At 33.2% G+C, this 57,671-nt stretch carries 59 protein-coding genes (2 of these 59 cut by a window edge); 27 read left to right on the forward strand and 32 right to left on the reverse strand.

Annotated features, from left to right (window positions below; genetic code table 11):
* From V1T75_RS10545 to V1T75_RS10645, 21 genes are all read right to left on the reverse strand, one after another.
* On the reverse strand, nt 1–2,389 hold the 5' portion of the coding sequence (locus tag V1T75_RS10545) for a baseplate J/gp47 family protein (protein ID WP_330488506.1). Its footprint begins 788 nt before the window's first position; 2,389 of the gene's 3,177 nt are visible here — the first part of the coding sequence; it begins with the start codon at nt 2,387–2,389; its stop codon lies beyond the left edge, outside the window.
* An 8-nt stretch (nt 2,390–2,397) separates the two neighbouring features.
* Nucleotides 2,398–2,811, reverse strand: coding sequence for a GPW/gp25 family protein (locus V1T75_RS10550; protein WP_330488507.1), 414 nt, complete (start codon nt 2,809–2,811; stop codon nt 2,398–2,400).
* Nucleotides 2,812–2,813: 2 nt separating this feature from the next.
* On the reverse strand, nt 2,814–3,104 hold the full coding sequence (locus V1T75_RS10555) for a PAAR domain-containing protein (RefSeq protein WP_330488508.1): 291 nt from the start codon (nt 3,102–3,104) through the stop codon (nt 2,814–2,816).
* 73 nt (nt 3,105–3,177) lie between these two features.
* Nucleotides 3,178–4,923, reverse strand: a complete 1,746-nt coding sequence (gene vgrG / locus V1T75_RS10560; protein ID WP_330488509.1) for a type VI secretion system tip protein VgrG — start codon at nt 4,921–4,923, stop codon at nt 3,178–3,180.
* Nucleotides 4,924–5,610 (reverse strand): CIS tube protein, encoded by a 687-nt coding sequence (locus tag V1T75_RS10565; RefSeq protein WP_330488510.1) that lies wholly within the window; start codon nt 5,608–5,610, stop codon nt 4,924–4,926.
* Nucleotides 5,610–5,771 carry a DUF5908 family protein gene (locus V1T75_RS10570; protein WP_330488511.1) on the reverse strand — a complete coding sequence of 54 codons (162 nt, stop codon included), beginning with the start codon at nt 5,769–5,771 and terminating at the stop codon, nt 5,610–5,612. Before V1T75_RS10570 ends, V1T75_RS10565 begins: the two co-directional genes overlap by 1 nt.
* A gap of 1 nt (nt 5,772) precedes the next feature.
* Complete coding sequence (locus tag V1T75_RS10575) at nt 5,773–6,210, reverse strand: phage tail protein (RefSeq protein ID WP_330488512.1); 438 nt, start codon at nt 6,208–6,210, stop codon at nt 5,773–5,775.
* Entirely contained in the window at nt 6,210–6,656 is a 447-nt protein-coding gene (locus V1T75_RS10580) for a phage tail protein (RefSeq protein WP_330488513.1), read from the reverse strand. Before V1T75_RS10580 ends, V1T75_RS10575 begins: the two co-directional genes overlap by 1 nt.
* Nucleotides 6,657–6,697: 41 nt before the next feature.
* Entirely contained in the window at nt 6,698–8,593 is a 1,896-nt protein-coding gene (locus V1T75_RS10585) for a phage tail sheath family protein (protein ID WP_330488514.1), read from the reverse strand.
* 29 nt (nt 8,594–8,622) lie between these two features.
* Nucleotides 8,623–9,699, reverse strand: a complete 1,077-nt coding sequence (locus V1T75_RS10590; RefSeq protein ID WP_330488515.1) for a hypothetical protein — start codon at nt 9,697–9,699, stop codon at nt 8,623–8,625.
* 6 nt (nt 9,700–9,705) lie between these two features.
* On the reverse strand, nt 9,706–10,281 hold the full coding sequence (locus tag V1T75_RS10595; protein WP_330488516.1) for a DUF4255 domain-containing protein: 576 nt from the start codon (nt 10,279–10,281) through the stop codon (nt 9,706–9,708).
* Nucleotides 10,282–10,561: 280 nt separating this feature from the next.
* Nucleotides 10,562–11,455, reverse strand: coding sequence for a gliding motility-associated ABC transporter ATP-binding subunit GldA (gene gldA, locus V1T75_RS10600; protein ID WP_330488517.1), 894 nt, complete (start codon nt 11,453–11,455; stop codon nt 10,562–10,564).
* A 7-nt stretch (nt 11,456–11,462) separates the two neighbouring features.
* Nucleotides 11,463–11,924 (reverse strand): GNAT family N-acetyltransferase, encoded by a 462-nt coding sequence (locus V1T75_RS10605; RefSeq protein ID WP_073182577.1) that lies wholly within the window; start codon nt 11,922–11,924, stop codon nt 11,463–11,465.
* Complete coding sequence (locus V1T75_RS10610; protein WP_073182576.1) at nt 11,924–12,409, reverse strand: dihydrofolate reductase; 486 nt, start codon at nt 12,407–12,409, stop codon at nt 11,924–11,926. Before V1T75_RS10610 ends, V1T75_RS10605 begins: the two co-directional genes overlap by 1 nt.
* Before the next feature lie 18 nt (nt 12,410–12,427).
* Complete coding sequence (locus V1T75_RS10615; protein WP_073182575.1) at nt 12,428–12,613, reverse strand: hypothetical protein; 186 nt, start codon at nt 12,611–12,613, stop codon at nt 12,428–12,430.
* Between the two features lie 64 nt (nt 12,614–12,677).
* The gene (locus tag V1T75_RS10620) at nt 12,678–13,502 is read right to left on the reverse strand and encodes a thymidylate synthase (RefSeq protein ID WP_330488518.1); all 825 of its coding nucleotides are present in this window, start codon (nt 13,500–13,502) and stop codon (nt 12,678–12,680) included.
* 114 nt (nt 13,503–13,616) lie between these two features.
* Nucleotides 13,617–13,799 (reverse strand): hypothetical protein, encoded by a 183-nt coding sequence (locus tag V1T75_RS10625; RefSeq protein WP_330488519.1) that lies wholly within the window; start codon nt 13,797–13,799, stop codon nt 13,617–13,619.
* A gap of 104 nt (nt 13,800–13,903) precedes the next feature.
* Nucleotides 13,904–15,649, reverse strand: a complete 1,746-nt coding sequence (locus tag V1T75_RS10630; protein ID WP_330488520.1) for a NupC/NupG family nucleoside CNT transporter — start codon at nt 15,647–15,649, stop codon at nt 13,904–13,906.
* 15 nt (nt 15,650–15,664) lie between these two features.
* Nucleotides 15,665–16,279 carry a bifunctional nuclease family protein gene (locus V1T75_RS10635; RefSeq protein WP_330488521.1) on the reverse strand — a complete coding sequence of 205 codons (615 nt, stop codon included), beginning with the start codon at nt 16,277–16,279 and terminating at the stop codon, nt 15,665–15,667.
* 148 nt (nt 16,280–16,427) lie between these two features.
* Nucleotides 16,428–17,381 carry an electron transfer flavoprotein subunit alpha/FixB family protein gene (locus V1T75_RS10640; protein WP_330488522.1) on the reverse strand — a complete coding sequence of 318 codons (954 nt, stop codon included), beginning with the start codon at nt 17,379–17,381 and terminating at the stop codon, nt 16,428–16,430.
* A gap of 104 nt (nt 17,382–17,485) precedes the next feature.
* The gene (locus tag V1T75_RS10645) at nt 17,486–18,226 is read right to left on the reverse strand and encodes an electron transfer flavoprotein subunit beta/FixA family protein (protein WP_330488523.1); all 741 of its coding nucleotides are present in this window, start codon (nt 18,224–18,226) and stop codon (nt 17,486–17,488) included.
* A gap of 213 nt (nt 18,227–18,439) precedes the next feature.
* On the opposite strand from V1T75_RS10645, the gene V1T75_RS10650 reads away from it, so the two are divergent.
* From V1T75_RS10650 to V1T75_RS10745, 20 genes are all read left to right on the forward strand, one after another.
* Nucleotides 18,440–19,420 carry a pyruvate dehydrogenase complex E1 component subunit beta gene (locus V1T75_RS10650; protein ID WP_330488524.1) on the forward strand — a complete coding sequence of 327 codons (981 nt, stop codon included), beginning with the start codon at nt 18,440–18,442 and terminating at the stop codon, nt 19,418–19,420.
* Nucleotides 19,421–19,496: 76 nt separating this feature from the next.
* Complete coding sequence (locus V1T75_RS10655) at nt 19,497–22,025, forward strand: DUF5686 family protein (RefSeq protein ID WP_330488525.1); 2,529 nt, start codon at nt 19,497–19,499, stop codon at nt 22,023–22,025.
* Between the two features lie 103 nt (nt 22,026–22,128).
* Entirely contained in the window at nt 22,129–22,656 is a 528-nt protein-coding gene (locus tag V1T75_RS10660; RefSeq protein ID WP_330488526.1) for an inorganic diphosphatase, read from the forward strand.
* 120 nt (nt 22,657–22,776) lie between these two features.
* On the forward strand, nt 22,777–25,215 hold the full coding sequence (locus tag V1T75_RS10665; RefSeq protein ID WP_330488527.1) for a sodium-translocating pyrophosphatase: 2,439 nt from the start codon (nt 22,777–22,779) through the stop codon (nt 25,213–25,215).
* A 442-nt stretch (nt 25,216–25,657) separates the two neighbouring features.
* Nucleotides 25,658–25,855, forward strand: a complete 198-nt coding sequence (locus V1T75_RS10670) for a hypothetical protein (RefSeq protein ID WP_330488528.1) — start codon at nt 25,658–25,660, stop codon at nt 25,853–25,855.
* Between the two features lie 23 nt (nt 25,856–25,878).
* On the forward strand, nt 25,879–26,076 hold the full coding sequence (locus V1T75_RS10675; protein ID WP_330488529.1) for a hypothetical protein: 198 nt from the start codon (nt 25,879–25,881) through the stop codon (nt 26,074–26,076).
* A 246-nt stretch (nt 26,077–26,322) separates the two neighbouring features.
* Nucleotides 26,323–26,961: a hypothetical protein gene (locus V1T75_RS10680; protein ID WP_330488530.1), complete on the forward strand. Its 639-nt coding sequence runs from the start codon at nt 26,323–26,325 to the stop codon at nt 26,959–26,961.
* Nucleotides 26,962–27,029: 68 nt separating this feature from the next.
* Complete coding sequence (locus V1T75_RS10685; RefSeq protein WP_330488531.1) at nt 27,030–27,542, forward strand: TlpA family protein disulfide reductase; 513 nt, start codon at nt 27,030–27,032, stop codon at nt 27,540–27,542.
* A gap of 367 nt (nt 27,543–27,909) precedes the next feature.
* Nucleotides 27,910–30,069 (forward strand): peptidase domain-containing ABC transporter, encoded by a 2,160-nt coding sequence (locus V1T75_RS10690; RefSeq protein WP_330488532.1) that lies wholly within the window; start codon nt 27,910–27,912, stop codon nt 30,067–30,069.
* A 91-nt stretch (nt 30,070–30,160) separates the two neighbouring features.
* Entirely contained in the window at nt 30,161–31,477 is a 1,317-nt protein-coding gene (gene pabB, locus V1T75_RS10695; protein ID WP_330488533.1) for an aminodeoxychorismate synthase component I, read from the forward strand.
* A 67-nt stretch (nt 31,478–31,544) separates the two neighbouring features.
* The gene (locus tag V1T75_RS10700; protein ID WP_330488534.1) at nt 31,545–32,057 is read left to right on the forward strand and encodes a hypothetical protein; all 513 of its coding nucleotides are present in this window, start codon (nt 31,545–31,547) and stop codon (nt 32,055–32,057) included.
* Nucleotides 32,057–32,881: an alpha/beta hydrolase gene (locus tag V1T75_RS10705; protein ID WP_330488535.1), complete on the forward strand. Its 825-nt coding sequence runs from the start codon at nt 32,057–32,059 to the stop codon at nt 32,879–32,881. Before V1T75_RS10700 ends, V1T75_RS10705 begins: the two co-directional genes overlap by 1 nt.
* Nucleotides 32,882–32,892: 11 nt before the next feature.
* Complete coding sequence (gene tilS, locus V1T75_RS10710; RefSeq protein WP_330488536.1) at nt 32,893–34,206, forward strand: tRNA lysidine(34) synthetase TilS; 1,314 nt, start codon at nt 32,893–32,895, stop codon at nt 34,204–34,206.
* A gap of 25 nt (nt 34,207–34,231) precedes the next feature.
* Nucleotides 34,232–36,193: a protein-disulfide reductase DsbD family protein gene (locus tag V1T75_RS10715; RefSeq protein WP_330488537.1), complete on the forward strand. Its 1,962-nt coding sequence runs from the start codon at nt 34,232–34,234 to the stop codon at nt 36,191–36,193.
* Nucleotides 36,194–36,269: 76 nt separating this feature from the next.
* Entirely contained in the window at nt 36,270–36,842 is a 573-nt protein-coding gene (locus V1T75_RS10720) for a DUF4126 domain-containing protein (protein WP_330488538.1), read from the forward strand.
* Between the two features lie 31 nt (nt 36,843–36,873).
* Nucleotides 36,874–37,236, forward strand: a complete 363-nt coding sequence (locus V1T75_RS10725; RefSeq protein ID WP_330488539.1) for a hypothetical protein — start codon at nt 36,874–36,876, stop codon at nt 37,234–37,236.
* 40 nt (nt 37,237–37,276) lie between these two features.
* Nucleotides 37,277–38,812, forward strand: a complete 1,536-nt coding sequence (locus V1T75_RS10730) for a YifB family Mg chelatase-like AAA ATPase (RefSeq protein WP_330488540.1) — start codon at nt 37,277–37,279, stop codon at nt 38,810–38,812.
* Nucleotides 38,813–38,949: 137 nt separating this feature from the next.
* Nucleotides 38,950–39,957: a TlpA family protein disulfide reductase gene (locus tag V1T75_RS10735; RefSeq protein ID WP_330488541.1), complete on the forward strand. Its 1,008-nt coding sequence runs from the start codon at nt 38,950–38,952 to the stop codon at nt 39,955–39,957.
* Nucleotides 39,958–40,059: 102 nt separating this feature from the next.
* Nucleotides 40,060–40,353 (forward strand): hypothetical protein, encoded by a 294-nt coding sequence (locus V1T75_RS10740; protein WP_330488542.1) that lies wholly within the window; start codon nt 40,060–40,062, stop codon nt 40,351–40,353.
* An 82-nt stretch (nt 40,354–40,435) separates the two neighbouring features.
* Nucleotides 40,436–40,942, forward strand: coding sequence for a ferritin (locus V1T75_RS10745; protein WP_330488543.1), 507 nt, complete (start codon nt 40,436–40,438; stop codon nt 40,940–40,942).
* 58 nt (nt 40,943–41,000) lie between these two features.
* On the opposite strand, the gene V1T75_RS10750 is transcribed toward V1T75_RS10745, so the two are convergent.
* The 3 genes from V1T75_RS10750 to ahcY form a co-directional block, all read right to left on the reverse strand.
* Nucleotides 41,001–42,074: a hypothetical protein gene (locus V1T75_RS10750; protein ID WP_330488544.1), complete on the reverse strand. Its 1,074-nt coding sequence runs from the start codon at nt 42,072–42,074 to the stop codon at nt 41,001–41,003.
* A 62-nt stretch (nt 42,075–42,136) separates the two neighbouring features.
* Nucleotides 42,137–43,519, reverse strand: a complete 1,383-nt coding sequence (locus tag V1T75_RS10755) for a DUF4200 domain-containing protein (RefSeq protein ID WP_330488545.1) — start codon at nt 43,517–43,519, stop codon at nt 42,137–42,139.
* A gap of 138 nt (nt 43,520–43,657) precedes the next feature.
* Nucleotides 43,658–44,974 (reverse strand): adenosylhomocysteinase, encoded by a 1,317-nt coding sequence (ahcY, locus tag V1T75_RS10760; RefSeq protein WP_330488546.1) that lies wholly within the window; start codon nt 44,972–44,974, stop codon nt 43,658–43,660.
* Between the two features lie 62 nt (nt 44,975–45,036).
* Between ahcY and V1T75_RS10765 the strand changes: the two genes are divergently transcribed.
* The 5 genes from V1T75_RS10765 (at nt 45,037) to arfB (ending at nt 48,559) form a co-directional block, all read left to right on the forward strand.
* Nucleotides 45,037–45,663, forward strand: a complete 627-nt coding sequence (locus V1T75_RS10765) for a 4'-phosphopantetheinyl transferase family protein (RefSeq protein WP_330488547.1) — start codon at nt 45,037–45,039, stop codon at nt 45,661–45,663.
* Nucleotides 45,664–45,824: 161 nt separating this feature from the next.
* Nucleotides 45,825–46,085, forward strand: coding sequence for a hypothetical protein (locus tag V1T75_RS10770; RefSeq protein ID WP_125345427.1), 261 nt, complete (start codon nt 45,825–45,827; stop codon nt 46,083–46,085).
* Nucleotides 46,069–46,701, forward strand: a complete 633-nt coding sequence (gene pnuC, locus V1T75_RS10775) for a nicotinamide riboside transporter PnuC (protein WP_330488548.1) — start codon at nt 46,069–46,071, stop codon at nt 46,699–46,701. The genes V1T75_RS10770 and pnuC overlap by 17 nt, the downstream gene beginning before the upstream one ends.
* Entirely contained in the window at nt 46,662–47,315 is a 654-nt protein-coding gene (locus tag V1T75_RS10780) for an ATP-binding protein (RefSeq protein WP_330488549.1), read from the forward strand. The genes pnuC and V1T75_RS10780 overlap by 40 nt, the downstream gene beginning before the upstream one ends.
* An 842-nt stretch (nt 47,316–48,157) precedes the next feature.
* Nucleotides 48,158–48,559, forward strand: coding sequence for an alternative ribosome rescue aminoacyl-tRNA hydrolase ArfB (gene arfB / locus V1T75_RS10785; RefSeq protein WP_330488550.1), 402 nt, complete (start codon nt 48,158–48,160; stop codon nt 48,557–48,559).
* 27 nt (nt 48,560–48,586) lie between these two features.
* On the opposite strand, the gene V1T75_RS10790 is transcribed toward arfB, so the two are convergent.
* The 3 genes from V1T75_RS10790 to V1T75_RS10800 form a co-directional block, all read right to left on the reverse strand.
* A complete protein-coding gene (locus V1T75_RS10790; RefSeq protein ID WP_330488551.1) occupies nt 48,587–48,874 on the reverse strand; it encodes a type II toxin-antitoxin system RelE/ParE family toxin in 288 nt (95 codons plus the stop codon).
* Nucleotides 48,867–49,106: a ribbon-helix-helix domain-containing protein gene (locus tag V1T75_RS10795; RefSeq protein WP_330488552.1), complete on the reverse strand. Its 240-nt coding sequence runs from the start codon at nt 49,104–49,106 to the stop codon at nt 48,867–48,869. The genes V1T75_RS10790 and V1T75_RS10795 overlap by 8 nt, the downstream gene beginning before the upstream one ends.
* A gap of 304 nt (nt 49,107–49,410) precedes the next feature.
* Entirely contained in the window at nt 49,411–52,179 is a 2,769-nt protein-coding gene (locus tag V1T75_RS10800) for a TrlF family AAA-like ATPase (protein WP_330488553.1), read from the reverse strand.
* Between the two features lie 1,039 nt (nt 52,180–53,218).
* On the opposite strand from V1T75_RS10800, the gene V1T75_RS10805 reads away from it, so the two are divergent.
* Entirely contained in the window at nt 53,219–53,455 is a 237-nt protein-coding gene (locus V1T75_RS10805) for a hypothetical protein (RefSeq protein WP_330488554.1), read from the forward strand.
* Between the two features lie 12 nt (nt 53,456–53,467).
* Entirely contained in the window at nt 53,468–53,602 is a 135-nt protein-coding gene (locus V1T75_RS10810) for a hypothetical protein (protein ID WP_330488555.1), read from the forward strand.
* A 103-nt stretch (nt 53,603–53,705) separates the two neighbouring features.
* On the opposite strand, the gene V1T75_RS10815 is transcribed toward V1T75_RS10810, so the two are convergent.
* From V1T75_RS10815 to V1T75_RS10835, 5 genes are all read right to left on the reverse strand, one after another.
* Nucleotides 53,706–54,632, reverse strand: a complete 927-nt coding sequence (locus tag V1T75_RS10815) for a hypothetical protein (protein WP_330488556.1) — start codon at nt 54,630–54,632, stop codon at nt 53,706–53,708.
* A gap of 211 nt (nt 54,633–54,843) precedes the next feature.
* A complete protein-coding gene (locus V1T75_RS10820; protein ID WP_262510972.1) occupies nt 54,844–54,969 on the reverse strand; it encodes a hypothetical protein in 126 nt (41 codons plus the stop codon).
* Between the two features lie 864 nt (nt 54,970–55,833).
* The gene (locus V1T75_RS10825) at nt 55,834–56,022 is read right to left on the reverse strand and encodes a hypothetical protein (protein ID WP_330488557.1); all 189 of its coding nucleotides are present in this window, start codon (nt 56,020–56,022) and stop codon (nt 55,834–55,836) included.
* Between the two features lie 22 nt (nt 56,023–56,044).
* Nucleotides 56,045–56,596 (reverse strand): DUF6934 family protein, encoded by a 552-nt coding sequence (locus tag V1T75_RS10830; protein ID WP_330488558.1) that lies wholly within the window; start codon nt 56,594–56,596, stop codon nt 56,045–56,047.
* Nucleotides 56,597–56,610: 14 nt separating this feature from the next.
* Nucleotides 56,611–57,671 carry the 3' portion of an acyl-CoA carboxylase subunit beta gene (locus tag V1T75_RS10835; RefSeq protein ID WP_330488559.1) on the reverse strand. 481 nt of this gene lie beyond the right edge of the window, so 1,061 of the gene's 1,542 nt are visible here — the last part of the coding sequence; its start codon lies beyond the right edge, outside the window; its stop codon occupies nt 56,611–56,613.

Here is a 57,671-nt window from a genome sequence, read left to right on the forward strand (position 1 = left end):
TTACCTCATTATTGTTATCTTCAAACCTAGCCAATACTGCTTGTGCATGAATACCAATGACCTTGCATACGGCTTCAAACGACTTATTCATTTGTGCTTTTATCCAAGTATAGCCCGCTGGTAATAATGTGTTATCGGAATTGGCTTCTTTAGGAATGGAAAACTTAACAATTCCTGATTTTAAGAAATTATCTGTACTGTTCGATATGATGTTATTTTCAAGTGTTTTCCACTTATTATTACATAATATCGACCAGTTTATTTTTTCATTTGCTCCAAAACTTTCTACTTCTGGATTTTCACTTCCTTCTAATACTTGGATTAACAGTGAAAGGTTTTGCTGAGGTGCTACATTTTCTATTCCTAAAAATAAGTGACCCCCTAAACAGTATTTTGGTACTAAAGTGGTTTGAATACTGTCTTTATCAAAAATATCTACAATTCCTTTTTCTTCTTGTAAATACTTTTTTTCTGCATAGTTTTCTTCGTGTTGCCCAAAAGGGTGTTCATGAAATAATTGAATGCGGTTTTCATTTAAATTCATCCCTTCCATTACCATGGTTTCTTCTGCTGAATAGTTTACAGAAATAGATGCTACTAATGGGGTATAGGGTTCATTAGGAAGGTTAATATTTTTATCTTCTGCACTTACTGCCAGTGCGTATAACTTAGGATACAACTCATGTAAAAATGATTGTTCTAGTGTTAACTGTAAAGGACCTGCTTTGTCTATTCCGTAACTATTTCCTGTATTTTCTACCTTAAACTCTGAGGTATAAAATACCGCTTCACTTTCTTCATCAACCTGTTTTTTAAAGAGATTTTCAATCTTCCCTACGGTTTCTTTGGTTTCTCCAGCAGCATGCAATAATCGTTTTTCTATTTGGAAAAAAGTGTAGTCTTCAATTATTAAATTCCTTAAACCTATAGCTTCTCCCAATTCATCTCCATAGGTTTTAATAGAAGAATAACTTGTTGATTTCACATATGCTTGATACCATTCTTTAAAATCTTCGGGGATATTTTTCCAGTGAAGATTTACTGTAAAATCTTTCCACTTTTTCGAAAAAGCTTCGGTATAATCCACACTAAAATTCGATCCTTCAATAGGGCGTGTTGTAAAAGGATGAAATGGTTTTTTAGTTCTTAGCACTCCATTATCATTTTCAACTGTTGCTGATTTTACTCCTTTAACATCTGTTTTTATAGTTACTTTTTCAAGTGTGTTCCCTGCTAAAAACCTGTAAAAATCGTATCCATTCGTGTTGGAAACATCAAAAACAAAACGAACTAATGGATGTGCTGTATTGTATTTTTTAAGTAAAAACTCTTCATTATATGCTACCAATGCTTCTGTATCAAGCCCTAATGTAAATGTAAAACTTACCTGATTGACAATTTCAAGGGTTCCATCATTTGCATGATTAATTGCCGTTAATGTTGGGCTTACCCATTTTTCCTTCCCGCTGGCAAAAATTTGGACGGTTTGTAGCAATTCGCTTACATCAAAAGAATTTTCTTCAAAGTTATTTTTAAAGTTAATAGCAATCGTTACTGTTCTATCCCCTTCTTGTAAAAGTAGCATTGGTGAAGCTATTGAAAAACCTACTATTGCATCTGGCAACTCAATAGCATTTTTTTCACTTTCAGGATATCCAAATGGATACCAATACGGTGCTTCTTCAGATAGTGGCTCTTCAAAACCATCTTTTGTATTCGCTACAGCACTTGCTTTTATCTTTTTTAAACTTTCTGAATTGTTATTGTAAATCGTTTTTATGGCTCCTACAGAAGCTTTATTTACAATCAGTTCTTCATTTGTTTCGTATACTAATGGATTTCCTAAACTGTCTTTTTTTGCATCTAACAACGTTCCTTTTTCTATTCGTTCATCTGCTATTTTTTTTGCCAGTTCAAAAATTACATGTACTTGATCTGGAATTGGCGTTCTTTTTTGAACTTGAAGTATTTCTTTGTAGTAAAAATCTAAGTGGCGTTTCGTTAAATTGTTGAATCGCTCTTTTGAAAGTTCTAACAAGTGCAAAAAACAAACAAATAAAGTTAAATGCGGGCTTAATTTTCCTTCTTGGGTGTATTTCTCAAGAGCTTTCTGAATATTTTCTTTTATTTTTTTATACTCTCTTGTTCCTCTAAAAGGGATATTCTCTGTCGTTAAATTTTTAAAAAAAGGTTGCCAATCTCCAGACGCTACTTCATGGTTTTCTGTGGGAAAATAATTGAGCTTTTCAGCAAAATTATAGGCAAATAAAATCCAATCTTCAATAGTAAAATCGTGAAGTTCGAAATTTTCAGGGTTCAGTGCTTCAATATAACGTCGCTCTTGTCCTGTTCCGTTTCGTTGTAATATGCTAGAAATGATTTTACTCATGGTGTGTTTTAATTTATATCGGTTCCTTCTCCTTTATAAAAAGGGAAAACCACATTGGTTCTACTGTTTGTAGCTCTAATTCTATAGTCAATTTTTATAATCAACATTCCTTCTAAAGGATCTGTTTCCGAAACATCAATATGAATAACATCGATTCTTGGTTCGTGATATAAGATTGCTGTTTCTATCAAATCTTTGGCATAGGTTATCAGCGTTCTATCAAGTTTCTCAAAAAGAAGTTCTTGTAAGTTACACCCATAATTAGGTAGCATTACGCGTTCTCCTAATCGAGTCGTTAACAATATTTCTAAGCTACTTTTAATGTCTTCCTCTTCAGAAATCATGACTACTTCACTTAAGTCTTTTGAAAATTCGGGTGGAAAATCCCATCCTATCCCTAAAAATGCTTTTTTATTTTCCATTATTATCCTATTAAAACTGTGGGTTCTCCCAGTACAATAGTACCACCATGTGAAGTACTATCACCCATTCTTGCTGCTGGCATTCCTCCTATCAATACGGTTCCTGAGCCAGCGACTATACTATCTGGAGGACCTGTGCAAGTAGCCATATCTCCTACTCTAGCTGCTGGTAAACCTCCAATTAATACCGTAGGCTCTCCTGCTGGTAAAATTGGTCCTCCTACGTGAGGGATTGTTCCCGTTACCATTGGACACACATGCATGTCTGTTATTCTTGCTGCTGGATTTCCCATATCAGTTATCAATATTAATTTTTCTCTCTCCTCTCTCCTCTCTTTTCTCTTCTCTCTTCTCTCTTTTCTAAAATCAATTTATTTGAACTAACGAGCCTTTTAAAACAGCTATAGCACTTGTTGAAACTTCTGCGCCAGCACTACCTTCTGCTTTAAATTCTGCATTGGCTGCTATGCTCACATTTGTTCCTTCAATATTTACGTCTCCTGAGGCTTTTAATGAAATGTCTCCTGCACTTTCCATTGATATCCCATCGCTGTTTATGATTATTATATTGGAGTTATCATCTTCAATAGTTATGGCTCCTTCATCTTCATCTAATGCAATGGTTTTTCCCGCAGGTGTTTCTATGGTGATTATTTTTTTATCATCATCAAACAATACTTTCATTTCGCTTCTGGTAATGATTCCTTTTTCGTGATTATCATCGGTTGCAGTAATAGGTGATGGTTTTGCACTACTATGCAACATCCCTAAAACAATAGCATCGTTAGGATCTTCATTGATAAACCCTACAATTACCTCGTCACCTATTTCAGGACGAAAAAAAATACCTCTATTTTCTCCTGCATCGGGTGAAGCTACTCTGCACCAAATACCTTCTTCTTTATTATTTACTATAGGAATTTGCACTAGAATTCTATCTTCTCCATCAGGGTCTTCTTCCAATTGAGAAACAATTCCTATTTGTAGGCCTTGAATTGCTGGTAATAATCCTGATGCTGATTTGGCTGAGATTTCAAAAGTTTCAGAAAACCATTCTGTTGACAATCCAAACTGTGCGTTGACAACCCAATTTCCTTCTGAAATTAGATGCTGTACTCCTGTTACATATACATTCCCGTTGAACCGATCTCCTACTCCTTCTAGCTTTAAAATCGTATTTGGTTTTACCGAAGGAATTCCTTGAAATTTTACACGTCCTCTTACTTTTGCTAATTGTTGAAATAACCATTTAGCATCTGCCCAGTCTTGTAGTTCAGTATCGGTAACAACACCTCCGTGTCGTAACTCCATACTTTCTAAACCTATCGTTTTATTTAAGTCTGAAACCGATAAATTTCCGTTTAAACTTATATTAGGATCTTTTCCTTCAATTTCAACTAGCTCCTGATCAGCGTGGTTCCAACTATAGGCTGCTACTTTTTTTACTTGATGACGTGCGTCTATTTCTGCATCAAAATCTAACAAAGAACCTCCAAAGGTTACGGTTTCAATTTCAGACTGACTCACATTGGGTTTGGCTATGGTTATGGTTCCATCGTCAACAAAACACAGTTTTCCGTTTGTTTGTGCTCTCGAAACCATAAAATCCCAATCTGAGGCATTGTATTGTACCAATTCTGCATGATTGTAATTTGTAGATTCTACCTCTTTAGCTAAACCATAATTTCCAATGATTTCTTCAAAAATGTCGCTATCGGTGCTTTCGTAAAAATACTTGCTTTTTCTACCTACCGTCATTTTCACAGCTTCGTCTTTACATTCAACAATCAGCTGTGCTGAATTGGCTCTAATTCTTAGGTTATGTTTAATAACTATTCCTTTAAAAATGGTTTCTTCATCGGAATGATATCCTGCCGTAATTTCAATTTCTTTTCCCGGAATTAACAAATCTTCATTACTCAACTTAAAATCTCTTTGAGAAGCATCTCCATCTAATAAAACAATTTGGGCTGTAGGTATTTTATTTACTTCTTTAGCCACAGTAATCGTTTTTACCTCGTATTGTTTTGAGAGTTCCTCTCCAGCAATTAAGATTTTAAACGTGACTAAATCGGCACTTTTTGAAGTTTGTATGGTTCCTGTGTTATTCATTTATGCGAATTTTTGCAAGGGTGGAAAAAAAATTTCTTGTCCTGGTTGTAGCTTTCTGAACTGCATTATTTTATTAACACGCGCTACTTCTAAATAATACTTAGAATCTCCATAAATACGATGGCACATTAGAGGCAAGGTATCTCCTGATTTCACTTTACGATAGTGTGTTAAATCTGGAGATTGATTGTTTTCTCTTGCTACTCGTAAATCCTCATCAACGGTTCCTTTTATTTTTAATTTTGCATTGGCACGTAAGGGAGTTCCATCTGGAGCAAACAATCTGTATTCAATAGAAAGATCTACTAAAGATCCTTTGAAAAGCAATGCCCCCCATTTAATCATTAAGTAGTAAGGTTTGTGCTCTTCTCCACTGTAATCGAATACAATTTTTTTAAATGCATCTATTTTATCTATGATCCCATCTTTCAAATTTGGGCTACCATCTATAACTCCACTACTATCAAACAATAAATCTAAGTCTAGTTCTTGTGGAGCAATTCTAGTAAAACTTGGTTGTGTAGCGCTTGTCCCTTGTCCCTGTTCTTCATCATATTCAGGTTTATAGGCAATCATGTACTTTTCTGGGTTTACTAATGTTGTAAACTCACCGTCACCAACGGGTTCAGAAAAAGCAATATCTTTATACGCTTTTATAACTAGTTTTTTTAACTCTCCTTGACTCATTATCGTTCTTTTTGTCTTTCAAGAATATCCATTACCTCTTCAACACATGCTGCTACAATAGCTGCTGTATTACCATTTTTTGCTCCACTTGTTTTTCCTTGGGGCTCTGCTTTTTCATCTACATTAATCTTGATATGTAATTCTTTAATTGTAATTGGCATGTTATGATACTTTGAAATAGTTATAGGTTAATTCTAATGTTTCAATAACCAGTTTACTCTCTTCCGCATTAAAATCTCCCACATTCCATTTTACTGGATAAGCACGTACAATATTCCAAGTCTGTATGGTTTGTCCATCTTCTCCCAACAACATCACATTAATATCAGAGGGTTGTATTTCGAAATTTGTCACTGCTTTTTTACACCAATTAATCACTTCAGAATCCATTAACATTCCTCTTTTTAAAACCACATTAGCATACTTAGAACGTACGGGTATTGTATGTTTAAACCTGTTTTCTCCTCCTTCGGTTATTTCTTCAGTTTCAAGGTCTACTGAAAGACCTGAAACTGATTGAAATGAATTATCTCCTTGTGAAGTTGAAACATCTACAAACTCTACTTGAAAACTAAAGCCTACTGGCGGATAATAGCTCATTACGATGGCATTTTAAGTTTTTCAATAGCCCACTCGGCAGTTTCAATGGCAATTTCATTACCATCAGCTTTTAAATCGGTTGGTTGCACTTTAGTGATGTATGCATTTTGGGCTTCCCATACAACAGCTGGGTCTCCATTTTCGTCTAATAACTTTATGGTTAGATCACCTCTAAATTGCTCACCACCTTCTTGAAAATAGACCGTTTTAGCCCACTGTTGATAAAACTCTTTACTCTTATTTACAAAAGTTCCTCGTTTCATAGAAATATTACCATATTCAAACAGTCCTGGTTGCTTTGATTTGTGGTATTCTTTATCAGCTCCCCCACGGTATTCTATTACTTTATTATCGAAACTCAAACCAGAAACTTCTGTGCAATTAAATTTTGTGTCTCCAAAAGTTACTTCGAAGGAAAACTTTGGAATTGGATATAATTCTGCCATGATTTTTTATTTTTTGTTTATTTTTTTATTAATTCATTTAATTATGCTTCTTGCATTTTGTGAGAAAACTTAAGAATGATAAATTCAGCTGGACGTACTACTGCCATTCCAATTTCTATAATCATATTTCCTTCTAAAACATCTTGAGCGGTCATCGTTTCTCCTAAACCAACACTTACATAAAATGCTTTTTCTGGTGTAGGACCTGCTAGTGCTCCTGCTCTCCATTGTTGTGTTAAGAAGTTATCAATCATTGCTTTTACACGCACCCACGTATTTTTGTCGTTAGGCTCGAAAACGAATTGTTCTGTTGCTTTTTTAATCGATTCTTCTGCCATGTTGAAGAAGCGTCTAACAGATACATATCTCCATTCGTTATCGTTTCCTGCAAGGGTTCTTGCTCCCCATACTAGATTTCCTTTCCCTTTAAATGCACGAATTACATTTATAGATTTACCAGCTACTTCGTCTACATTCAATCCTTGTTGTTCATCATGAGATACCTGAATTGTTGGCTCTATAACATAATTTAAGCTAACATTAGCCGGTGCTTTCCATACCCCTCTATTCTCATCTACAGCAGCATAGATTCCTGCAATACTACTACTAGGGGGTAAGGTTAATGGAATACGACCTATTTCGGCTTTTACTTGATTGTATAAACGATTGTTTGTCGTTTTTAAACTCTTTAAAACAGTTGTTGTTGTTGGTAATACTGTTGCGTTTGTATTTAAAGCAGTAATAACTGCATCCAGTTCTCCTGATGCAATACAAGTATCTACACTCGTTTTTAAAGCATCTATTGCTGCGGTATCAATATCTATTTCATTTTTTATTTTAATAGCCGTATCATCAGAGTTTAAGTTATCTTTTGATTTATTAAAATCAAGAATCGCTCCCTCTAACACATTTGTAATCCAAGCGTCTAAAGCATTTGATTCTGTTGCAACCGCTGTGTTTTTTTGAGAAATAACTAATGCGGTTTCTACATCTACTTTTAACGTATTTATATAATTGATTATATTATCAATTGCAGCTTTAACTATAGGAACAAATGCTGTGGCTGATGTTGCATCTGTTACGTTTGCATCTGCATCGGCTTTTAAAGCATCTATTGAGTTTCTTAAATCTGTAAACTTAGCTGTGTCTATACTGTCTGAAATCTCTTGTACCGCTGCCTCTAAATCTTCTTGAGTGGTAGACTTTTCTATCACTGAAATTTTAGATTCATCATACATATAATCTAAGATTGTATTCACATACGGGTAATATGCTCCTCCATATTTTACTTCATCCTTTATGTTTGAAATTTTATTTCTCAAATCTTCTACTGGAGTTGGTGATTGCGTATCATCATCATGTTCCGTATCAATAATTACAAAACGATCCTTTAATTTTAAGCATTGCTTTAAAGCATCATTATACAATCCATAAAAACTATCTACATCTCCCAAATTAGAAGCGTCTGGAAAAACGATTAAAGTAACTTCATCTACCTTTTCTATGGTATCTAATCCTGTTTTTAAGTTTGCTTGTTCTACGATAGTTTCTTGAGAATCTGCATCATCAATATCAGTTCCGTATCTTCCTACAGAAACAATGTAACACGGCCCGCCTCCATTGGCAAAAAACATTTGCATTGCATAGTACATGAAGAATGGAGATCTCTCATTTTTACTAGGGCCTTCTGCATAGATTTCTCCATTTACTACAGATACCTTAATTCCTGTTTCATTCTTCGGTTTTCCATAGTAATTCTCATATTCTAACATTGAAGAGATTCTAGTTGGCACTCCCTTAAGGTCTCCTATTGCTTTTTTAGTTGCTTTCTCGGTATAACCAATAAAAGCTGGAATTGCTGTTTCTACTTGAGCTACCGAAGGGGGAAACTTTACAATTTCCTCTACGTAGACTCCTGGTGTTTTGTACGCTGACATAATTACTTGTTTTTAATTTTAATTTTTGTTTATATAAATACTTCCGAATAATAATTTTGATTATCTGGATCTAGGGTAATACTCTCAGGAGTAGGATTTGGGAAATAATAATCGTTTTGTGGTTGTGGCGAAACGTCTTGTTTATTTATCTCAACACGTCCATTGAATGTTAAAGGCCTTTCTTCTGAAGTAGTCATCACAAGACTTTCACTTGTTTTGGTATAGCGCCAAAAAGTGGCTCTATTTTCAATACAAACAGCAAACTGAGGAGGCGTTTCTAACAAGCATTTTTCTAACACATCAAACAGCTGAGTTTCCTTATTCTTAACAAACACTTCTTCTGTTAGATTTGTATTGTCATTTCCTAATATCTGGACTTGTACAAGGCCTATTACTCCTTTATTTTTAATGCTTTTCACAAAGGAATTAATCGTGTTTACAACCTCTTGTTCTTCTTCATTTAAAGGAGTAGCATTCATTAATTTAGCTTCTATAGTCTCTAACTGAAAAGCAGCTATATTTGCTATGCTTACCAAATTTGGGGTGGTTGTTTGAAACTCTTTTTCACTTTCCAATTGATGTAGCAACTTTCTTGTTTCACTTTCTGAAATCAAAAATGAACTCCATTTTTTCACCTCAGAAATGGCTTCAAATAAATTGATTGCTGAAGAAGTTTTGTTTGATAAGTAGTATAATTGCTGCTCTTTCTTTTCAATTATGTTTGAAAAATTTTCAAAATAAGAATGGTGTACTTTTACATAAAAAGTTAGTGTTAGTGAATCGGGTAATGTAATTATAGGACTATACCTATCTACTTCCTTATTTCCTTCTTCAGCAATTACTTTTGTAGTTTCCGATAGTACTCGAACGCCTTTTTTATGGTTTCTAAGCAATAGTCTATGATTTTTTAACCTCTTTTTGGTTTCTTGAGTAGGTTGAATTGATAGAAACTTGCTAATATCATATTGTTCTTCTAAACGTTTTTTTTCTTCCTCTGTAAGAGGTGTTACTCCATTATTACCTCCATTGAACTCAAAAAAAGTTCGTTCTCCTTCATTTAAAAAATAAGAGTGATATATGTTGATATTGAACAGTGTTTTGTACATAATCTTTTAGTTTTTAATTATTGATTGTTGTTCAATACCAGAGATTACAGTACCTTCTTTTGTTATAAGATTTCTTTCTATTTCCAGTAATGTTATTTTATAGAGTACTGACGGGTATTGTTTACCCCCTAAGGTTCCCCATATATAATTTAGCTCTTCAAAAGATGGTGTGTATAATTGTGTAATGAATTTAAAAGTCTTCAAATCACCTAGCCCGTCTATTCCTTCAAAATTGGTGTTTTGATGGGTGAATACTTTTTTACCTTGAAAGAAAGCCAATATTTTAGTTAAACTTTTTAAAGATTCTGCATAACTAGATTTGTCTACACTAAACAGCACATAAAGGTTTAGATATACTTTTGGATTTCTATAACTTACTGAAGTTCCTTCAACACGATTATTAGAAGTATTTTTTAAAGCAAACTCTTCTTGCGTATTGATTAATGTTAATGAAACATCAGGATTATTTGCTGGAGCATTGCCATCTCCTTCTGCCATGGCTATATTTGATAAGTCGACAGCTTTTTCATCGAAATAGCCGTTTAATTCTTCGGTAATGATTTGTAATATTTCAAAAATCATTTGATCGTAAGTTTGGTTAGTTTTACTTGCAGATTGAAGGGTTAGCAATCAGGCATTGTAAAATTAATTGCTCTTATGAAGAATAACCGCAATGAAAAACTCTTTTAAAAAAGTAGTTTCTCCTAAAAATTTTCAAATAGAATTACTGGTGCTAAAAAGGGGAAAATCACCCTTACTTTTTTAAATAGTAAGGCTTAAATTTTGAAAATCTCAAGTCAAACAAAAAACTCCTTACATACTGTATATGCAAGGAGTTCTTTCTTTTTAGGTTGTTATTTTTCTATTGAGTCAACTCTCTAAATAAACTTTCTAAGTTTTTGTTTTCGGTATTTAGCCCTAGAATTTTTAATCCGTTTTCTTGTGCAAAATCAAAAATTACAGGACGCATATCGTCAACTGAATTAAAAACGAGTATCCAATTATTTTCTAGAGTGTTTTTGTATGATATTATATTGGGTAAACGTTTTATAAACTGCTCTTCCAATTTATAATCAAACGTTACTTTAATTACTTGTTCATTATCTGTTTTAAGTTCTGAAATAGGTTTATTAATTACTATTTCTCCTTTATTAATAATTATAACTCTGTCACACATAGCCTCTACTTCTTGCATAATGTGTGTAGATAACAATACTGTTTTATCTTTTCCTAGCTCTTTTATTAATTCACGGATATCAACCAATTGATTTGGGTCTAATCCTGTAGTAGGTTCATCTAAAATTAACACTTCTGGGTTGTGTAAAATAGCAGCAGCTAAACCTACACGCTGACGGTATCCTTTAGATAATTGATTTATTTTCTTATGTGCTTCAATCGTTAACCCTACTTTTTCAATAGTTTCATTAATTTTAGACTTTTCTACGTTGTGTAAAGATGCTTGAAACTGTAAATATTCACGCACATACATATCTAAATATAACGGATTATGTTCAGGCAAATAACCTATTTTTTTTTGCGCATCTATAGGATTCGAAATTACATCAATTCCACTAACCAATACAGTTCCTTCCGAAGGCTGAATAAATCCTGTTAAGATTTTCATTGTTGTAGATTTGCCCGCTCCATTGGGGCCTAAAAACCCTACTATTTCTCCTTTTTTTGCTGAAAAAGAAATATTATTAACCGCCTTTTGTGTTCCGTATCTTTTTATTATTGAGGTAAGTTCTATCGACATTTAGTTCTTATGATTTCAGCTGAATTTTCACAGCATTTAATATTGATGAATCGAGCTTTTCTTTTTCAAAAACGGTGAATCCTAGTTTCTTATAAAAGCCTATTGGTGATTTATATGGTTGCTCATTTTCTTTTACATAACTTTCCTCTATGACTACCCAACCATTTAATTTATTATGCCTCTTTTTTAACTTTTCAATTAATCTTTTTCCTATTCCTTTTCCTTGAATTTCTGTATCTAAAATCATCGCAAACCAACATTCTCCTTCACGAATAAAATCACAACACCAACCCAGTACTCGATTCTTTTCAAGGACTAAAAGGTGGTTTTTATTCTTTAACGATCCTAAATATTCATTGAAGTCTTTATTACTTTTCTGTGCAATTACATAGGGGTATTCACGATTCCAAAGTAACCTAACCTGTTCTTTAAAAAGTGGAGATAATTTATTTACTTCTTTAAATTCCATTACCTTCTTTCATAAGAAACGAAGCTATAATCGTATTTATTTTTATCGTCAGCTTTAAAGTCTTCCCTTGCTACTTCTTTCCATATTCCCATATCTATTTCAGGGAAAAAAGCATCTGCTTCGAATTCGTGATGTAAAACAGTTATATCTAACCTATCAACTAAGTTTTGTTCTAGAGCATCCTTATAAATTTGTGCTCCTCCTATAATAAATGCATCCTTTCCACCTGTTAACTCTATGGCTTGCTCAATACTGTTGGCAATTAAACAGCCATCAATAAAGTAGTTGTTATTTCTAGTGATGATTATGGATGTACGGTTAGGTAAAGGTTTTCCAATACTTTCAAAAGTATTGCGCCCCATTAAAATAGGATGTCCTGTCGTAACTTTTTTAAAACGTTTTAAATCGGCAGGTAGGTGCCAAATTAAATCATTATCTTTTCCTAACGCATTATTTTTTGCAATTGCAGCGATGAGTGTAATCATAAATTTAATATGTGTTGCTTACATGTTTTTCACCCATTCTTTAATATATCCTGTAAGATCTCGTTTCTCTGTTGTAGCTTCTTCAAAAGTTTCATTTCTCATGTTATCAACCAATGTATGAATTGCTTTTAATACATTTTCATCGTTAATTTCAGCTATTTTGTCGTAGAGATCTTCTTTTAAAACATCAACGTCTATATTCATTTTTATAACTTTTTTGGTGGTTTCTTACAAAGCTACTAAACAATATATATAAAATAAAGTTAAATTATACTGCTACAACTCCTTTTATATGTGGATGCGGGTCATAACCAAGTAACTCAAAATCTTCAAAAGTAAATTCTTCAATATTATTTATGGCTGGATTTATTTTCATTTTCGGAAGAGGTCTCAATTCGCGTGATAATTGCAGCTCTAATTGCTCCATATGATTATTATATATATGAGCATCGCCAAATGTATGAATAAATTCTCCTGCTTCATAACCACAAACTTGAGCAACCATCATTGTAAATAAAGCATACGATGCTATATTAAAGGGAACTCCTAAAAATATATCTGCACTACGTTGGTACAATTGGCATGAAAGCTTTCCTTCTGCTACATAAAATTGGAAAAATGCGTGACATGGTGGAAGTGCTGCTTTACCGTTTGCTACGTTTTCTGCAAACGATATAGTAGTATCTGGTAAAACAGAGGGGTTCCATGCAGACACAAGCATTCTACGACTATTAGGATTCTTTTTTAAGGCTTCAATTACTTCTTTTAATTGATCTATATCATCGCTATTCCAATTACGCCATTGATGTCCGTATACTGGTCCTAAATCTCCATTCGCATCTGCCCATTCATTCCAAATACGCACGCCATTTTCTTGCAAGTACTTAATATTAGTATCTCCCTTTATAAACCATAATAATTCATAAATAATCGATTTTAAGTGTAACTTCTTAGTTGTTACCATTGGAAATCCTTCACTTAAATCAAATCGCATTTGATATCCAAAAACACTTTTAGTTCCTGTTCCTGTTCTATCTCCTTTCTCGTTTCCGTTTTCTAAAACGTGTTTTACTAAATCGTGATACTGCTTCATCCTTCTACGTTTAATCGTTAAAATTGTTGAATTGTTTAACAACGTAAAAATAAAAAAGCATCTACAAAAAATGTAAATGCTTTTAAAATTATATTAATAAGTTATCAACTATAACTATGCCCAAACGCAAGTTCCATTACTTTGGCAGTAACCATAGTCGCAAAACTCTTGACCATTTGCAAATCTAGTACAACATAAACGAGGTCCTTTACAGTAGGTATAGCCTCCTCCGTTAATTTGGTTTTGTTCGCTTTTTGATAACGTTTTAATTCCTTTTAAACTTTTTAGTTTTTTCATGATAGATTTAATTTTGGGGGTTAATATTGGTATAAATATATCAAAAAAAGTGAACAAATAAAATTATCTCCTTAAAAAACAACAAATTACAAAACACCAATATTTTATCCTATAATCATTCCTGCTATGGTTGCCGACATTAACGAAGCTATAGTACCTCCTATTAGAGCTTTCATTCCGAACTCAGATAAGTTTTTACGTTGACCTGGAGCTAAAGAACCAATACCTCCAATTTGAATTCCAATAGAGGCAAAATTTGCAAAACCACACAACATATAGGTAGCCATAATTACTGATTTATTATATGTTAAATGTGTAGCACTCGCTACATTTTTTAAATCGGCCAACTGGATGTATCCTACAAACTCACTTGCAGCCAATTTAATACCCAATAACTGTCCCATTAATGCCATGTCTTCTTTAGCAACTCCAATTAACCACATTAAAGGTGCAAAAGCATATCCTAAAATAAACTCTAATGACAGGGCTTCATATGGGGTAGCTCCTTCAATTAGTTCGTTTAAAGAAGTAAATTTCCAATTAAAATACTCAATTCCATCAAACCCTCCTAGACTTCCTAAAATACCATTTATCATGGCTATAAAAGCAATAAACACTAACAACATTGCTGCTACGTTCATTGCTAATTGCAATCCTTCAGTTGTTCCGTTAGCAATAGCGTCTAAGATATTTGAACCTATTTTTTCTGATGAAACTTGTACATCTGTGTTGACTTCTTCAGTTTGCGGATATAGTATTTTAGAAATAATAATAGCTCCCGGCGCTGCCATTACAGATGCTGCTAATAAGTGTTTTGCATATAATAAACGTAACGCTTCATCATCTCCTCCCAAAAAGCCTATATACGCTGCTAACACGGCTCCTGCAACCGTGGCCATTCCTCCTATCATTACTAACAAGATTTCAGAACGGTTCATTTTTTCTAAATATGCCTTGATTAATAAAGGAGCTTCTGTTTGTCCTAAGAAAATATTTCCTGCTACCGATAAGCTTTCTGCTCCAGAAATCTTTAAAAATTTAGACAACAACCAAGCTAACCCTTTTACTATTTTTTGAATTAACCCTAAATAGAACAATACTGATGTTAGTGCCGAGAAAAATATAATTGTTGGCAATACTTGAAAAGCAAAAATAAATCCAAAAGAATCCATATCAGCAACCAAACCACTAAATAAAAACTCACTTCCTGCTCTGGTAAAATCTAATACACTTACAAACAAGCCTCCTACCAGCTCAAACGTTTTTTGTACAAAAGGAACTTTTAAAACTCCAATTGCTATTAGTAACTGAAAAGCCAATCCTAACCCTACCGTTTTCCAGTCAATCCCTCTTCGGTTTGCACTAAATAAAAAAGCTATAATTAATAATGTTACCATTCCTAAAGCTCCTCTCCATAAACTTTGCATTGAGAAACCTTGACTTGGAATTATTTCACTTGTACTTGCGATTTCTTTTTCAGCATCTTGAGCAGAAACTACTTTTGGCGCTGTTGTAAAGTTATAAAGTATGTTTTTTTCTGAAAGTATCAATACTTCATCTGTTAACTCAACTACATTGTAATAACGAACTGTATCGTTAGGTTGTTTGTAGTTAAAAATTAATAAGTTATTTTGATGAATATAGTTTCCTGAAGCTTGTAAACTATCTTTTGCTACTAATGAGTATGTAAAATTGCCTTCTAATAAGGTAAAAACATCTGTAGGATCTATAGAAACAATTGAATCTCCCTCTGTTGTTGTAATTGATGAGAAATTCCACTTTTTTTCAATGCTTTGGCTAAAAGTTATCATCGTAACGCAAAGCATTATGAAAGTAAATAGTTTCTTCATTTTAAATATTTTAAATTAAGAACGTTTGCTGATTTCATCACGAATTTTAGCCGCCAATTCGTAGTTTTCATTGGCTACAGCATCGTTAAGTTGTTCGTGTAATTCTTTAAGTGATAAGTGTGAGTAGTTCCCCTGATCTTCTTCTTCCTCTTCTATTGAAAACTCAATTTCATCTTCATCAGTCTCTAGGTCTTCTTCAATCGTTAATTCCTCATCCATTTTTAAATAAATCCCTGCTTTATCTAAAATGTTTTCATAGGTAAAAATTGGCGCTTCAAATCGAACTGCCAACGCAATAGCATCGGATGTTCTTGTATCAATTACTTCCTCTACTCCTTCACGTTCACAAATTAAACTTGAATAAAATACACCATCAACTAATTTGTGTATAATTACTTGTTTAACAATAATGGAAAAACGATCTGAAAATGTTTTAAATAAATCGTGAGTTAGGGGTCTAGGCGGACGGATTTCCTTTTCTAAAGCTATAGCTATTGATTGTGCTTCAAACGCTCCTATGATTATAGGAAGTGTTCTGGTTCCTTCCATTTCACTCAGCACTAAAGCATATGCCCCACTTTGTGTTTGGCTATACGAAATCCCTTTTATAGTTAGTTTAATTAAACTCATGTACGATCAATCATCATAAAATACAAAAAAACTGTCTAAATTTAGGCCTTTTGCTTAAAATTTTAGACAGCCTTCTAAAGTGGGCACAATTTACTAAAAATTATGAGTTGTACTCTAATTTCTAGAAAAAGAAAAAATTACCACTATTTTATGCTTGTTTAAAAGCTTTTAATTTCTCTACTAACTGAGGTACAACTTCAAAAGCGTCACCAACAATACCATAATCAGCAGCCTTAAAGAAAGGAGCTTCAGGATCTGTATTGATAACTACTTTTACTTTAGATGCGTTAATTCCTGCTAAATGTTGAATTGCACCAGAAATACCGATAGCAATGTATAAATTTGAAGCCACAGGCTTACCTGTTTGACCAACGTGTTCGCTATGTGGGCGCCATCCTAAATCAGACACTGGCTTAGAACATGCCGTTGCAGCACCTAAAACATCTGCTAACTCTTCTACCATTCCCCAGTTTTCAGGTCCTTTTAAACCTCTACCTGCAGAAACAACGATATCAGCATCAGCAATGGTAACTTTACCCGTTGCTCTATTCATACTTTCTGACTTTATTCCTAACTCTGGTAATGCAGCATCAAAACTTTCAACAGAGCCACTTACTGTATTTTCATGCGCTCCGTAAGAATTTTTAGCTACGCCAATTACTTTTTTCTCTGTTGAGATTTCAGTATTGTTGAATCCTTTGTTTGAAAATGCTTTTCTCTTAACGACAAAAGGACTTGTGCTACTTGGTAATGCTACCGCATTTGAAGCGTACCCTGCCTCTAAACCTACAGCAACTAACGGTGCTACAGTTAATCCATCAACACTAGAGTCAATAATTACTGTGTTTGCTCCTTTTGCTTCAGCAACTTGTTTAATAATTGAAGCATATCCTTTAGCATTAAATGAAGCTAAGTCATTCTTTACTTCTACTACCTTCTCTGCTCCATAAGTATACAATTCAGAAGCATCCCCTCCATTAATAGTTAATACTATTAAATCGCTTCCTAATTGTTCTGCTACTTTTTTTCCGTATGAAACAACTTCAAAAGCTGTTTTTTTGAATTTTCTTTCCGATGAATCGGCAAAAACTAATACAGACATATTTATTTTATTTTTTTAGTCGTTAGTGGTTGTTTTTCAACTATTAAACACTAACAAATATTTGTATTCTTTACTTTTAAACTCTATTAAAACAATATAGCAAATTAAATTACTTTTGCTTCGTTATGTAATAAATCGATTAAATCATCTACATTATCCACTAACTTAACCGCTCCTTTTGGTGCTGGTTTTTCAAAGTTTTGAGTTGCTGTTGCCGCTGGCGCTCCAATTGGCTCAACCACGTTTAAAGGTTTTTTACGTGCCATCATAATACCTCTCATATTAGGGATACGTAAATCTTTTTCTTCCACAATTCCTTTTTGACCTGCAATTACCATAGGTAATGTTGAAGATACTTTTTCTTCACCTCCGTCAATCTCTCTATTTAAAGTAGCACTTGTTCCGTCAACCTCTACACCAACGCATCCATTAACAAAGTTAAAATCTAACAAAGAAGCTAGCATTCCTGGAACCATTTGCCCGTTGTAATCGGCAGATTCTTTTCCTGCTAACACTAAATCATATCCTCCATTTTTAACAACTTCAGCTAATTCTTTAGCAACCATAAATCCATCTGTTGGTTCAGCGTTTACACGAATTGCATCATCTGCACCAATCGCCAAAGCTTTACGCAAAGTAGGCTCAGTAGAAGCTCCTCCAACATTCACTACAGTTACGCTTGCTCCTTGCTTTTCTTTAAACCACATAGCACGAGTTAAACTAAACTCATCGTATGGATTTATCACATATTGAACTCCGTTAGTATCAAACTTTGTATCGTTATCTGTAAAGTTGATTTTTGAAGTAGTATCAGGTACATGACTGATACAAACTAATATTTTCATATATCGTTGTTTTAAAGAAACTTAATTTTGTGCGACGAAGTTAAGGATTTTTTTTAATTTACTATGCGTGCATAATAAATTTTTTATTCAACATTCGTCAGCCTCAAAATTAAGGTATTATTATTACATAATCATTTGTTGGTTTTAAAGCTACAATATTACTCCTATTTTTATTATTTTTGCACTCTTGATAAACAACTACTTATAAAACGTATGAAAACAGTACAATTTAGAGAAGCCGTTTGCGAAGCAATGAGCGAGGAAATGCGTAGAGACGAAAGCATTTACTTGATAGGAGAAGAAGTTGCTGAGTATAATGGTGCATATAAAGCCAGTAAAGGAATGTTAGACGAGTTTGGTGCCAAACGCGTTATTGATGCTCCTATTGCTGAATTAGGTTTTGGTGGTATTGCTGTAGGGTCAGCAATGAACGGTAACCGCCCTATTGTTGAGTATATGACTTTCAATTTCTCTTTGGTAGGAATTGACCAAATCATCAACAATGCTGCGAAAATCCGTCAAATGAGTGGTGGACAATTTAACTGCCCTATAGTTTTTCGTGGACCGACAGCTTCAGCAGGTCAATTAGCTGCAACACACTCACAGGCTTTTGAAAGTTGGTATGCTAACTGTCCTGGATTAAAAGTTATTGTTCCTTCCAACCCATACGATGCTAAAGGTTTATTAAAGGCAGCTATTCGTGATGACGATCCTGTAATTTTTATGGAGTCTGAGCAAATGTATGGTGATAAAATGGAAATTCCTGAAGGAGAATATATCATTCCTATTGGAGTTGCTGATATTAAAAGAGAAGGTTCTGATGTAACTGTGGTATCTTTTGGTAAAATTATTAAAGAAGCATACAAAGCTGCTGACGAATTAGCTAACGAAGGAATTTCTGTCGAAATTATTGATTTACGTACAGTTCGTCCAATGGATCATAAAACTATTTTAGAGTCTGTAAAAAAGACTAATAGATTAGTAATCTTAGAAGAAGCATGGCCGTTTGGAAGTGTTTCATCAGAAATTACTTTTAGAGTACAAGATGAAGCTTTTGATTACTTAGATGCTCCTATAAAAAGAATTACAACTGCCGATGCTCCTGCACCTTATTCTCCAGTATTATTGGAGGAATGGTTGCCAAACGCCAATGATGTTGTATCAGCTGTAAAAGAGGTAATGTACCGCAAATAATTGAAGAAAAAAGAAATTGAAAATAAATTAAAATCCTTTTGACTCACGTCAAAAGGATTTTGTAGTAAAAAAAATAATGAAACATCTTCTTACCTTATTACTACTACTAACTACCAGTGTTTTAAGTGCACAATTAACTATACAAGGTAAAGTAGTTGATGAGTTTAATACTCCAATGCCTTACGTTAATGTTATCCTAAAAAACACCACATATGGAACCACCACTAACGACAATGGTAAATTTTATTTAAAAACGAATAAATATAGAGGAGTACTTGAAATATCGTTTGTAGGCTTTCAAACACAAACCATAAAAGTTGGTCAAAAAACAAGTTTTTTAAGTGTTGTTTTAAAAGAGGAAAGCAATGAACTAGAAGAAGTTGTTATTGTGACCAAACCGAAAAAGCGCTTAAAGAAAAAGGAAAACCCTGCTTATCGAATTCTAAAAGAAATTTGGAAACGCAAACGAAAAAACGGACTTGATTTAGTTGACCATTATCAATACAAGAAAAATACAGCTATAGAAATAGGTCTAAACAATTTAGACACCCTTTTCTTAAAAAAAATTTTTAAAAAAGAATATCAACAAGCACTCAAAGAAATAAAATATGATAGCGATGGTATAAACTATTACATTCCAATTTACCTAAATGAACAAGTAGCGAATGTATACGGAGATAACAACAACAATAATATTAGAGAAGATATTGAAGCTGAAAAATCTAAAGGCTTGAGCGCTCAAGGTTTTATTTTTGACAGAATGGCGAATACTTTTCAAAATGTTGACGTCTTTAAAAACAACATCAACTTACTTCAAAAACCCTTCGTTAGTCCTTTATCTACTGATGGTTTTTCTACCTATGATTACGTTCTTTATGATAGTATTGTAAACAACAATAAAAAGCTTTACAATATTTTTTTCTTTCCAAGAAGAGATGGTGATTTAGCTTTTCAAGGAAATTTTTGGGTAGCTGACAAAAACTTCTCAATCAAAAAACTAAAAATGAAAGTCCACAAAAGCATCAACCTAAACTTTGTAAGAGGGCTTACTTTTGAAAAAGAGTTTGAAGTTAGAAACGACAGTATTTACATTCCTACTAAAAATGCTTATGAAGGCGACTTTACCTTTATTGATAAAAATGAAAGTAATAAGGGTTTAACAATTAAAAAGAACATTACTTTTAAAAACTACGTTCTTAACAAAGCCTTTCCAAAAAACTTTTACGAACAAACTATTGAAAAGATTAGACCCGATCAATACGAAAAAGAAGAATCGTATTGGGAAGCTGTTCAAACTAACGAAAGCAAAAACACATATAAGTTAATTGAAAGCGTTAAAGAAAAGAAACAAATAAAAAACCTAACAGGACTAATTAACACTGTAGCTAGTGGATACATAAACACAAATCTTGGTGTGCAAATAGGGCCTCTATGGACTGCTTTCGCAAACAACCAAGTAGAAGGGTTTAGAACTAAGATGGGATTCCGAACTTTCATCACTAAAGACGATCGTTTTCGCCTAGGTGGTCATGTTGCCTATGGATTTAAAGACAAACGGGTAAAGTACGGTGCTGAAGCTCGCTATCTTTTATCTTACAAGCCTAGAATTGCTGTTGGAGTGGCATACCAAAACGACATTGAACAATTAGGTAGTACTCTATTAAACACTACTCAGCTTTTAGGAAGAAGCTTTGGTACAGCAGCATTATTTTCAAGAGGAGACAACTATTTTTTATCCAACATTGAAAAAATAGCCACAAATTTTGACTACCAAATTCAGCAGAACTTACATATAGGATTTAATTTTTCTCATTCAAAAATAGCCTCTGCATCTGAAAAAGATTTCTCTATGGACTATATCGATGAAAACGGAAATATTCAATCACAAGTCACAGATGTTGCTTCTGACATTTATGTTTCTTTTACCCCTGGTAGATTTGTATATGGACTAGGTGTAGAAAGACGTTTTGGTAGAAATGTGTTCCCTACTTTTGTGCTAAATTACCGAAAAGGCTATAAAGGCCCTTTTAACGGAACTCACAGTTACGATAAAATTCAATTCAAATATAGCCAACCTATTCTATTAGGTAAATTTGGGACTTTGGATGCAAGTATCGAAGCAGGAAAAACATTTGGTACCGTCCCTGTTGCTTTATTAAGCCCTATTCCTGCCAACCAAACATTTTCATTGGTTAAAGACACTTTTGCTTTACTGAATTACTACGACTTTGTTGCTGATGAATATTTAGCAGGACACTTTGAACATCACTTCAACGGTTACATCCTGAACAGAATTCCACTATTAAAAAAATTAAAATTAAGAAGTTTAGTTTCTTTTAGAGCCGCATACGGAAACATCTCCCCAGAAAACAGAGCTATAAACGATGGGCTAATGAATAGTAGTGGAGCATATAATGTTAACTACAACGCCCCCAATAAACTGTATTATGAATACAGCGTTGGGTTAGAAAATATTGGGTATGGTAACTTACGTTTTTTAAGAATTGATGCTATTTGGAGAAGCAATTACACCCCTCCAGCAGGCTCAGTTGTTGCTCCAACACCTGAGTTCGCGATTCGCATAGGAATTAAACCCGGCTTATAATCATACATTTAACCATAAAATACCTTTATTTTTTCTTTAAAAAATCTAATAAATTACTACTTTTGCAAACCGATTTTAGAAAACGAAGAAAAGTTTAGAATATATGACCGCAAAAGAAAGAAAAACAGTTGATGTTTTAATTGAAATACCAAAAGGAAGTAGAAACAAGTACGAGTACGATTTTGATTTAGGAAAAATTCGTTTTGATAGAATGTTGTTCTCTTCAATGATGTACCCAGGAGACTACGGGTTTATTCCTCAAACTTTAGCGTTAGATGGTGATCCGTTAGACGTATTAGTATTGGGTGCTGAACCAACTTTTCCAATGTGTGTTATGGAAGTAAAGCCAATTGGTGTTTTCCATATGGCAGACGAAAAAGGTCCAGATGAAAAAATCGTTTGTGTACCCGTATCTGACCCTATTTGGAATAGATATAATGACATAGCCGACTTAAACCCGCACCGCCAAAAAGAAATCACTCACTTCTTCCAAGTATATAAAGATTTAGAGAAGAAAAAAGTTGATATTGGAGATTGGGGTAATGCTGATGAAGCATACGAAATTTTAGACAAATGTTTAGAGCGTTATGAAAATAGCGAACACAAAGCAAAAGGAAATTTTACTATTTAATTTGTAGAATTCTTCTCTAAGAAAATACAAAACCTCTCAGTTACAACTGAGAGGTTTTTTTGTTTAGTTATTGATTTTGTTATATTTACGAACACTTATAACTAATCAAATAACAATAACATGAAACAAAACATGATATATGTGCCAATACTATTGGCAATTTTAGGACTGGTTTTTATGTATATAAAAATGGTCTGGGTTAAAAAACAAGACGCAGGAAATGATAAAATGAAATCCATTTCAAAAAGTATTAAAGAAGGAGCTCTTGCTTTTTTAGCTGCCGAATACCGATTGTTATTAATCTTTGTAATTATTGCTTCATTAGCTTTATTCGGAATCTCTCAAGTAGTAGAAACAACCAGCATTATGATTGTTCCTGCATTTATTATAGGAGCAATTTTTTCTGCTCTAGCAGGAAACATAGGAATGCGAATAGCCACCGATGCTAACGCGAGAACAGCAGAGGCTGCAAAAACCAGTTTACCACAAGCTTTAAAAGTATCTTTTGGTGGTGGTACCGTAATGGGACTTGGAGTTGCTGGTTTAGCTGTTTTAGGACTAGGTCTATTCTTTCTAATTTTCGTTGGTCAGTTTATTACAGATGGGGGTAATTTTTACAATGAAATGACAGTTGTATTAGAAGCCTTGGCTGGATTTTCTTTAGGAGCTGAATCTATTGCTTTATTTGCTCGTGTTGGTGGTGGTATTTACACCAAAGCTGCCGATGTAGGTGCCGATTTAGTAGGAAAGGTGGAAGCTGGAATCCCTGAAGACGACCCTCGTAATCCAGCTACCATAGCAGATAACGTAGGTGATAATGTGGGTGATGTTGCAGGAATGGGAGCCGATTTATTTGGTTCGTATGTAGCAACTGTATTGGCAGCCATGGTACTTGGTAACTATGTTATTAGAGATATGTCGATAGATTCTGCATTTACTGATGCCTTTAACGGAATGGGCCCAATTTTACTCCCTTTAGTAATTGCAGGAGTTGGTATTATAGCTTCTATTATTGGAACTTTTTTAGTAGGTATAAAAGACAACACAGCCAAAGAAGCACAAGTACAAAAAGCATTAGACACAGGAAACTGGGTTGCCATTATTTTAACCTTAGCGGCAAGTTTTTTCTTAATAAAATGGATGCTTCCTGAAACCATGCAAATGAAATTCTTCGGCGCAGGTTTTAAAGAAGTTGCTTCCATTAATGTATTTTGGGCAGCCTGTATCGGTTTGGCAGTAGGTGCTCTTATTTCTATGGTAACTTCGTATTACACTAGTTTAGGTAAAAAGCCTGTGTTAGCTATTGTACAAAACAGTGCTACAGGAGCTGGTACTAATATCATTGCTGGTTTAGCGGTAGGTATGAAGTCTACTTTCTTATCTGTTTTATTATTTGCTGCTGCTATTTATGGCTCGTATTACTTTGCCGGTTTTTATGGCGTTGCTTTAGCAGCTTCAGCAATGATGGCAACAACAGCTATGCAGTTAGCTATTGACGCTTTCGGACCTATTGCTGATAATGCAGGTGGAGTTGCTGAAATGAGTGAATTAGAAGATCATGTTCGTGAGCGTACCGACATATTAGATTCTGTTGGAAACACAACTGCTGCGGTTGGTAAAGGATTTGCCATCGCTTCTGCTGCTTTAACAGCCTTAGCATTATTTGCTGCTTATGTAACCTTCACAGGAATTGACGGAATTAACATTTTTAAAGCAGATGTATTAGCAATGTTATTTGTTGGAGGAATGATTCCTGTAATATTTTCAGCATTGGCAATGCAATCAGTGGGAAAAGCAGCTATGGAAATGGTACATGAAGTTCGTCGTCAGTTTAGAGAGATTCCAGGAATTATGGAAGGAACCGGTACTCCTGAATATGCAAAATGTGTAGATATTTCAACCAAAGCAGCCTTAAAAGAAATGATTTTACCAGGGTTAATTACCATTATTACCCCAGTAATTATAGGGTTGGTTTTTGGCCCTGAACCTCTAGGTGGTTATATGGCCGGTGTTTGTGTATCGGGTGTTATGTGGGCTATTTTCCAAAATAATGCTGGTGGCGCTTGGGATAATGCAAAAAAATCGTTTGAAGCTGGTGTTGAAATTAACGGAGAAATGACCTATAAAGGTTCTGATGCGCATAAAGCAGCAGTTACAGGTGATACCGTTGGAGATCCTTTTAAAGACACCTCAGGACCATCAATGAATATTTTAATTAAACTTACATGCTTAGTTGGTTTAGTTATTGCTCCAATATTAGGCGGACATACTTCTTCTGATACACATGAAAAAACAGAAAATAGTAAAGTTTGGATTGACAAGAATGGAGAAAAGCATGAGGTAAAACTTTCTACTAATGCTGAATTTACTACAGAAAACAAACTAGAAAACATCGTTAAAGTAACTATTGAAAAGAATGACGACGGTACTGCTAAAGCTATTATTACTACCACAATTATTAAAAACGATGAAGAAACAACTGAAGAAAAAACGTTTGAAGGCACTTTAGAAGAAGTTGAACAAAAAATTAAAGAATACGAAAACTCAAAAAAAGAATAAACTTTAAAATCGTATAAAACCTACACCCGATAGCAGTATTTCTATCGGGTTTCTTATTTTCTATAAAAACCACCTACACCACACATTACTCAATAATAAAGCTTAAAACACAAACAAAACACCAACCTAAATGTTAAAAAACAATACAGAATTTAAAAAATGTTTGTTTTCTAAAAATATGTTTTTAAATTGGTCTCGCTAGAGAAATTAAAAAAAAGAATTGCTGATTACCGAAATTGCTGATTACCGAAAATTCTACATTATTTCTTAACAAACCTAAAAGTTAATACCGTAAGGGTGCTAAAAATATTTTTGCGCAAGAATGGTCATAAAGCTATGAGTGACTAAAAAGAAATCATGGAAAAGTTAAATTATTAAATGCTATTCAAATGGTTAAAATTATACTACTCATAATAGCATTTATATTAAAAATTATAGTAAAATGAAAACATTAGAATTAAATCAAATGGAATTACTTCATGGTGGAGTTTCTTGTTCTGGCGGATTTGGGTTAGCTGCGGGACTTCTTATTGGAGGTTTTATTACTGCCGCGTCAGGGGGCACTGGAATAGGTGGTGCAATATATATAGCTGGAGCTGCTGCAACATGGATTAATGGAGTTTTTAATAAGGATTGTTAAATAATAAATAAAATTTTCGAAGTATGAAAAGATTAGAATTAAATCAAATGGAAAATATTCATGGAGAAGGATTCTTTGATGGATTATGTGCAGGTTTAACTCTTGCTCGTGGAGGTATTGCAATATATGCAATAGCAGTAGGTTCTGCTGTACCTGGAGCAAATGTTGTTTTAGCAGGTGCGCTTATAGCTTGTGGAACAGCAGCAGCATTAAGAGCTTAAAAATTAAGCTAGGCATTGTTTGATTTTTCTTACAATGCCTTTAAAAATTTTAAATATGAAAATTAAATATTATCGGAGTATTTCTATTGTTTTATTTATAATTATATGTATTCTATCTTATTTCATTGTATCAGAATCAGTCTTTACAATAGAAGTATCAATTCCTTTAATCATAATAGCATTAATTATTTTGGTATATCTTGAGAAGACTATTATTCTTAATAAAAAGGGAGAAAATTAATATTTATGTATAAGAGAAACTACATCATATTAATTATAATTTCAGTAATCTCTATTTTTTGCATAGAGATTACTAACTATACATTAAATATTAATAAACTAGTTTACGAATATTATATTGAAAATTTATCACAAGATTTGCTTAATGAAGCAATCGAGAAAAAAAACAACTGGGAATGGTTATTTCACTTAATAATTCCTTTAATAATCTTATTAAGGTCTGGTTTGGTAGCTTTATGCTTAAACATAGGGTTATTTTTCTACGACACTGAAAACAAGATAAAATTTAAACAATTATTTAGAGCAGCCCTATTAGGAGAGTTTGTATTAGTATTGGTAGGTTTTGTAAAACTACTATATTTTTTATTTATAAAAACAGACTATACCTTACAAGACATTCAGCAGTTTTATCCTCTAAGCTATATTAATTTTTTAGATATTGAAAATTTAGAACCTTGGCTTATATACCCTTTACAAACCATTAACTTATTTGAAATAGCCTACTTTTTTGTACTGGTATATGGAGTACACAAACTGTTAAAAAACAACTATTGGAAAAGTTTTGAAATCACCGCAGCTAGTTATGGTACTGGTTTGGTTATTTGGTTAGGGTTAGTGATGTTTTTAACCTTAAACCTAACCTAGTCTAAGGTTAGTTCAAAAAGTTCATTGAGCGTAGTCGAAATGAAAAAATAGTTAATAAAAATAATATAATGAAGAAAAAACTAAAATTGTTTATAGGAATTGTATTGGTATTAGTTGTTACTTTTTTAGGTTATAAAATAACCACCAAGCTCAACCATAAAAAAGAGGTCGCTGAACGTATTAAAACCATCCCTAATTTTTCTTTTACAACCCTAAACGGAGAAATTTTTACACAAAACAACCTACAAAACAAACCTACGATTTTTGTATACTTTAATACTGAGTGTGACTATTGTCAATCAGAAGCTACAAAAATTCAAAAACGCTTACAAGATTTTAAACACACGCAATTGATATTTGTTTCTTATGAAAAAAAAGAGCAAATCATACAGTTTGCTATAAGCTATAAATTAGATAATCAAAAAAATGTTACTTTCTTAGAAGATACCAAGGCTAAGTTTGCCACTATTTTCGATGTAAACTCTATACCCTATATCGTAGTATATAACAAAAACCAAGAACTACTGCAAAAATTTAAAGGAGCTACCAAAATAGAAGATATTTTAAAAGTCATTCCGTAACAAAAATGGCATGAAAGAAAAAATACATTTTAATGGTATGAAAAGTAAATTTTAGACAAAAGAAATGTTTTGTTGATTTGAATGAAGGAGAAGATACTGTATTGTTATAGTAAATATATCATTACCAAAAAGCAGTATCCCTGTCTAAACGTAGAAATAGTGAACGAAGAAACAGAATTGCGGTGCGGAGCACAACGCATGAAGTTTACTGAGAGAACGATACGGAGTAATTTCCTTGTTTAGACTTGATTTTTTGTTTCGTTTTTTATCAAAAAAAAAATGAAACCGACATAATTGAAAAGTTTAAAAGTTAAATAGTGACTTATTTTTTGTAAAAACTGTGTAAACCCTGTTAGAAAATAAATTTATGAACAAAAAAAACATTCATAAAACCCATGTATTACAACATGACCAATCTGATTGTGGAGTGGCCTGTTTATTATCGTTAATTCAATATTACGGAGGAGCAAACTCCATAGAAAAATTAAGAGAATTAAGCGGTACAACACGCCAAGGAACCACCTTATTAGGTCTATATCAAACTGCCAACCAAATAGGTTTTACAGCACAAGGTAACGAAGCAGACATTCAAGCATTGATAGATCATGATGCCCCATTAATACTACACGTACTTCTAGAAAACAAATTACAACACTACGTGGTTTGTTATGGGTTTAAAAACAACCAGTTCATCATAGGCGACCCAGGAAAAGGAATTTCAACCCTTACTAAAGAAGAACTAGAAAAAATATGGATTTCTAAAACCTGCTTAACCCTAAGCCCTAACGAAAAATTTATAAAAGCGGAAGAAACAAAAAAGTCAAAAAAACAATGGTTTTTTCAACTATTACAAGAAGATAAGCAATTACTCACCACAAGTATCGTACTAGGAGTAGGAATTGCCGTATTAGGAATGGCAATGTCTGTATTTTCTCAAAAACTAATCGATGATATTTTACCATCACAAAACACCAAAAAATTAATATCGGGCATTGGGCTTCTAACCTTTTTGTTACTAGTAAGAGTTGGCTTTACCTCCTTAAGAGAATTGTTATTAATAAGACAATCAAAAGACTTCAACAACCGAATAATTGACTCTTTTTACACCTCTTTACTCCATTTACCAAAACCTTTTTTTGACACCCGTAAAATAGGAGAATTAGTAGCGAGATTAAACGATACAAACAGAGTGCAAAAAGTAATCAAGTTCATAGCCAGCAATGTAGTTATTGATGCTTTAGTTGTATTAGTATCGTTTGGTTTTTTATTTTTCTACTCATGGAAAGTAGGTATTATCGCTTTGGTTAGTTTGCCTATTTACTTTTTCATAATATACCGATTCAATCATAAAATTATCAAATCGCAAAAAGAAGTCATGCAAAGTTATGCCCTAAACGAAAGCAATTACATCAGCTCAATGCAAGGCATAGCCACTATAAAAAACTACAACAGGCAATCATTCTTTCAAAAGATAAATCAATTAGTATTTGGTAACCTGCAAAATAAAATTGTTGATTTAGGCAAAATAAATGTACGTTTAGCACTACTCTCAGGTATTGCAGGAGTCTTGTTTTTAATGGCTATTTTATCATATACCTCATACCAAGTATATCAAAAGCAAATGCTATTAGGAGAACTAATGGCAATATTAGGTATTGCAGGCTCGCTATTACCATCAATAACCAACTTAGCACTAATTACCATACCTATAAACGAAGCAAAAATAGCCTTTAACCGTATGTTTGAGTTTACATCGATAGAAAAAGAGAAACAAGGAACAATAGAACTCACAAATTTTGAACACCTACAAATAAACGACCTATCTTTTCGTTTTGCAGGCAGAAGTCAACTACTAAAAAAAGTAAACCTTACCATAAAAAAAGGAGAACTCTCAGCAATTGTTGGAGAAAGCGGAAGCGGTAAAAGTACCTTAGGACAAATACTACAGAAATTCTACGATTTTGAAAACGGGACAATCATTATCAACAAAAAAGACACTCTTAACGATATTGAGTTAACTAGCTGGAGAAACTTAGTAGGAGTTGTACCACAAGAAATCACCATTTTTAACGGCAATGTATTAGACAATATTTTATTAGGAAGAGAAGACACCCCAGAAAACATTGTGAAATTTTGTCAAGAACACGGTTTTGAAGAATTCATTAAAGAGTTTCCGCAAGGATATGCTACCATACTAGGAGAAGAAGGAGTGAATTTATCAGGAGGACAAAAACAAATCATAGCCCTAGCACGTGTTTTATATAAAAAACCACAACTACTAATTTTAGACGAGGCCACTGCTGCTATGGACAGAAAAACTGAAAAATTCAGTATCCAATTAATTACTAAATTAAAAGAGCAAATGGGCGTACTATTTATTTCCCACCGTTTAGAAACCCTAAAAAAATATGCCGATACGATATATGTATTAGAAAAAGGAGAAACCACTATAAAAGGAAACCATGAACAATTATTAGAAACCTCAAATTTTTACAGTAACCACTGGAAAGAACTAGGAATCAACTAGTTGAATTTACAACAAAAAGAATAAACTTTAAAATCGTATAAAACCTACACCCGATAGCAGTATTTCTATCGGGTTTCTTATTTTTGTGGCGATGTCAAGAACCGTCCGTATTTTTTCTATAGACACCCCTGAGCTCTTCAAGCAAAAACTGTTTGTTTGGGCTACACAATTTGAAACAGCTATTTGGCTAGATTCTAATAACTATGAGCAACAATACAGCTCTTTTGATTGCGCTTTGGCTGTAGAAGAGTTTACTTCTATCAAAACAGATTACTATAATGCTTTTGATAAACTAAAAGAATATCAGTCTTTCACCAAAGACTACATCTTTGGTTACATTAGTTATGATGTTAAAAATGATACTGAAAGACTAACCTCTAATAATTTTGACGGGCTTCATTTTCCTGACTTGTATTTTTTTCAACCTCAAAAATTAATTTTCATCAAAGGAAACACAGTTGAATTTCACTACTTACAAATGATTGATGATGAATTGGAAGAAGATTTTGAAGACATTATTGAAACGAACCCTTCTATTGATCATTCTCAACAAGAGGGAACTGATGACGTAAAAATAAAATTACGTATCCATAAAGATGAATACCATCAAAAAGTAGAAAAAGTATTAGAACATATACATAGAGGAGATATTTATGAAGCTAACTTCTGTCAAGAATTCTATGCAGAAAACACTGTTATAAATCCCTATAGAGTATACACACAATTAAACAAAATATCAGAACCTCCTTTTGCAACGTTTTTTAGAAACGACAATCATTACCTACTATCAGCAACTCCCGAACGATATCTTAGAAAAGAAGATTCTAAAATTATTTCGCAACCTATTAAAGGGACAGCAAAACGTTTAATTGACCCGATTGAAGATGAAAAAATAGCTTTTGATTTAGCTCGTGACGAAAAAGAACGGTCAGAGAATATTATGATTGTAGATTTAGTTCGTAACGACTTATCGAGAACAGCTAAAAAAGGAAGTGTTTTCGTAGAAGAACTATGTAAAGTATACTCCTTTAAGCAAGTACATCAAATGATTTCTACTATCGTTTCAGAAATTGAGAACACCACACATCCAGTCGATGTAATTAAAGACACCTTTCCAATGGGGAGTATGACTGGAGCTCCAAAAATTTCTGCCATGAAAATCATTGAAGAATTAGAAGAAACCAAACGTGGTTTATACTCTGGAACCATAGGCTATTTTACTCCAAATGGTGACTTCGATTTTAACGTAGTTATCCGAAGTATTTTATACAATTCCGATAACAAATACGTTTCATACTCCGTTGGTGGGGCTATTACAGCAAAATCTACTCCAGAAAAGGAGTATGAAGAATGCTTACTCAAAGCCAAGGCTATGAAATATGTTTTAACGCACACTAACAAAAGTTAACTATATTTATAGCAAATACTCAGAAAAAAGTATTTCTAATCAAAAAACTATTACAAAAAATAAAGAGATGAAAAACACAATTAAACTTATACTGTTCGTTGCTATTATTGCATCAATGACGTCTTGTAAAGCAAACAAGTATTCATTTTTAAACGACTATCCTACTAAAAATGTTCCTTTGGTTGACAGTACAAACTTTAGCAATCATGTAGAGGGTAAATTATTAACCAAACCACAACAAGAGCTTTTAAAACTTCCTTCAATTTTCGAAGAACAATTAAATGAGAAAAACGCTAAAATTGGTATTTCTTATCTTCCTAAAATATCAGAAAACTTTCAATCGGTAGTATATTATTTCTATCCAAATAATACTGAGTTAATCTCTATGTTGGTTACTTACGATAAACAATTCAATATAATTAATAGTCAAGTATTGGCTTATGATGAAATAGCAGAAGGAATGTTAAAAACCACCTCTACTCTTAATAAAAACAGTATTGAATTAGTTGAATATATTTCTGACGCTCCTTCTACTATTATTTTTAATATTTTAGAAGACGGAAACATTACTAGAGACTAATGACACACCATACATTTACATTCAATTTTCATAAAACTGAGTTTTTTGGTCAATATTGGCAACCAGAAACTGCTAAAGCCATCGTTGTAATTATTCACGGAATGGGAGAACATTCTGGAAGGTATGAACACGTCGCAAAAAAGCTTACTGATAATAATTTTGGAGTAATTGCTTTTGATCACTTCGGACATGGAAAAACAACAGGAAAAAGAGGACATAACCCAGGTTACAATTATGTTTTAAAAAGTGTAACCAAACTAATTGAAAAAGCGAAAGAGGTTTTTGGTAACAAACCTACCTTTTTATATGGGCATTCTATGGGAGGTAACACTGTAATTAATTACACGCTTAGAGAAAATCACCATCTAAACGGAGTCATCGCTACCAGTCCTTTTTTACGTTTGGCTTTTCAGCCACCTGCTTGGAAACTTTCGTTGGGAAAAGTAATGCAAAAAATAGCTCCCTCTGTTACTTTAGGAAATGAGTTAGATGCTAATGATGTATCTCGTGACCCTATTGAAGTTGAAAAATATCGTAATGACTCATTAGTTCATGATAAGGTGAGTCCTAATTTTTCTTTATCTTTTATTGATGCTGGTGAATGGGCTATTAAAAATGCCTCCTCTTTAAAAACACCAATGTTCTTATTACATGGTACAGGTGATAAAATTATTGATTACAAAGGCACAGAAGCTTTTGCAAACAATACTACTAAAGCTAGTATAAAATTATTCGAAGGTGGGTATCATGAATTACAAAATGACTTATGTAAAGAAGAAATGTTACAAGATGTTGTAAACTGGCTAAACACTCAATTACAATAATTATTATTTCCATGCTCCAACAATTAGCAAAACATATTGACGAACAATTTTCTTTTTTAAAAGAAAAAAAGTTGCTAATTGCTATCTCAGGAGGAGTTGATAGTGTGGTACTAGTACACCTATTACATCAGCTACATTTCAATATTTCATTAGCGCATTGTAATTTTCAATTAAGAGGAAAAGAAAGTGATTTAGACGAAGTATTTGTTAAAGAATTAGGAAAAAGCTTGAGCATTCAAACATTTACAACACACTTTAACACGAATGAATATGCAACTAAAAATAAATTATCAACACAACTAGCAGCAAGAGAGTTACGTTACCATTGGTTTGACACCTTAAGCAAAGAAAATACTTTTGATTATATATTAACAGCGCATCATGCTGATGATAATTTAGAAACCTTTTTAATTAATCTCTCTCGAGGTACGGGATTAGAAGGTTTGACTGGAATACCTTCAATTAATGGAAATATCATTAGACCGTTACTTCCTTTTTCTCGTGAAGAGATTCTAACCTTTGCTCAACACAACAATATTGAATGGCGGGAAGATGAAAGTAATGCAGAAACTAAATATTTGAGAAATAAGATTCGTCATCAAATAACACCAACACTAAAAGAACTGAATCCCAATATCTTAAACAATTTCAACAAAACAATTGATCATTTAAAAGAATCTCAACAAATTGTTAATGATAAAATAGCAGAAATTACTCATAAAATAGTCTCAAACGAGGGTGATTTGTTAAAAATTAGCATTGAAAAACTGTTAAAATTATCCAATCCAAAAGCATACCTATATCAGCTGTTAAAGCCCTATGAATTCAAGGAATGGAACGATGTTTACAACTTGATTTATGCACAATCTGGCAAGCAAATTTTAACAAAATTTTATACTTTGTGGAAAGACAGAGATTTTTTATTACTTTTACGCACTAATGAAAAAAGTTCTTTCGAGGAAGAATATTTCATTAGTAGGGAGGAAAACAAAGAAATTACAGCGCCAATTAAGCTGCTACTAAAAAGGGTTCAAAGGAAAACAAATACTGACAATAAAAGTATTTACGTTGATAATGAATTACTTAACTTCCCCCTTAAACTTAGACGGTGGAAATCCGGTGACTTTTTTTATCCTAAGGGCATGTTAGGCAAAAAAAAAGTAAGTAAGTATTTTAAAGACGAAAAAATATCAATAGTAAACAAAAATAAAATTTGGTTGCTCTGTTCCAGTAAAAACGAGATTATTTGGATAGTAGGAAAACGACAAGATAGACGCTTTTTACCCACAGAAAAAACAACCAAACTATTAAAAATTAGTATTTAATTAACCCCATCAAACTACATATAGAATGAAAAAATTCTTTACTCTATTTTTATTATTCATAGGTTTAGCGGTTTATTCTCAATCTGATGATAACCCCGTAGTTGTTACTCCTAAAGTAGAGAAAATCTCTGATACTGAGTACGACTTAATTTTTGACGTGTTAATTGCTGAAGACTGGCATTTATACTCTCAGTATAATCCAGAAGATGCTTCACTACCTATGACAATTACACCAGCAGAAGGACAATCTGGATATACCTTAAATGGTAAAGCCAAAGAAAGTGAAACAGAAACTCAGTTTAGTGAAATCTGGGGAAAAGATGAAATCTTTTTTGTTGAAGAAGGTAAAATAGTACAACGAATTACTCTTTCTGACACTACTTTAACAAAAATCACCTTAAATCTTGACGCGCAAGTATGTAAGGAATACTGTTTACCTTTTGATGAAGATTTTACATTTTCATTAACCGGAGAAGAAGTAGCACAAACTGTTGCTGAAGTTGATGATAAAAGTAAAGAGTTATCTCAAACTTTAAACTTAGACTTAAAAAACACTGTTTTATTAAAAAGCTCAACTGAATCAAGCTCAGGTGAAGAGGAAGACAATAGCCTATTAAATATTTTCTTATTAGGTTTTGTAGGTGGGTTATTAGCTTTTTTAACCCCATGTGTATTCCCAATGGTTCCTTTAACGGTATCTTTTTTCACCAAACGTACCGAGAAAAAAGGAAAAGGTGTTGGTAGTGCTGTTTTATACGGTTTCTTTATCGTATTAATTTATGGGTTAATAAGTTTACCTTTCCATTTCTTAGATACATTAGATCCTGAAATATTAAATAGTATTTCAACGAACATTTGGTTAAACTTATTCTTCTTTGTTATTCTAATATTCTTTGCTGGTTCGTTCTTCGGCTTTTACGAATTAACATTACCTAGCTCTTGGAGTAATAAAGCAGATAGCGCTTCTAATATTGGAGGAGTAATCGGAATTTTCTTCATGGCATTAACTTTAGCTATTGTATCATTCTCTTGTACAGGACCAATTTTAGGGTCATTATTAGCAGGATCGTTAAGCGGTGGAGCTATGCAATTATCAGTAGGTATGGTAGGGTTTGGATTAGCTTTAGCATTACCATTTGCTTTGTTCGCTATGTTCCCTAACTGGTTAAACACCTTACCAAAATCTGGTGGATGGTTAAATACTGTTAAAGTTGTTTTAGGGTTTATTGAATTAGCTTTTGCTTTCAAATTCTTATCAAATGCTGATTTAGTAGGTCACTGGGGATTATTAAAAAGAGAAATCTTTATTGGTATCTGGGCTTTAATTGCACTTTTATTAGCTCTTTACTTATTTGGATTTATTGGTAAACGATATGGAAAAATGACTCTTTTTAGAGTGTTAATAGGAATCGGTGCATTAGGTTTAGCGGTGTATTTAGCACCAGGTGTTATGGAGAAACCAGCATGGAGTCAAAATGAATTATTAAGTGGATTTGCTCCACCTAAATTCCACAGTATCTATCAAAAAGACAATCACTGTCCGCTTAACTTAAATTGTTTTAAAGATTTTGATGAAGGTATTGCTTACGCAAAATCAGTTAACAAACCAGTATTATTAGATTTTACAGGATGGGCATGTGTTAACTGTCGTAAAATGGAAGAGAATATTTGGAGTCAACCAAACATCTACTCTTTAATTAATGACGATTATGTATTAATTTCATTATATGTAGATGACCACCAAAGAATGTTACCAGAAGAAGAGCAATTCGACTTTATCAAATCTAATGGAAAAGTAAAGAGAATTAGAACTTATGGTGATAAATGGGCAACTTTACAAGCTGCTAACTTTAAAACAGCTTCTCAACCATTCTATGTGTTAATGAGTCCAGAATTAGAGGTATTAAACTCACCTCAACAATATACAGATCATACAACTTACTACAATTGGTTAAAAACTGGTTTAGACAGATTCAACGCTAACTAATTTTAGTATTCGTATTATAATATTTAAAGCCTCTTTTTAAAAAGAGGCTTTTTTTATATCTTTCAATAAAAAATATATGACACCAGAAACTATTATCAGTATATTTTTAGGAATAGGCTTAGCCGCTTCAGTAGGCTTTAGAGTGTTTTTACCGCTATTTGCATTGAGTTTAGCAGGATATTATAACCTTATCCCTTTAAATCAAAACTGGCTATGGGTAGCTAGTTCACCAGCTATTATAACCTTGGGAGTCGCTACAATATTAGAAATATTTGCCTATTATATTCCTTGGTTTGATAACTTACTCGATACTGTAGCAATTCCATTAGCTGCTATTGCTGGTACTGCTGTAATGGTTTCAACTGTAGCTGATTTATCTCCGGTAATCACTTGGGCTTTGGCAATTATAGCTGGTGGAGGAACCGCTACAGCCATTAAGGGCACTGCTGCTTCTACTCGACTTAGCTCTACCGCAACAACTGGTGGAATTGCCAACCCTGTTATTTCAACTGTAGAAACAGGCACTTCAATAGTAATGACTGCCTTTTCCATTTTTTTGCCTATAGTAGCTGTTATTGCAGTGATTTTAATATTTATTGGCATCCGTAAAATATATAAGTCCCTCTTTCCTATGTCGAAAAAGGCATAGTTATTGGTACTCTTTTTATAAATGGAACTTTATGAAAAATAGCATCACCACCCTTTTTTTAATAGCAGCTATGTTTACTGCTACTGCCCAAGAAGTCGATAAAAAAGAGAAAACACCTAAAAGTATTTACACCTTTTCTAAGGTATCAACTCTTTTTTATGATTCATCAACAATAAACAAAAATCTAGATTTAACAGGATTCTCATTTTTTATTGTAAGTCAACAAGATATTGACAACAATACTTTCTCTATCCCATTTAACAAACTTAGTAAAAAGCCCACAGCCTTAATTTATGATGATTATATCGATTATCAGAACAACAATCTTTTAAAAGGCTTCTTAAAAAAGAATAATCCAACTCGTTGGACTCCACAGCAAATGCAATTACAATAACTTTTATTTTTTTCTCTATCTTTAACGAAAAGAGAAAAATATGCTAGTAAAAGTCTATGGAAGTGCTGTTTTTGGTATTGAAGCAACTACAATTACTGTTGAAGTAAATATGGATAAAGGTATAGGATACCACTTGGTGGGGTTACCTGATAAAGCTGTAAGTGAAAGTTCGTATCGAATTTCTGCTGCCTTAACTAACAACAGCTACAAATTTCCTGGAAAGAAAATTATTATTAACATGGCACCTGCCGACATTCGTAAAGAGGGTGCTGCCTATGACTTAACCTTAGCTATTGGGATTTTAGCGGCTTCCAATCAAATAAAATCAGAACATATTGATGCATATATTATTATGGGAGAACTTTCTCTTGATGGAAGTTTACAACCCATAAAAGGAGCCTTATCCATAGCTATCAAAGCACGTGAAGAAGGCTTTAAACATTTTATCCTACCCAAAGAGAATGCTAAAGAAGCTGCTATTGTTAGTGACTTAAATATTCTTGGAGTAGACAATATTATGGAAGTTGTCAATCATTTTGATGGCAACAAGCAAATCGAACCTACAACCGTTGATACTCAGGCTGAATTTTACAAACATATCAACTTTCCAGAATTTGATTTTGCTGATGTAAAAGGACAAGAATCTATAAAGCGTTGTATGGAAATTGCTGCAGCTGGCGGACATAATATTATTCTTATTGGACCTCCAGGAGCGGGTAAAACAATGTTAGCAAAACGTTTGCCTTCCATTCTACCTCCTATGACCTTACAAGAAGCTTTAGAAACCACAAAAATTCATTCTGTAGTTGGAAAAGTAACAAACACTGGCTTGGTGTATCAGCGTCCTTTTCGTTCTCCACATCATACTATTTCTGATGTTGCACTCGTAGGTGGAGGGCAATATCCGCAACCAGGTGAAATATCTTTGGCACATAATGGTGTGTTATTTTTAGATGAACTACCCGAGTTTAAACGTACTGTTTTAGAAGTAATGCGCCAACCTTTAGAAGATCGAGAAGTTACCATATCACGCGCTCGTTTTACTGTAAACTACCCTAGTAGTTTTATGTTAGTAGCAAGTATGAACCCCAGTCCTTCAGGATATTTCAATAATCCTGACTCACCTGTCACCTCCTCTCCTGCCGAAATGCAACGATATTTAAGTAAAATTTCTGGCCCCTTGTTAGATAGAATAGACATTCACATTGAAGTAACTCCAGTGCCTTTTGATAAACTTTCTGACGAACGAAAAGGAGAAAGTAGCGTAGATATTAGAAAAAGAGTTACCCATGCTCGTGAAATACAAACAACTAGATTTAAAGACTTTGAAAACATTCATTACAACGCACAAATGAATGTAAAGCAAATTCGTGAATTTTGTAAATTATCAGAAGAAAGTAAGAACTTATTAAAAATAGCCATGGAAAGATTAAACCTATCGGCTAGGGCTTATGACAGAATTTTAAAAGTATCTCGTACTATTGCCGATTTAACTTCTTCCGAAAACATACAATCCGAACATATTACCGAAGCTATTCAATACAGAAGTCTAGACCGTGAAGGTTGGTTGGGATAATTATGACATTAAAATTCAAGCAAGCCTAGGGCTTCAAAAAACAGTTAGGGAAATGTTAAAAAATTGTGCTTTCATTTAAAATCACTAATTTAGACGCTTATTATAACGCTAAACAGCAAAATTAAACATACACCCTAATGAAAAAACTAGTTTACTTATTGGCATTTTCTATTGCCTTAGTTTCATGTAAAGAGGAGCAAAAAGATTATGTGACTTTTTCTGGAAAAATTACCAACAAAAACTCTGAAACAGTTACTATTTCTAACCCTCAATTTAAATTCAACAAAGTAATTAAAGTTGGTGAGGACGGAACCTTTAAAGATACTATGAATGTAAAAGATGGTTTCTACAGACTTTTTGATGGTAAAGAATACGCTACTTTATACTTAAAAAATGGAGCCGATATTAACGTAACAGTTGATGCTAAAGAATTTGATGAAACGATAACTTATACGGGTGCTGGTTTTGAAGAAAGTGCTTTCTTAGCTCAATCTTCTTTAAATCAAGAAAAATTATTTGGAGATAAAGAATTAATGGATTTGCCGGAGTTAGATTTCAGATCTAAAATTTCTTCTTTTGTTGACGACTTTAACAAAAGATTTGAAGGAGCTTCATTAGATTCTACGTTCGTTGCAAACCAAAAACAAAGTATTACTGGTTTAGAAAAGTACTTAACTAAAATGTATAACGACAAGCAATACATTGCTAAAAACTTAGCTAAAGGTGCTGAATCTCCTAAGTTTGTTGATTATGAAAACAATGCGGGTGGCACTACTTCTTTAGATGATTTAAAAGGGAAATATGTGTATATCGATTTATGGGCTACTTGGTGTCAACCATGTAAAAACGAAATTCCTTTCTTAAAAAAAGTTGAAGAAAAATACCACAATAAAAATATTGAGTTTGTAAGTATTTCTGTTGACAGACAAAAAGACTACGAAACTTGGAAAAAAATGATTGTTGATAAAGAATTATCGGGTGTACAATTATATGCTAAAGAAGACAACGCTTTTATGGATGCGTACAGAGTATCAGGAATTCCAAGATTTATTTTATTAGATCCAGAAGGAAAAATTGTAGACTCTAATGCTCCAAGACCTTCTAATCCTAAATTAGTTGAGTTATTTGAATCATTAAATATCTAGTCTTAAAAGACGTTTATAATAAAAAAACCCACTAATTAGTGGGCTTTTTTATTGCTTATATTATTCTTCTTTAGATTTATTAAAAATAATTATATTTGCCGAATGAATTTTTTTATAGAAGAATTATCATTTAAAATATCTTGCGGTGGCAGAAACTGCTACCAACTAGATTTAGGCTATAAAGTAATCGACTTTACTTTCTGTCAGCTATTAGCCTTCAGGAAAAAAGTATTAGAATACGCTTCTTATGAATCATTAGAAACGATTATCGATGGAGACAACTTCATACTCCTTTTTGCAGCAGACAACAAACACCTATTATTCCTAGAAGTACCTCAACTTATAGAGTTAAGAGAACTTCTTTTATCTGTTTTCAAACAGAAAACCCTTTACTAAGACTAGCTTTAAATTAGGCACTCCATTCTTTTTAAAGCCTTATAATCTGTATCTTTATAGTATTAAAACTAAACAAAATATTATGGAAACAGCAATAAGAAGAGACATGATTTTAGATGTGGAAGTAGTTGATTTGCTAAACCACCAAATAACGATGGAGCAACACGCTTCTTCTAAATACTTAGCCATGGCATCATGGTGCGATCAAAGAGAACTTAGAAATAGCGCAGCATACTTTTATAAGCAAGCGGAAGAAGAAAGAGAGCACATGATGAAAATATTCAAATTCATTAACGATAATGGCGGTAGTGCAATGTCACCTATAGCTACTGAAGTTGCTCACGAATTTGAAAGCTTACGAGCTATTTTTGAAGCTTCGTTAGATGCAGAAATAGAAGTTACCAAATCTATTCACCACGTATTTAAAACCGCAAGAAAAGTAGGCGATTTCACTTCTGAAATCTTTTTACAATGGTTTGTAACAGAACAAGCGGAAGAAGAAGAAAAAGTAAGAGATATATTAGACCTAATTGGTTTAATGGAAGATATGCCATTAAAAATGATTGATGAGCGTATTCCTACTGAATAAAACAAAACGTTTATAAACAGCATAAAAAAATCCCGCAACTAAGTTGCGGGATTTTTTATTATCTTTTTAATAGAAGAGCCTCTATTCTCGCCAATCGTTCTTTTAATTTTCCTGTTTCATCTTCTAGCTTCTTTAACTTAACATCTTTAGCATGTAATGCTTTTTCTTGCTCAATAGTATATAAGGTTAATTCTTCTATTTTCTGCAATAATTTGGCATTCATTTTCCCTAATTCAATTCCTCCATTGTCATTCACTTCTTTAGCACTCGGAATATTTTTTAGGTGTCCTTTTTCGTTAATGTATTGTTCTACCTCAGTAAGTGTTGGTAACTTATAGTCTTTTTTAAACACATAATCAGGCCAATTGGTTTGCAGTTGTACTTTCACTTCTTCGGTAATGGTTTTACCTGCAACTGCTAATTTATAGCCTGTTGGTGCTAAAAGTGTACCTACAGCCACATTTCCACCTCCTCTAGCTAAAGAAATATTATTAGTACTAAATCGATTAAGTTGCATAGTACCTCCGGTTAAATCAATACTTCCATTTCCTGCATCTAATTTAATTTTTCTTCCATTTACGGTATTTCTTGACTGAATACTTCCATCTACAATATCCAATTTTTGCTCAGGAGTTGCTGTACCAATACCTACATTTCCATTAGAAAAATAATGATTCCCACTACCTTCAACTTTCAACAGCCCACTCGTTTTTACATCACTCTTAGAATCTAACAAAGTTCTCCAGTTATTATAATCTCCTTGAACACCGTTTTCTGCGATAGCTCCGGTATGTCTACTAATTCTAAAATACATTTTTTTAGTAACTGCTCCGAAGTAAATATTATTTTCCCAATGATTAGATCTTCCATTTATTGCTAATAATGTTCCATACCAATTATTGTCTGGGGAACTCCCTCCAGGCCTTTGAGTATTGTAATCATCAAATAATTTTATACTCATTGGAGATATTTGAGTTCTTGGCATTTTTGAAAAATCAAAATACTCAATAGGAAATTTATACTCTTTTGCCGTTACTTTACCTGTAGTGGTATTATCACCTGTGTTTGTCCATTGCGCATGTATTCTTGTATAAAAACATACACATACTAATGTTAGTATAATTCTTTTCATATTGTAAAATTTAAATTATTAATTCATAGCTAAAAGATACTTCGCAAGTAAAGTCCTTCTATTTACAATAATTTTTGTACGAGTTTCTCCAGCTTACTTAATCTTTCTTTTAATTCGTTATTTTCTTTTTTAGCTGCTTTAAGCTTTTTAATTTCCTTCTCCTGCTCAATAGTATATAAGGTTAATTCTTCTATTTTCTGCAATAATTTGGCATTCATTTTCCCTAATTCAATTCCTCCATTGTCATTCACTTCTTTAGCACTCGGAATATTTTTTAGGTGTCCTTTTTCGTTAATGTATTGTTCTACCTCAGTAAGTGTTGGTAACTTATAGTCTTTTTTAAACACATAATCAGGCCAATTGGTTTGCAGTTGTACTTTCACTTCTTCGGTAATGGTTTTACCTGCAACTGCTAATTTATAGCCTGTTGGTAATGAAATAGTTCCTATTGACATATCTCCTTTAAAATAAGCACCTCCATTTGTTGCATTGAAATTTATCATTGAAACACCTCCTGTATTTCTCAAATTAAAGTTTTGATTTCCAAACATTCTAATATAACTTCCTGTTGAACTTGAAGACATAAAAAGCGTGTTTCCAGCCCCATCTGTAGATTTTATAATTCCTTTAACATCTAATGGGGTTTGAGGAGAACTTGTACCAATACCTACATTTCCATTTTCATCGATACGCATTTTTTCTACAGCATCTGTGCTATTCACTCCTGTTGTTCCAAAAACAAGACTCCCTTTTCTTCCATAAGTTTCTTTTGCTAAACTTCTAATAAAGGAACTTATATGTTTTCCATCTACGTCTCCGTTATAAAACTGAATCTCTCCTAACACCTGATTATCAACAGCATTTACATCTTTATTTGAAATTCTAAGTATGGGTACGTTTGTCCCGTCATTATTACCACCCTCTATTTCTAATTTTGTAGAAGGAGTTGCTGTACCAATACCAACATTGCCATTAGAAATATAATGATTCCCACTACCTTCAACTTTCAACAGCCCACTCGTTTTTACATCACTCTTAGAATCTAACAAAGTTCTCCATTCATGAAAGTCTCCTGTAACACCATTCTCTGCACCGCCACCGCCCCATGTACTAGTTCTAAAATACATTTTCTTTGTTGTGGCACCTAAATAAATATTTGATTCCCAATGACCAGATCTTCCATAAACAGCTAATAATGTTCCATAAGAGTTATTGTCGGGAGAGCTTCCCCCTGGTCTTTGTGTATAATAATCGTCAAAAAGCTTGATACTCATAGGACTTAATTGTGTTCTTGGCATTTGTGAAAAATCAAAATACTCAATAGGAAATTTATACTCTTTTGCCGTTACTTTACCTGTAGTGGTATTATCACCCGTGTTTGTCCATTGCGCATGTATTCTTGTATAAAAACATACACATACTAATGTTAGTATAATTCTTTTCATATTGTAAAATTTAAATTATTGATTCATAGCAAAAGGAGTCATTTCTGTAGCATATTTTTGCAAATGTACACAAAAAAATCCCGCAACTATGTTGCGGGATTTTTTATGTCTTGATTCTTGATTCTAAAAATCTATAATCTAGTATCTATAGTGTTCTGGTTTGTATGGACCTTCAACAGTTACTCCAATATATTCAGCTTGATCTTCACGTAACTCAGTTAACTCAACACCAATCTTAGCTAAGTGTAATTTTGCTACTTTTTCATCTAAGTGTTTTGGTAACATATATACTTCGTTTTTATACGCATCAGAATTTTTCCATAACTCGATTTGTGCTAAGGTTTGGTTTGTAAAAGAGTTAGACATTACAAAACTTGGGTGACCTGTAGCACAACCTAAGTTTACTAAACGTCCTTCAGCTAATACAATAATATCGTTTCCTTTAACAGTATACTTATCAACTTGAGGCTTAATTTCAACCTTAGTATCTCCGTAAGTTTCATTTAACCAAGTCATTTGGATTTCATTATCGAAGTGACCGATGTTACAAACGATTGTTTTGTCCTTCATTGCTTCGAAGTGCTCAGCACGAACGATATCTTTGTTACCAGTAGTCGTAATTACGATATCAGCTTTACCAACAACAGTTTCTAATTTCTTTACTTCAAAACCGTCCATAGCAGCTTGTAACGCACAAATAGGATCAATCTCAGTAACCGTAACGATAGAACCAGCTCCACGGAAAGATGCCGCAGTACCTTTACCAACATCACCATAACCACAAACCACTACTCTTTTACCAGCTAACATTACATCAGTAGCACGACGAATTGCATCTACAGCAGATTCTTTACATCCGTACTTATTGTCAAACTTCGATTTCGTAACCGAGTCATTTACGTTAATAGCAGGCATTGGTAAGGTTCCATTCTTAACACGCTCGTATAAACGGTGTACTCCAGTCGTAGTTTCTTCAGACAACCCTTTAATTCCAGGAGCTAACTCAGGATATTTATCTAAAACCATATTCGTTAAATCACCACCATCATCTAAAATCATGTTTAATGGCTTCTTATCTTCACCAAAGAATAATGTTTGTTCAATACACCAATCAAACTCTTCCTCGTTCATACCTTTCCAAGCATATACTGGAGTTCCAGCAGCAGCAATAGCCGCAGCAGCTTGATCTTGCGTAGAGAAAATATTACAAGAACTCCAAGTAACCTCAGCTCCTAAAGCCTGTAACGTTTCAATTAAAACCGCAGTTTGAATCGTCATGTGTAAACATCCTGCAATTCTTGCTCCCTTTAAAGGTTGCTCATCTTTATACTCTTCGCGTAAACTCATTAACCCTGGCATTTCAGCTTCTGCCAATTCAATCTCTTTTCTTCCCCAATCAGCTAAAGAAATATCTTTAACTTTGTAAGGAACATATGTCGCGGTTTTTGTGCTCATATTTTTGTATATTTATGTATCTTAAATTTGAGTCGCAAAATTACGAAATAACTTTCTAAAATATGCCTCTTTACAAAACATTAACGGTAAACAACCATGCTAAAGCATTGATTTGGAAGATTGAAGAATCTTTTGAACAACTTTCTAACGGCGTTTCTTTAACAAAAGGAAATCAGCAAAGAGTAAACAGCATGAAGTCCGATTTACACCAAAGAGGCTTTATGAGCGTACGCCATTTACTAAAAGAAGTTGGCTATACCGATGATGATTTACTGTACGATGGCTACGGAAAACCACATTTAAAAGACGGCAAATTTATTTCAATAACCCATTCATTCATCTTTTCGGCAATTATTATTTCCGATACACAACCTGTGGGGATAGATATTGAAATGCAGCGCGACAAAATTGTAAAAATCGCACACAAATTCACCCCCATAGAAGAATACAAATCTATTGCCAACCACGATGCGTTAGTTAGTAAACTCACCATTGTTTGGGGTGCCAAAGAAAGTTTGTATAAAATCTACGGAAAGAAAAAATTGCTCTTCTTAGAAAACATTTATATTGAAGACTTCTCTTTTGATACCAATCAAACCACTGGAAAAATCTTGTACGAAGGACAAACCTCTGAGTACGACATCCACTTTTTAGAAATGGAAGGATTCACCTGCGTGTGTGCTTGTTAAAAAATACCTACTCTGAATCACAACTTTGCCACCATGAGACTTTGAAGCTCTACATCTTTGCGACTCTGAAACTTTGCCACTCCAAAAAAACTCCCAAAACCTTTCCCGCGTAACAACAACTTAACTTTAGTAACTTTGCATCTTTCTAATTAGGAACAATCATGAAAATATCCGTAGAACTAACCTTAAGTCCGCTTCAGAACGAATTTGAAGAACCAATTATCAATTTCATCAAAAAATTAAGAGCCTCGGGATTAACCGTATTAGAGAATCCTTTGAGTACACAGGTATATGGAGATTATGATACCGTGATGCATTTGGTGACTTCTGAATTGAAAAATGCTTTTGAATTGATTGACAACGGATTGCTGTTCATGAAAATCGTAAAAACCGATCGTAGCGATTATGAGCCAACTTTTTGATTTCCTTTTTGGGCAGTATGCTGATTACAATCCTATTGATGTTTGGCTAGAAATTATTGCTGTTATCTTTGGGTTTTTATCCGTTTGGTATTCAAAACAGAATAAAATTTGGGTATTCCCTACGGGGATGATAAGCACTGCTATTTTTGTGTACCTCTTGTTAAAATGGGAATTATTAGGCGATATGATGATTAACGGGTACTACTTTATGATGAGTGTATACGGTTGGTATATCTGGACACGAAAAGTAGACGCCACCCATGTAACTCCTATTTCTAGAACCACCTCTAAAGAAAAAAAACAAAGTGTAGCCATATTTGTAGCCACCTTAGTTTTTGTCTATGCTGTGTATACCATTTTTGATAAATGGACAAGCTGGACAGCTTATGTAGACACCGTTACTACTGCCATTTTCTTTGTAGGAATGTGGCTCATGGCAAAACGAAAAATAGAAAACTGGATTTATTGGATTATTGGTGATATCATCTCCGTTCCTCTCTATTTTTATAAAGGATTTACCTTTACCAGTTTTCAATATTTATTATTTACCTTTATAGCAATTGCAGGATATTTAGCATGGAAAAAGCACTTACACAACAACCCATCAACCTTGTAAAGGTGGTATTATTTGGACCTGAAAGCACAGGAAAAACAACCCTTTCTGGTCAGTTAGCACGTCATTATAATACCGTTTGGGCTCCCGAATTTGCGCGTGAATACTTGCAAGATAAGTGGAACAACGAACGTAAAACTTGTGAGCAACATGATTTAATTCCGATTGCTGAAGGACAAATGGACTTGGAAAATGAATTGGCTAAAAAAGCGGATAAAGTACTCATCTGTGATACCGATTTATTGGAAACCAAAGTATATTCTGAAGAGTATTATGGCGGATTCGTAGACCCGAAATTAGACGAGGCTGCCATTGCAAATACTTACGATATTTATTTCTTAACCTATATCGATACGCCTTGGGAAGCCGATGATTTACGCGACAGACCTGAGCAACGATTGGAAATGTTTAAAGCCTTTGAAAATGCGTTGAAAAAATACAACCGTCCGTATGTGTTGTTAAAAGGCGACAAAGAAACCCGATTGAAAAAAGCGGTCGCAATTATTGATGAATTACTCACTAAAAAAGAAAACTTATACTCTTTTTCCGACACTCTTACCGATTTAGACATGCACTTTATGCACCAATCACCCGACACACCTAATTACGATATGTAAATATCGCTAAACGTCATTCCTTATTTCATGTCATTTCGCCAGAGGGAGAAATCTCACCAATAAGAGTAACTACCATCATTTAAAGTTTCCTACTCTCAACCTGAAGATTTTTAGAAATAGCTATACATCAAGCGGAAGTGCGTTATTACGAAGTAATAAAAAAGCATGAAGCGATAGATGTATCAGCAGTTTTGAGACACTTCTCAAAAATTTCATTTAAATCTTCTTGAATTTTTGGTTCGTTTTGTTTCAAGACAAAATGAACAGCGAGTACTCTTTCAAGTGAGATAACCACGTCGTTAGCACTCCTCGTTATGACGAACCTAAAAACATCCCGTCATTTCGAGAGATAACGAGAAATCTGTTTAATTCTAGTAGCGAACACCCTTTAAAACTCCTAACTCTCAACTAAAAGATTTAGCTCCGCTGAGCCTTGCGGTTTCTCAGTCGCACACTCCTTCAAAATGACAAGTTGCGTCATTACGAACGGACACTGAGTACAGTCGAAGTAATCGTGAAGTAATCTTTTCCTTTTTATCTTTAACTATTCACGCCCCTTTACAAACAACAATAGATTATTTATATTTGAAACTCCTGTTTTTACAGGAATACAGTAGCACCTATTAAAGTAGGTTGACTAAAATTTTAAAGCTGTCAATTCGAGTGAATTTTGCGATTGAAAAGAGCATTATTTGTATCGAGAATTCTGGACTTAGACGCTGGAATAGTTCTCGATAGGGCTACTGAGCGTAGCCGAAGTATAATTTTTATCTCGTTAGCACTTGATAAAAACCATTCGAACTGACATTGGAAGTTAATTCCTTAATGCATTCACAAACACTATGAACAAAGAACAACTTGTAAAAGAACTCAACTTTAAAGCCGTACGAAGCTCTGGTGCGGGCGGACAGCACGTAAACAAAGTATCCTCTAAAGTAGAATTAAGTTTTACTATTGAAGACTCGTTAGGACTCTCGGACAAAGAAAAAGCACTGCTCCTTAAAAACTTAGCTAACAGACTCTCTAAAGAAAACACACTCATACTAAGCTCACAAGAAAGCCGCTCACAACACCGCAATAAAGAATTGGTTACCGAACGCTTTTTTAACCTTTTAGCACAAGCCTTAGTAGTGCCTAAAGTACGCAAAGCTACCAAACCTAAAAAAGCAGCGATTACCAAACGATTGGATGCTAAAAAGCAACAGGCTGAAAAAAAAGAAAACCGAAAAAAATTTCGGTTTTAATATAGCTCTTAATTTTGCAAGATGTTACTACAGTTTTTCATTCACATCTTGCTTTCCTACAATTGCCATAATCTCAACAATGTGTCCATTCATTTTATAGTAAATACTGTCAACTCCGCAAACACAACGCCTGTAGCCTTTTTTTATATAGTCAACCGACTCAAAAGAAAAGGGTTGTTTGGCAATAACATCAAAATAGTTAAAAAACGAATTGAAATAGGTATCTGCTTGAACTATCCCAAATTTTTTGACTCCGTACTGGTGAATGCTAATTAGGTCGTTTTTAGCCTCATTACTTAATCGGTAATTAGCCATCTAACAAAGACTTCGATTGTGCTAAAATGGTTGCTTTACTGTCGCTGGTAAATCCACTATTTTCGGCTTTTTCAAGTTTAGCGCGAATCCAGTCTATTTCGATTTGTTGCTTTCGAGCTTGTCGGATCAAATCATTTACCAATTCACTTTTACTTGCGTACTCTTTGGTTTCTACTTGGGCTTTTAGCCATTCGTCATTCGGTTCCGTTAAGGAAATACTTTGCCTTGCCATAATTTTTGTTTTGATGTAAATATACACCAAAAACGAATCATTTTAAAATTATTCGAAAGCAGCGATTGCCAAACGTTTGGATGCTAAAAAACAACAGGCTGAAAAAAAAGAAAACCGAAAAAAATTTCGGTTTTAGGCTTATGAAATAATTTACAATGTTCGTGTTTATTATTACCAAAGGTTACGTGTATGAGTAGTAGCGGATTTCTACTCACAAACCTTTCGGTTTTGCAATGACCTTCATTTTATACGTTTTACCACTTAAACCGCTATTACTTATACACAATGTTGTGCTACGTTATTTCTATCCGATTTTTTGATATTTCCTACGCCTTTTTTCAAAAGCTATTTCACCACCTTCTAGAATTTGACATATTTTCGAGTTTATCTCATTATCTTCTAAACTTCCACTAGAATATTGAAGATAACCATCTTCATTTGAGGCAACGATAACCTGTTCAGCGTCTGCATTGACTACTAGATTCGCATTATGAGTTACAATTATTACTTGTCTATATTGTTTTAGTTCCTTAAAAAGTGATATTAAATTTTGCATTATAAATTCATTATCCAAATCATCTTCTGGCTGGTCAAAAATTATGGGTTTAGAAAAAGCTTCTGTTGCAAGCATCATTTTTAGATAAACGGTTCCTTTTTGCCCAACTGATATTTTATTCAGGTCTTTTCCTTTATATTTTAAAATAGGAAATACCTTGAGATATTTTTGTCTTTCAGGTTCAAAGAAAAGTTTAGATTTTAAAGTTTTACTATGAATTCCATCACTAACATAAAACTCTAAATATTTGTTTTTCAAAAATTCAAAATATGAATCCAAATCTTTGACTTCAAATGAGTTTTTTTGAGCTTCTCTATTTCCTTTTATTCTCCATTTCGCTCCATCAATACAATGGTATATTTCATCATAGAACTTTTCAATATCAAAATCTATTTTGACTTCAATTTCTAGGTCAGTCAATAGATTTTTCATTATTGCTTTTTGCGAAGGATTTAGAGAGTCTTTAGAATCCACGTCTTTAAAATCATTCCAACTACTAATTAGTTCTTTGACTTGTTTTTCATAATCTTTCTTTATTTCATCGATTAGGGAAATTTCCTCATCTGAAGATTTAAAAATTATAGACTGTAATTTGTCAAGTCTCTCTTTCTTTATTTTAGAATCCGAGATTTTTTCTCGTATATCAGATAAGCTTTTTTGAAACTTGTCAATATCGTTTAAAAGAGTTGTTAAATCACCTTTGTAGTCTTTGAATTCTTCTTTTACTTCTGAAATTGTTTTAGATATTTCAGCTATTTTTTTCTCAATTTCTGCTTTCCATTCAATGATTTCATCAAATTGCTTCTTAAGAGCAGAAAGCTCAATTTTAGAAATTTTATCTAAATCTCCATTCGTTAAATTAATTTTAACATTGAGCTTTTCAATTGAGTTTTTTATCTCACTTTCTAATTCAGAAAGCTCTTTTAATTTAGAATTAAGATTATTTCTAACTCGTAAATTCTCCGAATACTTTTCTAGCTTGTCCTTATTTTCGCTAGTTGTTATGTTACTAATGAAATCATTAATTGACTTTTCTTGAGCTTCTAAAAATTCTTTTGAGTTTATAAAATTTCCGTCATCATTTTGTACAGCAAAGAATTTTTGTAATTCGTGGAACTCGTTAATCAATTCACGAACATTTTTATCTAAATCACTACTAAACTCTGGTTGCTTCAACTTTGCTAATCTCCTTATCGAGTTTGCAAGTTGGAACTGTTTATCTTTTTTTTCAACAAGATTTTTGAGTCTTCCTTGATTTATGTAGATGAAATCAATAGCTTTTTTTTCCTCTGTTAATTCAAATTCAATAGAATCTGTTTGTGTTTGATTTGATTTTTGGTAGGATAGTTTTAAAACTCCATTTTTATTAAAAACACCTTCTTTGGAATGTTCTTGACCAATGAAACTACTCGCTAAATAATCTGTTAACATACTTTTACCTTCTCCACGACCACCAATTATTGCTACAAGATTTTGATTTAATGGAATACTTTCATTCTTTGAAAAATGAATATCATCTTCTTCTTTGAAAATATTTAGTTCATCACTTATTGATAATTGAGAAAAAAATGGTTTATCAAATTCGAGATTCGGATTGTTACTAGAAATACTTATTCTTTCCTCAGGCTCATAAAGTATTTGAATAAGACCTTCAAAAGTTGGGTCAGCTTTAATCCAAGTAAAACAATTTCCGATTCTGTCTTTATCGGTAGCGGAAGATAGATAATGGGAATCACTGCAATCAAGAAGTAAATTATTTACTTTTTGTGCTGTAAGTTGTCCTTTTGCTTTATCGAAAGCCTCGATGGATTCTGATGCTGTAAATACAATATCAGCTTTATTTATGACTGATTTTTTTGTTGCAATGGAAGCATCAGTCCATTTTAATTCTGCCCATTCTGTTTTACCAATGGCTACAATATATTTATCCTTGAAACAGTCTCTTTGTAGAGCTTCAAAGATTTTATCTTCTCTTACATTAAGATTATTAAATCCCTCCTCTAAATCAGTTCCGTATTTTGATAATTGTTCTGGAGGAACTCCGCTTTTAATTTTAGCACCTAATTCTTCAACACTTTCTCTAGTTATTGCTCTTGTCCATTGCTCACCAGATTCAAGAGAATAACTCTGTTCTAGTGTTTGAAGAAATTGACTTTTTATTGTCTCAATTGGCAAGTCATTCGAAAAAATTACGTGCAAATTGATTCTTTTTAATTTGCCAAAGTCAACTCCTGCAAATTTGTCTATTCTAAACTCTACTACTGGCAGGATTAAGTCTATGTTACTTAATCTATTATTTGAATTCCTTTCCTCAACTAATTTCTCATATCCATCAATAAAGAAATAGTCGTTTATTCCTAATACCGCAAAATCAGAAGGAAGGTTTTCTATATCTTTTATAAAATTCTCCCAAGTAGCTTCTGTCTCTGGGCCATATCTGTGGTAAATAGATGCTGGTGTATGTACATGTAAATCCCATTTTCTCCACTCAGAACCTCTAGGGTATTTTTTTTTCATAAAGTTTGTTTTTTAATACAGTACAACTACAACTCGTTATATACCAAACTTTAACTATTTTATCCCTATAAGAACATGGGATATCATACCGTTTAGCAATTTTTATACACTATCAAATACATCAAAACCAATACTTTATTAAAAATAAAGTTGTTAACGAGTTATTGTTATTTGTTAATTAACTATAAAAGTGAGTTGCTCTCACAATTCTTGCGAACCTAATACAAAGTATCTATACATTCTTACGGAATCCCATAAGCTCAACTATTTAGGTTATAAAAGTTGTTTTTTAGAGTAGTAACGGTTCTTTAATATCACGGTTTTGGATCGCTGATATCACGGCACGCTCCGTTAACACCACGGTACGGGTCGCTGATACTGCGGCTATCCTCCCGCTCTTAAATCTGTATGGATTCAATCCAACGCTCTCGGTCTACATATTAACGAGTTAGATTTTACATAGAAAAATCTTTTTCTAAGCTATTATTCTTTTTCCATTGATGAAAACCTTTCGACTGCGCTCAAGGTAAAACAAGACAAAAAATCTAGCCTTAACCATCCTGCACTCAAAAATAATCATCCACAAACCTAAATTAAAATAACTCGCTATCGCTCAAACAGATTTTAATTTTAACGGTTCTTGCGGTGTTATTTTTGGCTTGCCTGCTTATGACGGGGTGCTTTTTTAGTAGTCTCTTTAATCAAAGTATGCTGTTTCGAACTGACAGTACATAAAAAAAGTATTCGCAACTCTAGTATAAAAGATATACTTCTGATAGTCTGCCTGTTAAAAAAAAGCAGAAATTGACCATCTCATTTGTTTTTTATACCCAACACTATAATTTAGAAGTGGTTAAGAAAAAGAAACTAACAAAATGCTATGATTGTATCGCTAAAACCATCTAATTTTTTATGGATTTTTAACTAGTGGCAAGGGGCTCTCCTGCTGCTATAATCTTGTTGTTTCTAAGAATTACCTAAGGGTAGCGTGTATTACGCTTCCCTAAAAACACTCGTGTAACTTAAATTAAATATTAATATGGAAGCAAGAAGAAAATTCAAAGGATCAGATGCTTTTTTAGCTGAAAGCGCACGAACAATTTACAACCTATTTACGCAAGATTTGGAGCGTTTTACTGCTTTCAATACCCGATTTACGAGCGAGTATGCGGCGGCTTTTTTACATCAGATTGATGCGGCAGATACGGTAGTTACCGATGTTAGTACCTTGGCAAAACAAGGAGTCGAAACACAAAAGGTGTTGATAGAAATGTAAAATGCTAGTCGTGTGTATCATCGTATTAAAAGTCATGCGATGTGGGCTTTTCCTGATAATCCTGCGGTATTAAAGGAGTTTACAACTGGTTATAGAGATGCGAGTAAGAATCAGCCTAAAATTAATCAATTGCTACTTCCTTTTTAAGCAAGTTCAATATAGTAAATTCAAACAGAATAGAAAATCCTAGCGGATTTTCGTAAGTAGCTTATACTAACAATTAATTTTATACGGTGTTGGCAGTAGTTTTTTAAAATTTAAAAAGAGAATATCCTAATGCAAACCCTATCCAAGGCTCTTTATTATAATTCCATTTTTCAGCATCATCTCCAACACTGTAATCCCAACCAATAAACCCTCCAAGATTTATCTTGTTATAACTAAAAGATAAACCTAATCCGATTGTTCCCAATCCTTTGACTATTTCTGTGTCTGAATCTAATGGTATATTTGCACTTGAAGTATTACTTGCATTTAAAGTAACAGTAGATGCGCCTATGAGTAAACCTCCAGTCCATTTATAAGTATTCGATATATTTCCAACGTCTTTTCGATAAAAAAAAGATGTTTTGCCATAAAAAGTTCTTCCTACAAATAAATTTGCATTAAAATCTGTTGTAAATTCCTCACTTATTCCTGCATCTCTATCTTTAAATCTATATTTAAATGGTATTGTAAGGGCAGAAACTGTCCATTCTCTAAAATTTAATTTTATAGTTTGTCTATTTTCTAGTTCATAAAAATAGACATCTCGTTTTCCAAAATCTCCATTTCTATCTTTTGTCAAATAAGGATTAACAATTAATTTATTTTTTTCAAATTTCACAAACCCTTTAATTCCATTTCTTGTAATGTTCTCTTTTTTTTCAATTACTTGTCTTGAGTAAAATTTTTCATCTATTGTTGTAGTGTCAAAGACCTTTATTTTTTTTCCAAAAATATTTTTTTCTATCTCATAATTTAATTTTGAACCTAACGGATAAATTGCTCTGATACTATCTTGTTCTTTATCTGTTAAGTCTTTAAATTTTATTTTTGACACCTTTTTTAAAGTTATATTTGGTCCATTGCAATAGGTTATAGTGTTTGGTATTTCATATACTTTTTTAAAAGATTCTTGTCCAAATCCTAAAGCGCATATTGATATTAAAACTAATGTAGCTATATAATTTTTCATTGTTTTTTCTTGTTAATACTCTTAAAAATAAAAATTTAGTTCCTAATCTACTTAATAGTAGATACTTCTTAAATTATTACCAACTCGTTTTATCTCAAATTTTAGTTCTTTTATCCTAATAAAAGCATGGGATACTATAAAGTTTGGCAATTTTTATATCCTCATATTAGTTAAAACCTACTATGTTAGACTTTCATAAAATTATAAATGTTTATTTTTTACGCTTTGATGGTTTTAATGATGGCGTGTTTCCTGGTGTATCTTTATTATCTCTTTGTCTTTGATCTGGTTTTCCAGTTGATTTTGCTATCCTTTTTGGTCCTGGTTTAAGTGCCATAACTTTTTACTTTATTTAATGTTAGTTGATTTTACAATCTCCCATAAACCTAAAACATTAACACCACACATTCTTACGGAAACCCTCAAAACCAACTATTTAAGTCATAAAAGTTGTTTTTTTATCATTAATGTAATATTAAACTGAGTATAGAGTAGCTTTATACTTAATGGTATTACTCAATAAACTACCGTCTTCATTTTCTTTGCTTGTCCAAAGAAAACGAACCAAAAGAAAGGACACTTTTACGAGGAGTTTTTAAACCTTGTTTAAAAAGGCCTGAAAAACGATGCGAGGCAAAGCCTCTGAGTCTCATCGCTTTTTCAGACTATTCTGCGTAAAAGGGCTTCGAAAAACTCCTTTATAAAATCAAACTTTTATTAGCTAACGTCATTACGAAGGAGGTACGACTGAAATAAGCTGTTTATTTCGAACTAAAAACTTAAAGATTACTGCGCCTTTAGCCTGTCTTGAGCCTTTCACTGTCGCTCAAGATAAACTTAAGTCGAAAGGCTCGTAATGACGTTTTTTTGTGTGATTATGTACATTCATTTTAGTTTACGCACTTTATGTATTTTTAATAGGAGTTCATGAACCTTCGATTTCTTTCGACAAGCAAAGAAATCGAACCAAAATAAAGGACACTTTTTCAACTTCTTAGCACAAGTTTTGTTAATATCAAAAGCACGTATAGTTACCAAACCTAAAAAAACAACACTTCAAAAAAAGTTTCGGATGTATCGAGCCATTTTATTGCTTTTACTAAAAACACTAGTTAATATTTTTAGTAACATCAAACAATAAAAAAGCCCACTTAAAAAAGTAGGCTTTACTATATTTATTAATACATTTTTTGTTTTGTTCTTATTCTTTTGCTAATTTAAAAGCAATAGTAAGTTCTTTTCTAAATACTTTTGCATCTCTTTCACTACGAATAGCTTTCGATAAATTATCATTAACCATTCTAGAAGAGCTTTTAGCAATAGAATTAGAAGTACTACCTTTAGCTAAAGCTTTAAGGTTAGTAATCTTATTTTGAACTGTTTGTCTCATATCACAAAGATAATAATATATTTTAATTATTTAAAGAAAACATGTAATACCTATATAAATCTTTTGGACTTCTATTTAAATCAAAAGGTTCAGGTCTTGGTTTAAATAAGGGTATTCCGTCACTATCCCTTTCAATATCTGTGCCATTTCTTAAAAGTTTAACATACCAATCAACTCCTACAGTAACAATCGTATCAGAAAGACTATTATAATTATACCTAAACATTCTATGATATAAATTCGCTCTAATTTCATTAGAACCATCTATTCCTATAAAATAATTTTCATCCCTATTATTTTCTAAAAATGTAATTGCAAATAAAAGCACTGTTGAAAATACTTTATTAACATTTCGATGAGATAAAATAATTTCATCATCAATTTCATTATCATCTCCTAAAGGACCAAACGCTAGATTATATACATCTGGTAATAATGGATCAGGATGTTTACTAATTAAAACGTGTAGTTCCACTATGGCTTCATTTTTCAACTCAGAATTAAATGTAAACCTACTTAAATCTTCACTAGCTGAATTAGCATCAAATGTATCGTCTAAATCAATTTTAATCATAGATTTATTTTAATTTATAGAGGAATATTCCCGTGTTTTCTATTTGGGCGTTCTACTTTTTTACCTTCTAACATGGCAAAAGCTTTGATTAGTTTTCTACGGGTGTCTTGTGGTAAAATTACCTCATCTACAAATCCACGTTCTGCTGCTCGGTACGGATTCGCAAATTTATCGGCATACTCCGCTTCTTTCTCCGCTAGTTTTGCTTCGTGATCGTCTGCTTCGGCAATTTCTTTTTTAAAGATAATTTCACTCGCTCCTTTGGCTCCCATTACCGCAATTTCTGCACTAGGCCATGCAAAGTTCATATCGGCTCCAATATGTTTTGAGTTCATTACGTCATAGGCTCCACCATAGGCTTTACGGGTAATTACACTTACTCTTGGCACGGTAGCTTCACTCAACGCATATAATAATTTTGCTCCGTTGGTAATAATCGCATTCCATTCTTGGTCGGTTCCTGGTAAGAATCCTGGTACATCTACTAATACCAATAACGGAATATTAAAGCAATCGCAAAAACGGGTAAAACGTGCTGCTTTTTTAGAACTGTTTACATCCAAACATCCTGCTAAACTCATCGGTTGATTGGCAACAATCCCCACACTTCTTCCTCCTAAACGTGCAAATCCAACTACGATATTATCCGCATAATCTTTATGGATTTCAAAAAACGAATCCGCATCTGCAATACCATCAATTACGGCACGCATATCATACGGTTTGTTTGCATTATCTGGAACAATATTGGCTAACTCTTCTCTAATTTCATCTCCTAATTCAAATGGTAATTTTGCCGTGGTTTCCTGATTATTCTGTGGCATATAACTCAACAAGGTTTTAATATCTTCCAAACATTGTACATCGTTCGCTGCTGTTAAATGCGTAACTCCCGATTTGGTTGCATGCGTACTTGCGCCTCCTAACTCTTCTGAAGTAACTTCTTCATTGGTTACTGTTTTTACTACGCTAGGTCCTGTAACAAACATATAACTTGAATTTTCTACCATAACGGTAAAATCGGTCATCGCTGGAGAATACACTGCTCCACCTGCACAAGGTCCCATAATCGCTG

It is taken from the genome of Tenacibaculum sp. FZY0031 (genome assembly GCF_036350695.1).
In the GTDB taxonomy this organism is placed as follows: Bacteria; Bacteroidota; Bacteroidia; order Flavobacteriales; family Flavobacteriaceae; genus Polaribacter.

Excerpts from the sequence above, each read along its gene's own strand:
- V1T75_RS10790 (WP_330488551.1), bottom strand. The coding sequence starts at position 48,874 with ATGGCTAATTACCGATTAAGTAATGAGGCTAAAAACGACCTAATTAGC.
- V1T75_RS10615 (WP_073182575.1), bottom strand. The coding sequence starts at position 12,613 with ATGAATATAGACGTTGATGTTTTAAAAGAAGATCTCTACGACAAAATA.
- V1T75_RS10795 (WP_330488552.1), bottom strand. The coding sequence starts at position 49,106 with ATGGCAAGGCAAAGTATTTCCTTAACGGAACCGAATGACGAATGGCTA.
- V1T75_RS10680 (WP_330488530.1), top strand. The coding sequence starts at position 26,323 with ATGTATAAGAGAAACTACATCATATTAATTATAATTTCAGTAATCTCT.
- pabB (WP_330488533.1), top strand. The coding sequence starts at position 30,161 with ATGTCAAGAACCGTCCGTATTTTTTCTATAGACACCCCTGAGCTCTTC.
- V1T75_RS10740 (WP_330488542.1), top strand. The coding sequence starts at position 40,060 with ATGAATTTTTTTATAGAAGAATTATCATTTAAAATATCTTGCGGTGGC.
- V1T75_RS10550 (WP_330488507.1), bottom strand. The coding sequence starts at position 2,811 with ATGGAAAATAAAAAAGCATTTTTAGGGATAGGATGGGATTTTCCACCC.
- V1T75_RS10625 (WP_330488519.1), bottom strand. The coding sequence starts at position 13,799 with ATGAAAAAACTAAAAAGTTTAAAAGGAATTAAAACGTTATCAAAAAGC.
- pnuC (WP_330488548.1), top strand. The coding sequence starts at position 46,069 with ATGAGCCAACTTTTTGATTTCCTTTTTGGGCAGTATGCTGATTACAAT.
- V1T75_RS10750 (WP_330488544.1), bottom strand. The coding sequence starts at position 42,074 with ATGAAAAGAATTATACTAACATTAGTATGTGTATGTTTTTATACAAGA.
- V1T75_RS10780 (WP_330488549.1), top strand. The coding sequence starts at position 46,662 with ATGGAAAAAGCACTTACACAACAACCCATCAACCTTGTAAAGGTGGTA.
- V1T75_RS10590 (WP_330488515.1), bottom strand. The coding sequence starts at position 9,699 with ATGTACAAAACACTGTTCAATATCAACATATATCACTCTTATTTTTTA.
- V1T75_RS10555 (WP_330488508.1), bottom strand. The coding sequence starts at position 3,104 with ATGGGAAATCCAGCAGCAAGAATAACAGACATGCATGTGTGTCCAATG.
- V1T75_RS10635 (WP_330488521.1), bottom strand. The coding sequence starts at position 16,279 with ATGAGTTTAATTAAACTAACTATAAAAGGGATTTCGTATAGCCAAACA.
- V1T75_RS10705 (WP_330488535.1), top strand. The coding sequence starts at position 32,057 with ATGACACACCATACATTTACATTCAATTTTCATAAAACTGAGTTTTTT.
- V1T75_RS10715 (WP_330488537.1), top strand. The coding sequence starts at position 34,232 with ATGAAAAAATTCTTTACTCTATTTTTATTATTCATAGGTTTAGCGGTT.
- V1T75_RS10820 (WP_262510972.1), bottom strand. The coding sequence starts at position 54,969 with ATGGCACTTAAACCAGGACCAAAAAGGATAGCAAAATCAACTGGAAAA.
- V1T75_RS10585 (WP_330488514.1), bottom strand. The coding sequence starts at position 8,593 with ATGTCAGCGTACAAAACACCAGGAGTCTACGTAGAGGAAATTGTAAAG.
- V1T75_RS10665 (WP_330488527.1), top strand. The coding sequence starts at position 22,777 with ATGAAACAAAACATGATATATGTGCCAATACTATTGGCAATTTTAGGA.
- V1T75_RS10675 (WP_330488529.1), top strand. The coding sequence starts at position 25,879 with ATGAAAAGATTAGAATTAAATCAAATGGAAAATATTCATGGAGAAGGA.
- V1T75_RS10685 (WP_330488531.1), top strand. The coding sequence starts at position 27,030 with ATGAAGAAAAAACTAAAATTGTTTATAGGAATTGTATTGGTATTAGTT.
- V1T75_RS10570 (WP_330488511.1), bottom strand. The coding sequence starts at position 5,771 with ATGCCAATTACAATTAAAGAATTACATATCAAGATTAATGTAGATGAA.
- V1T75_RS10765 (WP_330488547.1), top strand. The coding sequence starts at position 45,037 with ATGCCTCTTTACAAAACATTAACGGTAAACAACCATGCTAAAGCATTG.
- V1T75_RS10655 (WP_330488525.1), top strand. The coding sequence starts at position 19,497 with ATGAAACATCTTCTTACCTTATTACTACTACTAACTACCAGTGTTTTA.
- V1T75_RS10720 (WP_330488538.1), top strand. The coding sequence starts at position 36,270 with ATGACACCAGAAACTATTATCAGTATATTTTTAGGAATAGGCTTAGCC.
- V1T75_RS10580 (WP_330488513.1), bottom strand. The coding sequence starts at position 6,656 with ATGGCAGAATTATATCCAATTCCAAAGTTTTCCTTCGAAGTAACTTTT.
- vgrG (WP_330488509.1), bottom strand. The coding sequence starts at position 4,923 with ATGAATAACACAGGAACCATACAAACTTCAAAAAGTGCCGATTTAGTC.
- V1T75_RS10620 (WP_330488518.1), bottom strand. The coding sequence starts at position 13,502 with ATGAAGCAGTATCACGATTTAGTAAAACACGTTTTAGAAAACGGAAAC.
- V1T75_RS10670 (WP_330488528.1), top strand. The coding sequence starts at position 25,658 with ATGAAAACATTAGAATTAAATCAAATGGAATTACTTCATGGTGGAGTT.
- V1T75_RS10725 (WP_330488539.1), top strand. The coding sequence starts at position 36,874 with ATGAAAAATAGCATCACCACCCTTTTTTTAATAGCAGCTATGTTTACT.
- V1T75_RS10605 (WP_073182577.1), bottom strand. The coding sequence starts at position 11,924 with ATGGAATTTAAAGAAGTAAATAAATTATCTCCACTTTTTAAAGAACAG.
- V1T75_RS10830 (WP_330488558.1), bottom strand. The coding sequence starts at position 56,596 with ATGATTAAAATTGATTTAGACGATACATTTGATGCTAATTCAGCTAGT.
- V1T75_RS10575 (WP_330488512.1), bottom strand. The coding sequence starts at position 6,210 with ATGAGCTATTATCCGCCAGTAGGCTTTAGTTTTCAAGTAGAGTTTGTA.
- V1T75_RS10610 (WP_073182576.1), bottom strand. The coding sequence starts at position 12,409 with ATGATTACACTCATCGCTGCAATTGCAAAAAATAATGCGTTAGGAAAA.
- V1T75_RS10595 (WP_330488516.1), bottom strand. The coding sequence starts at position 10,281 with ATGATTTTTGAAATATTACAAATCATTACCGAAGAATTAAACGGCTAT.
- arfB (WP_330488550.1), top strand. The coding sequence starts at position 48,158 with ATGAACAAAGAACAACTTGTAAAAGAACTCAACTTTAAAGCCGTACGA.
- V1T75_RS10640 (WP_330488522.1), bottom strand. The coding sequence starts at position 17,381 with ATGTCTGTATTAGTTTTTGCCGATTCATCGGAAAGAAAATTCAAAAAA.
- V1T75_RS10660 (WP_330488526.1), top strand. The coding sequence starts at position 22,129 with ATGACCGCAAAAGAAAGAAAAACAGTTGATGTTTTAATTGAAATACCA.
- V1T75_RS10755 (WP_330488545.1), bottom strand. The coding sequence starts at position 43,519 with ATGAAAAGAATTATACTAACATTAGTATGTGTATGTTTTTATACAAGA.
- ahcY (WP_330488546.1), bottom strand. The coding sequence starts at position 44,974 with ATGAGCACAAAAACCGCGACATATGTTCCTTACAAAGTTAAAGATATT.
- V1T75_RS10735 (WP_330488541.1), top strand. The coding sequence starts at position 38,950 with ATGAAAAAACTAGTTTACTTATTGGCATTTTCTATTGCCTTAGTTTCA.
- V1T75_RS10645 (WP_330488523.1), bottom strand. The coding sequence starts at position 18,226 with ATGAAAATATTAGTTTGTATCAGTCATGTACCTGATACTACTTCAAAA.
- V1T75_RS10800 (WP_330488553.1), bottom strand. The coding sequence starts at position 52,179 with ATGAAAAAAAAATACCCTAGAGGTTCTGAGTGGAGAAAATGGGATTTA.
- V1T75_RS10805 (WP_330488554.1), top strand. The coding sequence starts at position 53,219 with ATGGAAGCAAGAAGAAAATTCAAAGGATCAGATGCTTTTTTAGCTGAA.
- V1T75_RS10700 (WP_330488534.1), top strand. The coding sequence starts at position 31,545 with ATGAAAAACACAATTAAACTTATACTGTTCGTTGCTATTATTGCATCA.
- gldA (WP_330488517.1), bottom strand. The coding sequence starts at position 11,455 with ATGTCGATAGAACTTACCTCAATAATAAAAAGATACGGAACACAAAAG.
- V1T75_RS10815 (WP_330488556.1), bottom strand. The coding sequence starts at position 54,632 with ATGAAAAATTATATAGCTACATTAGTTTTAATATCAATATGCGCTTTA.
- V1T75_RS10745 (WP_330488543.1), top strand. The coding sequence starts at position 40,436 with ATGGAAACAGCAATAAGAAGAGACATGATTTTAGATGTGGAAGTAGTT.
- V1T75_RS10730 (WP_330488540.1), top strand. The coding sequence starts at position 37,277 with ATGCTAGTAAAAGTCTATGGAAGTGCTGTTTTTGGTATTGAAGCAACT.
- V1T75_RS10770 (WP_125345427.1), top strand. The coding sequence starts at position 45,825 with ATGAAAATATCCGTAGAACTAACCTTAAGTCCGCTTCAGAACGAATTT.
- V1T75_RS10690 (WP_330488532.1), top strand. The coding sequence starts at position 27,910 with ATGAACAAAAAAAACATTCATAAAACCCATGTATTACAACATGACCAA.
- V1T75_RS10825 (WP_330488557.1), bottom strand. The coding sequence starts at position 56,022 with ATGAGACAAACAGTTCAAAATAAGATTACTAACCTTAAAGCTTTAGCT.
- tilS (WP_330488536.1), top strand. The coding sequence starts at position 32,893 with ATGCTCCAACAATTAGCAAAACATATTGACGAACAATTTTCTTTTTTA.
- V1T75_RS10565 (WP_330488510.1), bottom strand. The coding sequence starts at position 5,610 with ATGAGTCAAGGAGAGTTAAAAAAACTAGTTATAAAAGCGTATAAAGAT.
- V1T75_RS10650 (WP_330488524.1), top strand. The coding sequence starts at position 18,440 with ATGAAAACAGTACAATTTAGAGAAGCCGTTTGCGAAGCAATGAGCGAG.
- V1T75_RS10630 (WP_330488520.1), bottom strand. The coding sequence starts at position 15,649 with ATGAAGAAACTATTTACTTTCATAATGCTTTGCGTTACGATGATAACT.